Below are 56,028 nucleotides of genomic sequence, written 5' to 3'. Positions count from 1 at the left end.
GCCCGCCGCTGTGCGCCGCGCCGCCGTCAGCATCTTCGCGGTTTCGCCGCCCATCGGCCCGAACCGTTCGAACGAGCGGAAGAACTGGGTATGGCCGGACGCATCGTTCGCCCCCACTCCGCGCTGGACTCCGCGCGTCGACATCGCATCGATCAGCCGGTCCATGGCAAATTCGTGGGCGGCGGCAAAGGTGGTGATCCGCCGCTCGGCCGGGCACGGCGGCGGCTCCACACTCAGCCCGCCGGCATCGACGCAGAAGCCCTTCTCGTCCGCCCAGGTCAGGAAATCCTCGGCGTAGATCGCACCAGCAAGGTGGTTGTGGAGGTCGCCGCCCTTGGGCATGCCGCGCAGCAGCACGCGCAAGGCAGGCGGGCTTTCGCGCGCCTCCTCGATCAGTCTGGCGACAGCCGCCTCGCGCGCGGGATCGCTTAGTGCCGGCTCTGCCAGCGCAGGTGCAGCAGGAGCGGCCAGCAGCACCGCGCCCAGCGCGCGCGCCACCACGGCCCACAATTCCGCACTCCCCCGCACCAGGTTACCGCCCCTTCTATTGCACTGCAGCGTGATTATGATCTTGACCTGTTTCGCGCAACTGCAATGAATCGCGCAAGGTGTTGCGAAAATTAGGCAGGGTAAAATCCCGGCCATGACCCGCCCAGACAGGCCCCGCCCAGACAGGACCCACGACGTGCCGGCATTCTCCCGCTTCCTGCGCTATTTCCTCGCCGTCGGCCGCCTCGGCTCGATCCGCAAGGCGGCGGACGAACTCAATGTCTCCGCCTCCGCGATCGACCGCCAGATTCTCAACGTCGAGGCCGAAATCGGAATGCCGCTGTTCGAGCGTCTGCCCACGGGCCTGCGCCTCACGGCGGCGGGCGAAATCCTCATGGCCGCCGGCGGGCGCTGGCAGAAGAGCCTTGGCGAAGTGCGCGCCCAGATCGAGGACTTGCGCGGGCTGAAACGCGGCCACGTCGAGATCGCGGTGATCGATGCGCTGGCCAAAGGCTTGATCCCTGCCGCGATCCGCTCGCTGCAGAGCCGCTACCCCGGCATCACCATCGAAGTGAAAGTTGCCGCCAACGATGCCGTGCGCCGCATGATCGCCACCGGCGAGGTCGATTTCGGCGTGTTTTTCGGCCCCGAATCCTATCGCGACATCACCGTGCGCGCCTTTGTCGATGTCCACCTCGGTTTCATCACGCCGCCGGGCCATCTTCTCGCCGGCCAGGCCGAGGTGCGCTTTTCCGCCTGCGCCGGCTCGCCGGTCGTCGTGCCTTCGGCCCCGCTTGCGGTCCATCAGCAGATCGCCGTGCTTGAAGGCACCACGCGCCTCGTGCTGGATCGCAAGGCCACCAGCAACAACATCCAGATGATCACCAGCCTCGTCATGGAAGGCGTCGGCATCGGCATCCTCACCTCGCTCGATGTCGTCACCGAAGTGCGCGCGGGCCTCCTGTCCTTCACCCGCATTTCCGATCCCGTCCTGCGTCCGATGACGCTGGCGCTGTGCACCGCGGCGGCCCGTCCGCCGAGCTATGCCGCCGATATCGTGCTGGGCGAAATCCAGAGCGTCTTCGCCCAGCTCGCCTGGCAGAGCCCGCCACCGGCCACCACCGCCCGCAATAGCGGTTGAAAACGGAGCGCCCACACAATTGCGGTCTGTGCGGCGAACCGGTATCGGCTGTCCCTTGTTGCCCGCCAACCGGACCACGCCTGCCATGACCGAAGCTGCCGCCCCCGTGCTGAACTACATCCCCTATGAGGACTTCCTCGGCAGTGTGCGCCGGCTTTCGCGGTTGCTGGCGGCGGATAGCTGGAAGCCCGATTTCATCATCGGCATCGGGCGCGGCGGCCTCGTTCCCGCCGTCTACATCAGCCACGAACTGCAAGTGCCGATGCTCTCGATCGACCATTCGTCGAAAGTCCCCGGCTTTGCCGACGAGCTGCTTGGCAAGGTGGCCGACAAGTCCACCACCGGCACGCGCCTGCTGTTTGTCGACGACATCAACGACAGCGGCGGCACCATCGTCTACATCCGCGGCCTGCTCGCGGAAAACGGCTGCAACCCGGACAACCTGAGGTTCGCCGTGCTCAAGGACAATTGCCGCTCCAGGGCGCGCGTTGACTACACCGCCGAAGTGATCGACCGCGCCGAGGACAAGCGCTGGTTCGTGTTCCCGTGGGAAGCGGTGATGACCGCCGAAACACTGGCCGAGGAAGCCCAGGCTGTCCCCGAGCGGCTCTCCTGAACCTTCGTCACCCCCGCTTTCGCGGGAATGACAAAGCAAGAGCATTCAGCCGAACCTGAACCCGCCCATCACCGCCCAGGTCAGCGCAGCCACCCCGGCCATCCCGATCAGCGCCATGACCGGCGACCATGTCACGTCCGTCGTGATCTCGCCCTTGGCGCGATCGCGCTTGCCGGTGATCATCGGCCCGATCAGGTCGTGCGCGTTGAGCACCTGGTAGTAGCCGATCGCGAGGATATGCAGGCCGATCACCGTCAGCGCGGCCTTGAACACGCCCTCGTGCCATTCCGATGCCATGCGCCCGGCATCGAAGCTCACCCAGTCCGCCAGCGGCCCGGATTCGATCCCGTCGACATCGACCGCGAACAGGCCGGCGACCGTGATGGCCAGCACCGCCGCCAGCAGCACCGCCACGCTCCAGCCGCCGAGCGGGTTGTGCCCGTCCGTTGGCGCTTCCGGATCATGCGCCTTCACATAAGCGATGACCGCGCCCGGCCCCTTGAGGAATGTCGCGAAACGCGCCGTGCGCGATCCGGCAAAGCCCCAGAACACGCGGAACAGGACGAGCGCGAAGATCGCATAGCCCGCCTGCCGGTGGCGCTCCATCTCGTGATTCTCGCCGCTCCACCAGGCAATGGCGAACAGCGTGATCAGGCTCCAGTGGAACACCCGCACGAAGGGGTCCCACACCTTTACTCTGGCCGTATCCGTGCTCATCGCAGCTTATTCCTCGGCGCGGAACTGCCGGTGGCAGGCAGCGCATGTCCCGCCAACGACCTTGAACTGCGCCAGCACGGCGGCGGTATTGCCCGATCCGGCGATGCCCGCCAGCTTGTCCGCCTCGGCGACGAGCTTGCCGGCCGCCGCATCGAACACCGGTTTCTGCGTCCAGATCGCCGGGAGCGCATCGGTCTTCACGCCCGAGGACGGACCGGTCCCCGCCGGAAACAGGCCGCCCTGCAGCCGCGCGGTGGCCGCCAGCGTGCGTGCCGCTGCCAGCAGCTTGGCCTTGTCCGCCCCGCCGCCCAGCTCGTCCTTCAGCGCCTTCATTGCGCCGCCCATCTTCTTGAAGTTCGCCTGCCGCGCGGCGATCGTCTCAGCCGGAGAGGCTGCGCTGGCGAGCGCGCCGCCGGCCACCAGCGCCGCGGCGAAGGCTGTCAGGAGCATCGGTTTCACTCGGGTCATCGGCAGTGGTCCTTCTGCTGAACAATCAGTGCGATAGCGCAAGGCTCGCAGGAGCCTTGTCGGGAAAGACGTCATGGAATGCGGCCTGCACCGGGGCAAGTCCGTCGGTCAGGACCTGCAAGGCCGTCTTGCCCTTGGCATCGGGCAGGTCCGCCCGCGCGCCATGTGCAGCCAGCACGCGCAGCATCGCGGGAAGTTCGGGGAAGTATGGCCCACCCGCCAGCATGTGCAGCGCGGTAGTCCTGGTCTTGTCGGCAGCGTTGGCGTCCCCCGCCAGCTCGATCGCCAGCCCCAGCGCGGCCGCGCTGCGCCCCTGTGCCGCCGCGAGCACGAGATTGACACCCGCCCCGTCGACGAAATGCTCGTCCGCCCCGGCGCGCACCAGTTGCCACATCACGTCGGCCTGTCCGGCCTTCGCCGCCGCCATGAGCGCGGTGGTCGGCTGCACCGGCGGGGGCGGCAGGCCGAAATTGGCCTCGGTCACCCAGGTGATCCGCGACGGGCCCGACAGCGCATCGACTTCGGCCCCGCGCTCGAGCAGCGCCGCCACCAGCGTGCCCTGCCCCGCCGCCGCCGCGACATGGAGCGGCCGCCGCCCTTCGCGATCGAGCTCGGAAACATCGCCGCCGCCCAGCCGCACCAGCTCTTCCGCCGCAGCCCAGTTCTTCCAGTAGAGCGCGATCTGCAGCGCGCTCGCCTTTTCCGGCCCGCGATGGGTCACATCGGCCCCCGCCGCGATCAGCGCGGAAGCGGCTTCGGCCTTGCCGCTCGCCAGCGCGAAGAACAGCGGGGTGAAGCCGCCCGAGGTGGCGCGATTGACGTTCGCGCCAGCCGCCAGCAGCGACGCTGCGGCATCCTGCCGCCCGGCCGAGGCCGCCCACATCAGCGGCGTCTGCCCGCGCGCATCCACGCTGTCCGGCACCGCGCCGCGGGCCAGCAGGGCGCGCACCGCGTCCCCATCGGCAAACCGCGCGCACATGGCCAGCGGTGTCACGCCGTCGCTGTTCGTCTGATCGGCCGGTGCCCCCGCGGCCAGCAGCGCCGCGACAATCGCGCCGTTGCCGCGCTCGCAGGCGAGCAGCAGCGGGGTGAGGCCCAGCGCATCGGCGCGCGTGGGCCTGGCACCCGCCTTCAGCAGCAGATCGACCAGCGCCGGATCCTGCGTCTCGACCGCGCGGGCCAGCGCTGTCTCGCCATAATCGAACACGGCGTTGGCATCGCCGCCATGCGCCAGCGCCGCGCCGAGGGCGGCTGCGTCATCTGCCGCTATCGCGCGGGCGATGTCCTCCCCGGTGTGCGCTAGGGCCGACAGCGGCGCGAACGCCAGCAGCAGCGCGGCCAGCCTACGCACGGGCAAGGCCCGCCAGCGGCCCGGTGCTGTCGCCGAACCGCGTCGCCGGCACATCCAGCAGATTGAGCCCCGCCAGCAGCAGGTTCGACATTGTCGTGCCCTTGGCCACGGCCAGATGCCGCCCGCCCTGAACAAGTCCGCCCGCCACGATCACGGGCAGGTCCATGAAATCATGCTCGTTGGAATCGCCGAACGCGCTGCCCCGGATCACCAGCGTCGTGTCGAGCAGCGATCCCGCCCCGTCGCGCGTTTCCTTCAGCCGTTTCAGCGCATAGGCGAAGAATTCCATGTGATAGCGGTTGATCACCGCCAGCTTGGCCAGCTTGTCGGGGTTCTTGCCGTGATGGCTCAGCATGTGGTGCGAATCCGGCACCCCGATTTCGGGATAGGTCCGGTTCGAAATCTCGCGCCCCAGCATGAAGGTGCAGACGCGCGTGAGGTCCGCCTGCATCGCCAGCACCTGCAGGTCGATCATCAGCCGCACATGCTCGGCAAAGTCCGCGGGAATGCCCGCCGGCTGCGCGAAGCTCCCCGCCTCCGCCTGCGGACCCGCCGCCGCGCGCTGGATGCGCTTATCGATGGCGCGCGTCGCGTCGAGGTATTCGTCGAGCTTGCGCCGGTCGTCCGCCCCGAGCCGCCCCGAAAGCCGCGCCGCATCCTCGCGCACATAATCGAGGATCGAGGCTTGCCGCCGCGCCTGCGCCAGCCGGCTGGCGGGATCGAGCGCCTCGCCATCGCCGAACAGGCGTTCGAACACGTCACGCGGATTGGCCGTGACCGGCAGCGGCACCGTCGGCGTCAGCCACGAGATGCCGTTGGTATAGGCGCAGGAATAGTTGATGTCGCAGCTGCCCAGCAGGCTCGCCTGATCGATCCCCAGTTCGAGCGAGGGGATCGTCGTCGCCTCACCCAGCTGCGCGGCAAAGACCTGATCCATCGAAACGCCGCAGCGGATATCCGGGCCTTCGGTCTGCCGCGCATGGGCGCCGGTCAGGAACGCCGGGCAGGAACGACCGTGGCCCGCGGGGCGATCGCCGAACGCAGCCGCCTGCGGGTGCCCCAGCCCGCTCACCACCACCATGTCATTCCGGTAGGGCTCGAGCGGCTTCAGGGTCGGCGGCAGCGCATAATCCGCCCCCGTCGTGGCGGGCCGCCAGGCGTCCATCGTCATGCCGTTGGGCGTGTAGAACACCGAAAGGCGCTTGGGCCTTGCCGATGCCTCTGCCGCGCGCGCCGCCGGGATCATCGCCTCCAGAAACGGCAGCGCCAGCGTGGTGCCCAGCCCGCGCAGCACGGTGCGGCGGCCGAGCGCGGGGCGTTTCACGATCATCGGCGGGGCCTCCATCCGCTTGCCGCGAGCGCGACATTGGTCGGTGCAGCCGGAACCCGCCGCAGGGTGAAGCCCGGGCTCATCACGATACCCCTGATGATCGTCTGCACCCGCCAGTCATCCTTGGCCGCATCGCGCGCGATCGCGCGGACCGCCGGCATGTCCTGCGGCGTGAGGCCCCGCCCCAGCGCATAGGTCATCAGACGCTCGGTGAACGCGCGCGCAAATTCCTCGCGCCGATCCATCAGTATCTGCTGCAAGCCGCTGAAACCCTTGAACGCCGTTCCATCCGCCAGCACCGCGCCCGCATCGATCACCTGCCCCGCTTCCTGCGTCCGCCAGGCGCCCACCGCATCGAAGTTTTCGAGCGCAAAGCCGAGCGGGTCCATCCGCTGGTGGCACGAAGCGCAGGCAGGATTGGCGCGGTGCAGCTCCAGCTGCTCGCGCGCGGTGAGCAGCTTGCCGTCATGCTCGGTCTTGAGCGCGGGCACATCGGCGGGCGGCGGCGGCGGCGGCGAGGCCAGCAGGTTGTCAAGGATCCACTTGCCGCGCTTCACCACCGAGGTGCGGTTGCCATAGCTCGTCACGGTCAGGATGCTCGCCTGCCCCAGCAGCCCGCCGCGCGGCGTATCCGCCGCCAGCGTGACCTTGCGGAACGCCGGCCCGCGCACCCCGCCGATGCCGTAGTGCCGCGCCAGCCGCTCGTTGAGGAAGGTGTAGTCCGCCCGGATGAAATCGGTAACTGGCCGGTTGGCGCTGAGCACATGCGCAAAGAACATCCGCGTCTCGGTCGCCATCGCGCTGCGCAGCGGCACATCGAAGTCCGGATAGGCGGTGATATCGGGCCGCTGCTGGTCGAGATTGCGCAAGTAGAGCCACTGTCCGGCAAAGTTCTCGGTCAGAGCCTCGGCGCGCGGGTCCGCCAGCATGCGCGCGATTTCGGCCGCCAGCACCCCCGGCTGGCTCAGCTTGCCCTGTCCTGCCAGCGTGAGCAGCCGCGTATCGGGGATCGAGCTCCACAAAAACAGCGAGAGCCGCGTCGCCAGATCGTAGGCGGAAATCCGGTATGCGCTGCCGCCCTGCCCGGGCGGCGGGGGTGCCTCGACCGCAAAGAGGAAGCGCGGCGAAACGAGCAGCGCCTCGATCCCGGCTTCCACCCCGCTCTCGAACCCGCCCGCCGCGCGCTCGGCGGCGTAGATCTTCAGCAGCGGCGCGAGGTCCGCCTCGGTCACCGGCCCCCGCCACGCGCGCCGCGCAAGGCCGCCCAGGATGCGCCTGGCGCAGGGTGCTTCCTCGGCCGGGCGCCTCGGCTGGCAGACGAACACTGCCTGGCGGCTCGCCAGTTCGGCATTGCCGCCCGGCTCGAATGGCCCGGCCACATCAAGCTGCAGCACATCGCGCGGGAAATTGTGCTGCGAATAGCGCGGGTGGACGCGGAACGCCGGCACCGTCAGCGTGCCCGCGCGCGCCCCGTCGACCCACACGTCCAGCGGCAGGTCCGCCGGCTGCTCCAGCGGCAGCGGCACATAGTCGGTCGTGTTGCGCACCACCTGCACCGTCTCGTCGGGCCAGGTCTGCCGCCGGAACGAGACGGCGAGGCGATGCTCCCCCGCCTTCAGCGGCACGCGCAGCACGAAGCGGTCCTCGGCCAGCCGGTCGCTTTCGTTGTTGGTGTTGGAATTGAGCCAGACGGCAATGTCATAGGCCCCGTCCCAGCGCGCGGTATAGCGCACCGCGGTGCCCCCGCGCGAGGCCAGCGGCAAATCGGCTCCGGCGCGCTCGTTGTAGGCGGGGATGCCGCTGTTCATCACCGAGCCGTCCTTGGCCACCTGCCAGCTCGTCACGAAATCGCGTTTGGGCAAAAGGCCGGTCGCGGCGCGCGCCGCCTTGCCGGCCACGGCGACATAGCGCTCCATCAAGGTGGGCGAAACGCTCAGCACATCGGCGATATTGTCGAAGCCGAAGCCCGAATTGTCGGGCGGCAGCCCGGCGGCGAAATCCCCCTCGATGCCCAGCAGATCGCGCACGGCATTGGCGTATTCGCGCCGATTGAGCCGGCGCACCGGCGCGGCGCCCGGATCGGGATGCGCGGTTGCATAAAGCGCGCGGCCTTCATCGAGCCAGTTCACGAAATCGGCGCGCATCGCCGGATCCGGCTGCTTCTTCGAATGCGGGGGCATCTCGCCCGATGCCACGCGCCGCAGAATCTTTTCCCAGGCCTCGGCGTTGCGCCCCTCGGCCACATCGCTGGCCTTCAGTCCCTCGACCGAGAGCCCGGCGACATGATCAAAGTCGTTGTGGCAGCGCGAGCAGTAGTCGGCCAGCATCGGCTCGATCACCGCCGCGCGGCGCTCACCCAGTGAAGGGCCGGATTCGGGAACCGCGACGAACGTGACCGGGTCCTCGGCCGCAGCGTAGAGGCACGAGGCAGAGACCAGCGCGCTCAGCGCCAGCACGCCCCGCCCAAAGGAAACCCGCCGCAAAGCCTCGATCAAATGCCTGCCCCCGAAACTGGCCCGAACCTGAACTGCACCACCTGCTTACACCACCTGACGGGCACAGACACTGCCCTATATATCGCAGTGCAGCAGGTCCATTGCCATAAAGCGGACAGGGGCGCGCTATTCTGTGCGCAGGGGCCGCTGCCGCGCGGGGGCCAACCATTTTCCTACATCGGTTTTTGCCGCTATATGGACCAGCGTCCCCGCCCCCTGCCGAAAGGACGCGCCCACATGCCATCCGAGCCCGCCAAGCCTCCCCTTGCGCCCGATCTCGCGCCGTCCACCCGCCGCTATGTCGCGGTCGCCCGGCCGACATTTCTCTACGTCATGTACGCGATGATTCTCTGGGCAATCCCGCTCGGCCTGCTCGCGGCCGTGCGTCCCGCCGCCGCGCGCGGGATGACCGAGGCGATGACCGCCTATTTCGCCGGCCTGCCCGAACCGCTCTATGCGCTCTTCGGCACGGCCTATCTCGGCTACACTGCGGCGCGCCAATGGGGCAAGGTGCGCGGCACGGATGCGTGAAGGTCACCTGCTTGGTTAGTTTCGGGTAAGGTTTGCCTGCTATGACCCTCAGCAGCATGGACGCACACCACCTCCTCTTCGCCCGCAGGCTCCCGTCCCGCCGCATCGCGCTTGTCGGCGGCGCCACCGCGCTGGCGCTGCTCCTTTCCGGCTGCGATGTGGACCGCGTCAACGCGCTTGAGGAGCGGGTCGCCGCGGTCGAGGCCAAGGCCGATGCCGCCGAGAAGAAGGCCAAGGCCGCCGAATCGCTCGCCGTGTCGAACCAGCCGCAGGCCGTTGCGCAGCCCGAACCGGTGATGCAGAACGACGACAATCCCGGCGGCGACGATCCCGCCGCATCGATCGACGACGCCGGCGATCCGCCGCCCCCGCCGCCGATGGCGGATAACGGCAAGGGCTGAGAGGCAGGAGCTGACGGAGAAAGGGCTGACTGGCCGGGGGCTTGCGCGGGCAGGCTCACGCTCTATCAGGGCTCCCACGCAAAACCCTTGTTCCCCGCGCGGAGCCCGCCATGTCCGACATCGTCTTCGTCCTCAACGGCCCCAATCTCAACCTGCTCGGCACGCGCGAGCCTGAGATCTATGGCTCGGCCACGCTGGATGACATCGCCGGCATGCTGGAAGACCGCGCCCGTGAACTCGGGCTCGAGATCGATCTCAGGCAGTCGAACCACGAAGGCCATCTCGTCGATTGGTTGCACGAGGCGCAGGCGGTCGGCGCCAAGGCGGTGCTGCTCAACGCCGGCGCCTTCACCCACACCAGCATTGCCCTGCACGATGCGATCAAGGCGATCCGCACGCCCGTGATCGAGGTCCACCTTTCAAACCCGCACACGCGCGAGGCGTTCCGCCACACATCCTATGTCGGCATGGCGGCCAAGGCGACGATCGCCGGGTTCGGCCCCGTCAGCTACCTCCTCGCGCTGGAAGGCGCACACCGCCTCTGAGGGGCCAAAAGGGCTTTTCCACGCCCGCCCCGCCGGTTTTTCTTGCCTCTGCGCAGCGCGGCGGGCATGGAACCCGCTTTCGATACGTATTCCCGCGAGGACAACATAATGGGGCATGACCGCGGCGACGAGGGCGCCAATATGGCCATCGACAGCGCACTGGTGCGCGAACTGGCCGAACTGCTTTCCGATACCGGCCTGACCGAGATCGAGGTCGAGGACGGCACGCGCAAGATTCGCGTCGCGCGCACGATCACAGCCGCCCCGGTGATGAGCTATGCGCCCGCCCCCGCTGCCGCGCCGGCCCCCGCTGCTCCTGCTGCTGCCGAAGCGCCCGCTGCGCCCGCCGCCGAAACGCACGCCAACGCGCTGCGTTCGCCGATGGTCGGCACCGTCTATCTCACCCCCGAACCGGGCGCTGCGCCGTTCATCTCGGTCGGCGCCACGGTCAAGGCCGGTGACACGCTGCTCATCGTCGAGGCGATGAAGGTGATGAACCCGATCACCGCGCCCACCGGCGGCAAGATCACCGCGATCCTCGTCGAAAACGCGCAGCCGGTCGAATTCGACCAGCCGCTCGTCGTTATCGCCTGAGCGCGCGCAACCCATGGCCATTTCCCGCCTGCTGATCGCCAACCGCGGCGAGATCGCGCTGCGCATCCACCGCGCCGCGCACGAGATGGGGATCGAGACGGTCGCGGTGCACTCCACTGCGGACGCCGACGCCATGCACGTGCGCCTTGCCGACCATGCGGTCTGCATCGGCCCGCCTGCGGCGAAGGACAGCTATCTCAACATGGCCGCGATCATTTCCGCGGCAGAAATCACCCATGCCGACGCGATCCATCCCGGCTACGGCTTCCTCTCGGAAAACGCCAAGTTTGCCGAGATCGTCGAAGCCCACGGCATCACGTGGATCGGCCCCAAGCCCGAACATATCCGCACCATGGGCGACAAGATCGAGGCCAAGCGCACCGCCGGCGCGCTCGGGCTCCCGCTCGTCCCGGGGTCTGACGGCGCGGTTTCCGATATCAAGGAAGCCAAGGCCATTGCGGAGGCCGCCGGCTATCCGGTGATCATCAAGGCCGCTTCGGGCGGCGGCGGGCGCGGCATGAAGGTCTGCACCGGCCCTGACCAGCTCGAAACGTTGATCCAGCAGGCCGGCAGCGAAGCCAAGGCCGCGTTCGGCGATGCCACCGTCTATATCGAGAAGTACCTCGGCAATCCGCGCCACATCGAATTCCAGGTCTTCGGCGATGGCAACGGCAACGCCATCCATCTGGGCGAGCGCGATTGCTCGCTGCAGCGCCGCCACCAGAAGGTGCTGGAAGAAGCGCCCTCTCCCGTCATCTCCGCCGCCGAGCGCGACCGCATGGGCGGCATCGTCGCCAAGGCCATGGCCGACATGGGCTATCGCGGCGCGGGCACGATCGAGTTCCTCTGGGAAAACGGCGAGTTCTACTTCATCGAGATGAACACCCGCCTGCAGGTGGAGCATCCCGTCACCGAGGCGATCACCGGCGTCGACCTCGTGCGCGAGCAGATCCGCATTGCCGACGGCAAGCCGCTCTCGGTCAAGCAGGAAGAGATCGAGTTCAAGGGCCACGCGATTGAGTGCCGCATCAACGCGGAAGACCCGTTCACCTTCGCCCCCTCGCCTGGCCTCGTTACCAGCTACCACGCCGCAGGCGGCATGCACGTGCGTGTCGATAGCGGGCTCTACGCCGGCTACAAGATCCCGCCCTACTACGATTCGATGATCGCCAAGCTCATCGTCTCGGGCCGCACCCGCGAAGGCTGCATCATGCGCCTCAAGCGCGCGCTGGAGGAAATGGTGATCGGCGGGGTGAAGACCTCGATCCCGCTCCACCAGAAGCTGCTGACCGACCCCCACTTCCTCGATGGGGACTATTCGATCAAGTATCTGGAGCAGTGGCTCTCGGAGCAGGCCTAGCCCTCAAAGACCTCCCCATTTTTGCGCAGCACAAATGGGGAGGTGGCCTGCCGCAGACGGGACGGCGGTTTGGTGCGGACTAAACCCGCCCCTCGATCGCATCCCAGATCATCCCCGCCGTATCGGTCCCGTTGAACCGGTCGATGGCCACAATCCCCGTCGGCGAAGTCACGTTGATTTCGGTCAGCCACTTGCCGCCGATCACGTCGATGCCGACGAAGATCAGCCCCAGCCGCTTGAGCTCCGGCCCCAGCGCGGCGCAGATTTCCTGCTCATCCGCTGTCAGCGCGGTCTTTTCGGCATAGCCGCCCACGGCAAGGTTCGAGCGGAACTCGCCCTCGCCCGGCTTGCGGTTGATCGCGCCCGCCACTTCGCCGTCCACCAGCACGATGCGCTTGTCGCCCTCGCTCACTTCGGGGAGGAACGCCTGCACCATATGCGGCTCAGGCCAGGTCTGGTTGAACACCTCCAGCAGCGCGCCGAGGTTCTCGCCCTCTTCCGAAACGCGGAAGATCGCCTTGCCGCCGTTGCCGTGGATCGGCTTCACCACCACCGCGCCATGCTGCTTCTGGAATGCGCGCACCTCTTCCACCGACCGGGTGACTAGGGTTGGCGGCATGAAGCGCCGGTAATCCAGCACCATCACCTTTTCCGGCGCATTGCGCACGCTGCGCGGGTTGTTGACCACCAGCGTCTCGGTTTCGATCCGCTCGAGCAAGTGTGTCGCGGTGATGTAGCCCATGTGGAACGGCGGATCCTGCCGCATCAGCACCACATCGATATCGCGCCCCAGATCGAGCCGCCGCGCCTCGCCCGCCTTGTAGTGATCGCCCGGCACGTGCTGCACCGTCACCGGCACGGCCATGGCCGTCAGCCGGTCGTTCTCGTCGAGCGAGAGCGCGCCGACGTCGTAATGGTAAAGCTCATGCCCCCGCGCCTGCGCTGCCAGCATCAGCGCGAACGAGCTGTCGCCATTGATATTGATCGAATGCAGCGGGTCCATCTGGACGGCAACGCGAAGAGTCATTCGGCTATTCCTGCAACGGCGCGCTATGGCTGCCAGACGTTGGCCATGTGGCGCGGCCAGTGCCCGGGTGCAAGCAGGATCACGTCGATCCGCACATCATCGCCAGCTCCCGCAAACTTCGGCACCAGCGCTTCGGCCGCCCGCGCCACGCGCCGCAGCCGCCGCGCATCGATGGCCTGATCCAGCGCGGCCCCGTTCGCGCGCCACTTCACCTCGATGAACGCCACCGTGCGCCCCTTGCGCGCGACGATGTCCACCTCGCCCGCCCCGATCCGCTGCCGCTTGGCCAGAATGCGCCAGCCGGCAAGCCACAAGTACCACGCCGCGAGGCTCTCCCCGCGCCGCCCCTGCCGCTCGGCCTCCTGCCGGCTCACCCCTTGAGTTCCAGCGCCCGCGCATAGAGCGCCTTGCGGTCCAGCCCATGCTTCTTCGCCACCAGCGCCGCTGCCTTCGACACCGGCAGGTCAGCCAGGGCCGCGATCAATTCCGCGTCCACATCCGCCTCGCCCGGCTTTTCCGCCGCGCCGGGAGGCCCCGCCAGCAGCACGATCTCGCCCTTCGGCGGATGCGCGGTGTAATGCGCCGCAAGGTCCTCGGCCGTCCCTGTCCGGCATTCCTCGTGCAGCTTGGTCAGTTCGCGCGCCACGGCGATCTCGCGCCCCGGCAGCAGGCGCGCCATCGCCTCCAGCGAAGCGACCAGCCGCGGCCCTGTCTCATAGAACACCAGCGTCGCCGGCACCGCCGCCAGTTCGGTCAGCACGTCACCGCGTGCCTTGTCCTTGCTCGGCAGGAAGCCCGCGAACATAAACCGGTCGGTCGGCAGCCCCGCCAGGGTCAGCGCTGCGAGCAGCGCGCTCGCGCCCGGGATCGTCGTCACCGCGATGCCCCGCGCGCGTGCCTCGCGCACCAGCCGGTAGCCGGGATCGGAAATCAGCGGCGTCCCCGCGTCGGAAACCAGCGCCACCGCCCCACGCGTCATCTCGCCCAGCAAGGCCTCGCGCGCGCCGTCGCTTGCGTGATCGTCGTAGCGCCGCATGGGGCGCTTGATGCCGAGGTGGTGGAGCAGCTTGCCCGTAACCCGCGTATCCTCGCATGCGACAACAGCGCAGCGCGAAAGCACGTCAATTGCGCGTCGACTAACGTCACCGAGATTGCCAATCGGGGTCGCAACTATATAGAGACCGGGTTCAAGCGTGGATGTTACTTGGGGCGTATTCATACGCTTACCAATGGACCGGCTACCAGGGAGCGGCAAGTCAATGATGTTCGGAAGCGGTGGGGCAGCGGCAAGGCGCCTCCGGCATTGGGTCGTGTGCGGATCGCTGGCGCTTCTGGCAGGCTGCGCGGTCATCCCCAAGCCCGCCGCGCCCCCGCCGCCGCCCAAGCCCGTCGAAGTGACGCCGGACGCCAATGTCCTGCCCACCGATGCCGGCCGCCACCGCGTGGCCCTGCTCGTACCGATGAGCGGGCCCAACGCGCCGGTCGGCATGGCCATCGCCAACGCCACGACGATGGCGCTGCTCGATACCAATGCCGACAACATCCGCATCACGACCTATGACACCGCGCTCGGTGCCGGGCTCGCCGCCAACAAGGCGATCCTCGATGGCAACCGCCTGATCCTCGGGCCGCTGCTCGCCGATGAAGTGGTCGCCGTCGCCAGCGTGGCGCGGCCGGCCAAAGTCCCGATGATCACCTACTCGAACGACAGCGCCGTGGCCGACCGCGACGTCTTCGTGCTCGGCCAGGTCCCCGCCCAGGCCATCGCCCGCGTCGTCGGTTTTGCGCAGGACAAGGGCGTGAAGGCGGTCGGTGCGATCATCCCGACCGGGTCCTACGGCCAGCGCGTGGCCAGCGCGCTCACCGCGGCCGCGCACGAACGCGGGATCACCGTGACCGCGATCGAAAGCTACGATCGCAGCAACACCTCGGTCACCAGCGCGGTGCGCCGCGTGCTGGCAAAGCACCCGGTCGATGCGCTGCTGATCGGCGATAGCGGCCGCATCGCGCTGATGGCCGCGCCCGCCGCCGCCGGCACGCGGCTGATCGGCACCGAACTGTGGAACGGCGATGCCGCCATCGCCAAGAGCCTGGCCCTGCGCGGCGCGTGGTTTGCCGCGGTTTCAGACAACCGTCTGGGCCGCTTCGATCAATCCTACCGCGCCCGTTTCGGGGCCGCGCCGTCCCGCCTTGCGACGCTGGGCTATGATTCGGTGCTGCTCACGCTCAAGGTCGCGCGCGGCTGGACGCCCGGCACGCTCTTCCCCACCGCCAAGCTCTATGCGCCTGACGGGTTCATCGGGATCGACGGCGTGTTCCGGTTCGAGCAGTCCGGCGTTGCCATTCGCGCGATGGAAGTGCGCGAGGTGGGCGCAGGCACCTTCATCACCGCCAGCCCCGCGCCGGCCAAGCTCGATCCCTGAGCGGCGGCGCAGCGACGCCTCCCCCGCGCGCGCACCGTCTTGTCCTGTCTCGCCCCGGCGCCCCCCTTCCGCGCCGGCAAGGGGCCCAAGGCCTGCACCGGTGGATAATGCCGGATAAGCCCCCCACCCCCATTGCCCCGGGAATCGGGCATGTTCTATAGCCGTTCCCATGTCTGACGACCTGTTCGAACAGCTGCCGGCCCGCAGGCCCGAAGAAACCTACGACGGCTCCGCGATCGAGGTGCTGGAAGGGCTCGAGCCCGTCCGCCGCCGCCCCGGCATGTACATCGGCGGGATCGACGAGCGCGCGCTCCACCACCTCGCCGCCGAAGTGCTCGACAACGCGATGGACGAGGCTGTCGCCGGCCACGCCAACCGCATCGAAGTCACGCTGGAAGAAGGGCCGGACGCCACCGCCGGCAAGATCACCATCACCGACAACGGCCGCGGTATGCCGGTGGACGAGCACCCGAAGTATCCGGGCAAGTCGGCGCTCGAAGTCATCCTCACCATGCTCCACTCGGGCGGCAAGTTCTCCGGCAAGGCCTATGCCACCTCGGGCGGTCTCCACGGCGTCGGCATCTCGGTGGTCAACGCGCTCTCGGTGCACACGCGCATCGAAGTCGCGCGGAACAAGGAGCTCTACGCGCAGGAATTCTCGCGCGGGCTGCCCACCGGCCCGCTCCAGCGCATCGGCGCCGCGCCCAACCGGCGCGGCACCTCGGTCACCTTCATCCCCGATGGCGAGATTTTCGGGGCCGAAGCGCGGTTCAAGCCCGCGCGCCTGTTCCGGCTCGTGCGCTCCAAGGCGTATCTCTTCGCGGGCGTCGAAATCCGCTGGAAATGTGCGCCCTCGCTCATCGCGGGGACGGACATTCCCGCCGAAGCCGTATTCCAGTTCCCAGGCGGCCTTGCCGATCACCTCGCCGAACAGGTCGCGGGCCGCGAATGCGTGACCACCGTTCCCTTCACCGGCAGCCAGGATTTCCCCGCCGGTCCGAACGGCGAGGAAATGGGCCGCGCCGAATGGGCGATCGCCTGGCCTTTGTGGTCGGATGGCTCCTACAGCTGGTACTGCAACACCATCCCCACCCCCGATGGCGGCACGCATGAGGCGGGCCTGCGCGCCGCGCTCACCAAGGGCATCCGCGCCTTTGGCGAACTCGTCGGCCAGAAGAAGGCCAAGGACATCGCGCCCGAGGACATGCTGACGGGCAGCGAGATCATGCTCTCGGTGTTCATCCGCGATCCCCAGTTCCAGAGCCAGACCAAGGACCGCCTCACCAGCCCCGAGGCCGCGCGCATGGTCGAGGCCGCGATGCGCGATCACTTCGACCACTTCCTCACCGACAATATGGAGCGCGGCAAGGCCCTCCTCGGCTCGGTGATGGAGCGCATGGACGAGCGCCTGCGCCGCAAGGCGGAGCGCGAGGTCAAGCGCAAGACCGCCACCAACGCGCGCAAGCTGCGCCTTCCCGGCAAGCTCACCGATTGCAGCGGCGAAGGCAGCGGCGAGACCGAACTGTTCATCGTCGAGGGCGACAGCGCGGGCGGCAGCGCCAAGCACGCGCGCGACCGCAAGACGCAGGCGATCCTCCCCATCCGCGGCAAGATCCTCAACGTCGCCAGCGCCAGCGCCGACAAGATCCGCGCCAATGCGGAAATCGCCGACCTCGCGCTCGCGCTTGGCTGCGGCATGCGCAAGGACTGCAATGCTGATGCGCTGCGTTACGACCGCGTGATCATCATGACCGACGCCGACGTCGACGGCGCGCATATCGCCACCTTGCTGATGACCTTCTTCTTCCAGGAAATGCCCGAAATCGTGCGGCGCGGGCACCTCTACCTCGCCCAGCCCCCGCTCTACCGCCTCACCAGCGGCGCCACATCGGTCTACGCCAAGGACGATGCCCACCGCGCCGAGCTGGAAGCGACCAAGTTCAAGGGCAAGAAGGTCGAGGTCGGCCGCTTCAAGGGCCTTGGCGAGATGAACCCGCAGCAATTGCGCGAAACGACGATGAACCCCGCCTCGCGCAGCCTGATCCGCATCACCCTGCCGCCCGAATACGAAGGCCGCGCCGCGGTGAAGGACCTCGTCGACCGCCTCATGGGCCGCGACCCCGCCCAGCGCTTCATGTTCATCCAGAACCGCGCGGGCGAACTCGATCCGGAACTGATCGACGCGTAGAAAATCGCCGTGACTTCGCAAAGGCGAAAGCTAAGCTGAGCACCGATCTTGCACGTGGAGCTGCATCAGAGATGACATGGTCTGGCTGGAATACCGGCAAATTTCTCGGTTTGACGTTGCTGCTGGCGCTGGCCGGTTGTTCGGAAAAGGCACCGGAAGCACCCTATGAAGCTCCCAGCGTATCGCCCAAATCGGCCCCTGGGGTCGCATTTACTTATTACTATGACTTCCTTCTTCCCAACACCGCTGTTGCTTCCATTCAGGAACAGCACGCTAGCGCCTGCGAAAAGCTCGGACCTGCACGGTGCAGGATCAAAGGTCTCGAATTCCGTGTCGGTCGCGGCGAGGATACCCGGGCAAGCCTTGATCTGCTGCTTGACCGCGATCTTGCGCGCAGCTTCGGCAAGGAGGGCGTTGCCGCTGTCGTCCAAGCGGGCGGGCAGCTCTCCAGCCAGACGATCACCGGCGAAGACCTTGCCCCTAAGCTGGCACAGGCCGCGCAGGCTGCCGCGGAAGCAGAAGCCCGGCTGATAGAAATCGACCAACGCCTCAAGCAGCCCGGCCTTGGCGATCGGGAACGGACTCAGCTGCAGGAGGAAGCGTCGACACTGCGGCGTGACAAATCCAATGCCAAGGTGAACACGAGCGACGCGCAAGTGCAGCTCGCCAGCACTCCCATGCACCTCCACTATCAGGGCATCGCCGCACTGGCGATCAGCGACAATCCCTTCGCCGGTGCGATCGAAGCCATGATGTCGAGCGGGCGGATGATGGTCTGGACCGTCCTGCTCGGCCTCGGTACGGCGGTGCCCTGGATCCTGCTGCTGCTTGCTTGCCTGCTTGTCTGGCGGCTGCCTTCAGTGCGGAGACTGATCGCCATCGTCAGCGGGACAAAGCCGCCCACCAAGGAATAGACCAATGACCCACCCCACCACCCATGCCCTCGGCCGCTTCACCGTCAATCGCATGGGCTACGGCGCCATGCAGCTTGCCGGCCCTGGTGTTTACGGCCCGCCCCGCGATCCCGCCGAATGCGTGGCCGTGCTGCGCGAGGCGGTGGCAAGCGGGGTCGATCACATCGACACCAGCGATTTTTACGGCCCCGAAGTCACCAACCAGCTGATCCGCGAGGCGCTGGCACCCTACCCTGAAGGCCTTGTCCTCGTCACCAAGGTCGGCGCGCGGCGCGGCTCCGATGCCTCGTGGATCATGACGCCCGAGCCGGCGGCGCTGGTCGAGCAGGTCCACGGCAACTTGCGCAACCTCGGCGTGGAGGCGCTCGATGTCGTCAACCTGCGCATCGGCCATGCCTTCAGCACCGACGAGACCAGCCTGGCGGAACGGTTCGGCGCGCTCATGGACCTCCAGCAGCAGGGCAAGATCCGCCATATCGGCCTCAGCAACGTGACCGCCGCACAGATTGCCGAGGCCCGCGCCATCGGCGAGGTTGCCTGCGTGCAGAACGCCTACAATCTCGTCCAGCGCACGGACGACGCGCTGATCGACGCCTTGGCGGCAGACGGCATTCCTTATGTCCCCTTCTTCCCGCTCGGCGGCTTCTCCCCGCTCCAATCGGTCGCGCTCGATGCCCATGCGGCCCGGCTCGGCGTCACGGCGATGCAACTTGCGCTCGCATGGCTGCTCCACCGCGCGCCCAATGTGCTGCTGATCCCCGGCACGTCGTCGCGCGCGCACTTGCGCGAAAATCTCGCGGCGACGCACATCGCGCTCTCGGCGGACGACATGGCCGGACTCGACGCGATCGGCGCGCCCGGGGTCTGAGCCGTTGAACCGGCTTTAACCGCCCCTTCCGGGTTTCACCCTAGCCTCTGCCAAACCGCCTTGCAGCCTCCCCGCGTCTAGAACGGGTCCGATATCCGCCGGGCAGTCCCGCGTGGCGGCAGAGACGGGCTCACTCGGCATGGAATATCTCAGGAACGCTCCGATCGGACGCAAGCTCGCGGTGATCTTCGCGGTGCTGTCGCTGGTCGTGGTCGCCGCGATCGGCACGATGGTCTGGCGCATGAGCGTCATGCGCGGCGCCGAGATTGAAATCGCGGAGGATCACGTCCCCCAGGCGCTTTCGGCAGACAACGTGAACAACGCCATGGCCGAGTTCGAGAACGCCCTGCGCGCCCACCTCCTCGCCGCAGACAAGTTCGAGCGGGCCGATGCCGAAGCGGCCATTGCCAAGAACCAGAAGATCATCAGCGCGGAGACCGCCGCGTTCGAGGCGACCGATCTCGATGACAAGGAAAAGGCCTATCTCAAGGCCTTCAAGGCGGGCTGGCAACAGATGAGCCAGGACACCAGCCAGATCATCCAGCTTTCCTCCGAAGGCCGCACCGCCGAAGCGCTCGCCCGCCTCGCCACCTCGAACGAGCCGGTCGAAGTGACCACGAAGGCGCTGACGGACCTTTCGGTTTACCAGAAGCACCATATCGACGAAGCCGGCCAGCAGGCGGCGATGTCCTATCAGGTCGCCATGTGGACCGGTATTCTCACCGCGCTTGGCATGCTGGCCACGCTGGGCGGTATCTACCTGATGATGGTACGCCTCGTCGCCCAGCCGGTCGGCCAGATCACCCACGCCATCCAGAACCTTGCCGATGGCCGGCTCGATAGTTCGCTTCAGGTGCCCAATACGCGAGACGAAGTCGGCGCGCTGGGCCGAGCGATGCGCGCTCTTCAGGATCAGCTTGCCCGCGCCGAAAGCAGCAAGGCCGAACAGGTCGAGCTCATCGTCAGCACGCTCGGCGCGGCGCTGGCAAAGTTCAAGGAAGGCGACCTTTCCGCCCGCGTCACCGCCGCGCTGGAGGGCCCCTTCGCGCGGCTCAAGACCGATTTCAACGCGATGGCGAGCGAACTCGAGCAAGTCATCGGCTCGGTCGCCGGCACCGCCAGCAGCGTCCAGACCGGCTCGACCGAAATACGCGCCGCCTCCGACGATCTCGCCAGCCGCACCGAACAGCAGGCAGCCAGCCTCGAATCCGCCGCCAACGCCATGCGCGACGTGACCGCCAAGGTCGAGCAGAGCGCGCAGAACGCCGGAGCCGTGCGCGAAACCATCGTGCGGGCCACCGACCGCGCCAATGCCGGCGGCGATGTGGTCAAGCGGGCGGTCGGCGCGATGGATTCGATCGTCGAAAGCTCGAAAACGATCACCCAGATCATCGACCTCATCGATGGCATAGCCTTCCAGACCAACCTGCTGGCGCTCAACGCCGGGGTCGAGGCCGCGCGCGCTGGCGAGGCGGGCCGCGGCTTTGCAGTCGTCGCCAACGAAGTCCGCGCACTGGCCCAGCGCTCGGCAGAAGCCGCACGCGATATCAAGGGCCTCATCAGCAGCAGCGCGCAGCATGTCGAGATGGGCGTCCAGCTCGTCGGTGAAACCGGCGAGGCGCTCGATGCCATCATCACCCAGGTGGCCGAGATCGGCGCGCTGGTCGAAGGCATCGCCACCGCCGCGGTCGATCAGGCGGCGAGCATTTCCAAGGTCAACGTGACCATGGGCGAGCTTGACCGGATGACCCAGCAGAACGCCGCGATGGTCGAGGAAAGCGCCGCCGCATCGCGCAATCTTTCGGGGCAGGCAGCCAATCTCGCCAATCTCGTGACGCGCTTCCGGGGCGGGGCGATCAGCGCCTCGACCGGCACGGTCGCGGCCCCGCCGCCTCCGCGCCACACCCCGGCGGCCAAGGCTCCTGCTCCGCGCCCGCTTGCGGCTGCCGCGCCCGCACCCGTCCACGGAAACCTCGCGCTCGACTTCGAGGAGGACAACTGGTCCGAATTCTGAGCCAAGCCCTTGGCCCCCGCGCCTTGTGCGAAGGTGCGGGGGTCCGGCCGGTCAGGTGCTAGTCCTGACCGGCCACCCCGCCTGCGGCGGCCTTCGGTGCCTTCCAGTCGAAGCGGATGCTCACCCACGCGCCGACCATGACCTTGCCGTCCACGCGCGGCGGCCGCACCAGGAATTGCCATGCCGCCTGCCGCAGCGCCCGGGCCAGACCCGATCCGCGCGGGCTCTCATCCATCTCCCGGCAATCCTCCACCCGGTTGCGCTCCACCGTGTGGCACATGATCATCGCCCAATCGCCGGTCCCGCCGCCGCGCACCGCGCGCATGTAGGGCGAAAGCTCGGCATCGGTCGGCTCGCGCACCCATTCCGCATTGTAGACGCGCGCGCCGCCCGGACCCGCGCCGTTGCCCTCCGCGCTGCCTGCCCCGCCGCTCGCCGCGCCCGCCGCACCGCCGCCGCCCGCCGGCTTGATCCGGCTGATGTCGGCCTTGGCGATGTCCTCGCGGCTCAGCTTGATGAAGCCCGGCGGCCATTCGACCTGATTCTTGCTCGGGATCTCGACATGCGGCGGCAGTTTGGGCGGCGGCGTGGTCACCGTCTGCACCTGCTCCTGCTTCACGTCCTGCTTGGGCGCGGCCTTCTGCTTGTCCTTGTCGGCCGAGGGCGGGGCGATGTTGACCGCCACGAGCTGCCCGTTTTCCGCGCTGCCACCGCCGACAACGCCGGTCATCATGACCAGCACGGCGATGAGCGACACCCCCACCAGCACCGCCAGCACGAACGAAACCGCCCGGTCGCGGCGCGACGGAGCGTAGCGCGCGGGGCTTACGGTGGCGGCAGCTGGCATCGCGCATCGCCTACACGCGGCGGTGCGGGGCGGCAACGGGCCGGCGTGGAATCAAGTGTCGCTTCCCCGCATCCCTGTGGCGGTTCAGCCCACTTGCCTTCCGCTCTCTGGCCTTCCGCCTCTTGTCAGCCCCGCCTGCACGCCCTATCCGTTAAGCAACCGGTTAAGAAGGTCGAGGATGTCCATGCGCTTTGAAGGCACCAGCAACTACGTCGCCACCGATGATCTCAAGGTGGCAGTCAACGCCGCGGTGCTGCTGCGCCGCCCCCTGCTGGTGAAGGGTGAGCCCGGCACTGGCAAGACCGTCCTCGCGCATGAAATCGCCAAGGCTGTGGGCGCGCCGCTGATCGAGTGGAACGTCAAGTCCACCACCAAGGCGCAGCAGGGCCTCTATGAATACGACGCGGTCGCCCGCCTGCGCGATGGCCAGCTCGGCGATCCGCGCGTGCACGAGATCTCGAACTACATCCGCCGCGGCAAGCTGTGGGAAGCCTTCACCTCGCCGCAGCTTCCCGTCCTGCTGATCGACGAGATCGACAAGGCCGATATCGAGTTCCCGAACGACCTCCTCCAGGAGCTCGACCGGATGAGCTTCGATGTCTACGAAACGCACGAGACGATCGCCGCCAAGGAGCGCCCCATCGTCGTCATCACCTCGAACAACGAGAAGGAACTGCCCGACGCGTTCCTGCGCCGCTGCTTCTTCCACTACATCAAGTTCCCGGATCGGCAGACGATGCAGTCGATCATCGACGTGCACTTCCCCGGCATCCAGAAGACCCTTGTCAGCAAGGCGATGGATATCTTCTACGAGGTGCGCGAAGTTCCCGGCCTCAAGAAGAAGCCCTCAACGTCCGAACTGCTCGACTGGCTCAAGCTCCTCCTCAACGAGGACATGCCGCTCGACGTCCTGCAAAACCGCGACCCGACCAAGGCGATCCCGCCCCTTCACGGCGCGCTGCTCAAGAACGAGCAGGACGTGATGCTGTTCGAACGCCTCGCCTTCATGGCGCGGCGGCCTTCGAACTGAGGTGAACCATCCCGGCGGATGCCTCTGCGGCGCGGTGCGCTTCACCATCGCGGCCGATCCCCTCGGCGCACGGATGTGCTGGTGCCGCGATTGCCAGCGCATCGCCAGCGGTTCGGCCACGGTCAACGTGCTGTTCCCGGAGGAAGCCGTTTCGATCACCGGCGATCTCGGGCTGTTCACAATGATCGCGGACAGCGGCAACACCGTGGAGCGCGGCTTCTGCAAGGTCTGCGGCAGCCAGATCTACAGCCGCACCGTCACCCCCACCGGGCTACCGATGCGCGTGCGCGCGGGCACGCTCGACAACCCCGAACTCTGCCCGCCCACCGCCGCGATCTGGACGGAAAGCGCGCCGAGCTGGGCGCCTATCCCGGAAGGCATGCCGAAGCACCCCAAGGGCCCACCGCCGGTTTGAATAGCCCTCTCCCCTTCAGGGGAGAGAGCCTCAAATTCCAACTTCAATCCCGCGGGCCCAGCTGCTCCAGCTCCACTTCGGCATACATCTGCTTTACCGCCGGGCGCGCCTTGATCTGCTCGATCCAGCGCACCAGACCCGGCGTCTTCTCGGCGCTCACAAACTCCGGAAAGCCTAGCTGCATCCCGTTCGCGATGGCGAAGTTGCAGATATCCGCCAGCGTATACTGCCCCGGCACCAGCCATTCATGCTGCCTGAGGTGCGCATCCAGCCGTTCCACCGAATAGCCGATCTTGCGCATTTCCTCGTCGAGCAGGTCCTGCGGAAAGCCCTCGCGTGCGCGGCGCCACTTCACCTGCTGCTCGACCACGGGAATGGCTTTCACCTTCTCCTCGAACTCCGCGTCGGAAAGGCTCTTCACCATGTTGCCCACATAGCGGTGCCAGCCGATAGTCGAAACGCACCAGCAGAAATACTCGTCCACCCACTTGGTCCAGACCCGCATCTGCGCCTTGCCCCACGAGGTCTCGGGCCGCAGCTTGACCTCGGTCGGGTACTCGTCCTCAAGGTACTCGCATATCACCGTGCTTTCGGTGATCACGTGGTCGCCATCGACGAGAGCGGGCACCTGCCCGCGCGGGTTGATCGCCTTGAACCAGTCGGTATGGTGCTCGAATTTGGCAGGATCGAGCCGGTTCTTCTCGAACGGCAGCCCCTTCTCATAGAGTGTGAGGAGCGGCTTCAACGAGTTGGCAGCGGGTCCGAAACTGTAGAGCTTGAGCATGGTTGTGGGTGTCCTCTCCGATTGCCGGCAGCCTACAAATTGTATGTGTACCTAACAATACCAAATGTGAGGGACTTGCCATGGCCTATACCGGACGCTGCGCCTGCGGGGCCGTCACCGCCACCATCGCCGCCGAAGCGCCCATCGCGGTGCGTCAGTGCTGGTGCCGCCAGTGCCAGCAGGTCGCCGCCGGCGCGCACACCACCAACGCGATGTTCCTGACCGCCGACGTCACCATCACCGGCACGCTCGGCACCCATGCCTACACCGCCGCCAGCGGCAACACCCTCACCCAGTCGTTCTGCGCAGCCTGCGGCACCCCCGTCATGGGCCAGGTCTCCGCCCGCCCCCAGTTCCGCACCCTGCGCGTGGGCTTCATCACCCCGCCGCACGACCTCACCCCGCAAATGGTGATCTGGACCGACGACGCCCCCGCCTGGGCGGTCTTTCCCGAAGGTATCGAACGCCACGCCAGGCAGCCGCCCCCGCCGCCCACCTCGTAAGGCTTGCCCAAGCCCGGCATTCCCCTTAATCACCCGGTTAACGCGCGGATGAGACCGCAGCTCACGAAGGGCAATTTATGCCGATGCGTCCATTGAATGCGGTTGGTCGAGCGCTGAATTTCGGCTTCATCCGCACGCTCCTGATCGCAATGAGCACCCTGCTTTTCGCGACGGACGCGCAGGCTGTGACCCACAATCCATACGAAATCACGTTAGGCATCTTCAAGAATGATGTCATTGAGATACTTGGAGAACCTGCAGATAAGCAATCAGATGCATCCTGTTGTTCGGACGAGCAGTGGAATTACAACCAAGGGAAAATTTTTTTCTGTAAGGGGCGGGTAACTGCTGTTCAAATTGAACTTAGCCCTAACCTAAAGACATTCATCAGAGCAATTGAAGAAGAAAAAAAGGCGAGAGGCGAGCCAGAGTTTTCGTTCGATAGCATGATTGGAGGAAGAGTTAAGGCCGATTGGAGAATTGAGCCCTATCGCCACCTTTCAATCTCATTGGATGGAAACCCTTACAATAGCTCGTTACACGTCGATCGTTGGCTCCAAGACATCAAACCGTGTGAGAAATAAATGTTCTTCAACTTCATCGACGAGCTGCGCGCGGCGGGCATTAAGGCCAGCTTCAAGGAGCATCTCACCCTGCTCGAAGCGCTCGACAAGGACGTGATCGAGCAGACGCCCGAGGCATTCTACTACCTCAGCCGCGCCACCTTCGTGAAGGACGAGGGCCTGCTCGACCGCTTCGATCAGGTGTTCAACAAGGTCTTCAAGGGCCTGCTCACCGACTATGGCCAGCGCCCGGTCGACATTCCGGAAGACTGGCTCCGCGCCGTCGCCGAGAAGTTCCTCAGCGAAGAGGAAATGGAGAAGATCAAGGCGCTCGGCTCGTGGGACGAGATCATGGAGACGCTCAAGAAGCGGCTTGAAGAACAGAAAGAGCGCCACGAGGGCGGCAACAAGTGGATCGGCACCGGCGGCACCAGCCCGTTCGGCCACGGCGGCTACAACCCCGAAGGCGTGCGCATCGGCGGCGAGGGCAAGCACGGCCGCGCGATCAAGGTCTGGGAAAAGCGCGAGTTCGCCAATCTCGACAACACCAAGGAGCTCGGCACCCGCAACATCAAGATCGCGCTGCGCCGCCTGCGCCGCTTCGCGCGCGAGGGCCATGCCGACGAGCTGGACCTCCCCGGCACGATCGAAGGCACGGCGAAGCAGGGCTGGCTCGATATCCGCATGCGCCCCGAACGGCGCAATGCGGTCAAACTGCTCCTGTTCCTCGACGTCGGCGGCTCGATGGATCCGTTCATCAAGCTGGTGGAGGAGCTGTTCAGCGCCGCCACCGCCGAATTCAAGAACATGGAGTTCTTCTATTTCCACAATTGCCTCTACGAAGGCGTGTGGAAGGACAACAAGCGCCGCTGGTCGGAACGGACCAACACCTGGGACATCCTCCACAAGTACGGCCACGACTACAAGATCGTGTTCGTCGGCGATGCGGCGATGAGCCCCTATGAGATAAGCCACCCCGGCGGCTCGGTCGAGCATTTCAACGAGGAGGCCGGCGCCGTCTGGCTCCACCGCGTCGCGCAGACCTATCCTGCCACGGTCTGGCTCAATCCGGTGCCCGAGAAGCAGTGGAACTATTCGCAGTCGACCAAGATGATCAAGGATCTCGTCGGCGGCTCGATGTTCCCGCTCAGCCTCGAAGGCCTCGACGGCGCGATGCGCGAGCTGACCCGCAAGAAGCACTGACCATTCTTCCCCGAGCCTGTCCCGGGGAGGGGGACCGCCGCCGCAGGCGGTGGTGGAGGGGTAAATGCGGACCGCAACAAGCCCGACTTGATCCCCGCCCGCACAGGCGTAAGCTGCCCCGAAACAGGAGAGGTCGCCGCTCATGTCCGACAACGAAATCCTCACCAGCGCCCGCCGCGGCACCCGCGTCGATCTCACCCTCAACCGCCCGCAACAGTACAACGCGCTCAGCGAGGACCTGCTCGCCGCGCTCAAGGCCGAACTGACCAGCCTCGCCGCCGATCCCACGATCGCCTGCGTCGTCCTCTCCGGCGCGGGCAAGGCGTTCTGCGCCGGGCATGACCTCAGGCAGATGCACGGCCAGCGGCGGCTGGATTACTACCGCACCCTGTTCGCCGCCTGCGCGGATGTGATGGAAGCCATCGTCGCGCTCCCCGTCCCCGTCATCGCCCGCGTCCACGGCATCGCCACCGCTGCCGGGTGCCAGCTCGTCGGCGCCTGCGATCTCGCCATCGCCAGCCAGGACGCCCGCTTTGCCGTCTCGGGCATCAATGTCGGCCTGTTCTGCTCGACGCCCGCGGTCGCGCTCACCCGCAATGTTCCCGCCAAGCCCGCGTTCGAAATGCTGGTGACGGGCGAATTCATCAGCGCACACACCGCCGAGGACTGGGGCCTCATCAACCACGCCGTCCCTGCCGAGCAGCTCGATGCCCGCATCGACACGCTGGCGGCCACCATCGCGGCCAAGAGCCCCGATGCCATCCGCCGCGGCAAGGCGCTGTTCTACGCCCAGCGCGAAGTCCACCGCGCGGAGGCCTATGCCCTCGCCGCCGAAGTCATGGCGCAGAACATGATGGACGAGAACACCGCAGAGGGCATCGAAGCGTTTCTGGAAAAGCGCGCGCCGGTCTGGCGCTAGGCACCATAATGGTCAGGGTTCCGGTTCCGGCGTGCGGGCCAGCGTGATACGATCAAACCGCAGTTTCACTGAGGAGCGCGCTCGATGGAAGACTTGACGGTGACCATCATGCTCGCCTCCGCCGGTATCTGGACGGTGGCAGGCCATGTGCAGCGGCTCAGCAACCCGGGTGGTTCCCTCACCCCCGCCGCGCGGTATGCTGCGATTGCCTATTCCATCGCGGCATTTCTGTTTGTCGGCTACGTCGTGACGGGAGGCTCGGTAAAGCTCGACATCGCCCCCATCTGTGCCAACGCGCTCAGGGTTCTGGGTTTGGCCGTGCTTGCGATCGGATTTTACCTGAGTTTCAAGCCGACCGATCGATCCGAAGCATCGGCCGACCTCACCCCACCTGCACACCCTTCCAGAACGCCAACCGCCCCCTGATCGCGGCGGCCTTGTCCTTGGGCTCGGCGTAATACCACGCCGCATCCCGGTTTTCCGCGCCGTCAACCACCAGCGAGTAATACTGCGCCGTCCCCTTCCACGGGCACACGCTCGTCGTCGCGCTCGGTTTCAGCACCGCTGCATCCACCGCCTCGAGCGGGAAGTAGTGGTTGCCCTCGACCACCACCGTCTCATCGCTGCGCGCAATCACCGCGCCGTTCCACCGTGCCTCGACCATGTCTGTCTCCTTCGCGGCGCAGGGTCGGGCCCCGGCCAGAAACAGTCAACCAGCCAGCAGGGCAATCACGCCGCCTTGCGCGCCGTGACATAGATCCAGTCGCCCTGCCCCAGCCACGGCCCCGCCGCCGCCATGGGCGCAAACAGCCCGGCATAGGCGAGCCGCTTCGGCATCCGCAGCAAGGTCTGCATCTGGCCGAAGGTATAGGCAAGATCGATGGCGAAATGCCGGGTCTCGCACACCGCAAATCCGGCCTTCTCCAGCATCGCCCCCAGCGTCTTCGCGGAGAACTGGTAGAGGTGATACGGCGGCTCCGGATGCGGCCAGTAGTCCAGCTTCTTTGCCAGCGGCAACGAGGCGCGCGGAAACAGCCCGTCGATATTGGGCGTGGACAGCACGATCAGGCCGCCCGGGGCCAGCAGATCATGGGCCTTGCACAAATCCCCCAGCGGATCGGGCACATGCTCGATCACGTCGAACATCGTCAGCACGTCGAGTGAACCGGCTTCCTGCGGGGCATCATGGATCGTGCCTTCGGCCACCTCGATCCCGAAATGCCCCCGCGCGAAATCGGCGCTCGCCGCGTTCATTTCCAGCCCCGTCGCGGCAAACCCCGCGGCCTTGGCCCGCGCGGCGAACTGCCCGATCGAGCAGCCCACATCCAGCAGCTGCCCGCGTTGCACGCCCCGCCGCGTCTCTGCCAGATGCCGCACCGCGATGCGGTCCTGCGTCCGGAAGGTCGCACTCGCCGGATCGCACAGCGCCGCGTGATAGTCCGCCCCCGCCGAATAGAGCACCTTGAGGTCCTCCGCGCTCGGCGGATTGGCGATATAGGCAAGGCCGCAGCCGGTGCAGCGCACCAGATCATAGCCCTTGGCCCGGAACAGATGGTCCGCGCCGGTCGTTCCGCAGTGATTGCAGCTCACAAAGTCGTCCCGCTTGTCGATCAAGCCAAGGGCTATAAGGAAAAAGGCTTAAGGAAGGCTCATAGGCCCCGCGTCCCGGTCGATCTTTCCCGCCCTCCCGCGCCAATTGCTGGGTCGAAGGAGGCGAGGCGAAGGGCGAATTCAAACGCAAGTCCCGGAGTGCCACGCGCCCTCCCCCGCGCTAAGGTCTATCCCATGGACACCCTCTCCGCACAGATCGCCGCGCTCGACTGGACCGCGCTTGGCCGAAACCTCGACGACCTCGGCTACGCGCTGACCCCGCGCCTGCTCGATCCCGCAACCTGCGCCGCCCTCGCCGCCAGCTATCACGACGACAGCCGCTTCCGCTCCACCGTCACCATGGCCCGCCACGGCTACGGCAAGGGCGAATACCGCTACTTTGCCTATCCCCTGCCGGATGCGGTGCAGGCCCTGCGCACCGCGCTCTATCCCCCGCTCGCCGCCATCGCGAATGTCTGGTCGGAGCGGCTCGGCCAGACGGACATCTGGCCCATGACCCACGATGTCCTGCTCGCGCGCTGTCATGCCTTCGGCCAGCCGCGCCCCACGCCGCTGCTGCTGCGCTACCGCGCGGGCGATTACAACTGCCTCCATCAGGACCTCTATGGGCCGATCCATTTCCCATTGCAGGCCGTCGTCATGCTGAGCCCGGACGATAGCTACACCGGCGGCGCACTGACCCTGGTGGAAAACCGCCCCCGGATGCAAAGCCGCGTCGAAGTGGTCCCCATCCACCAAGGCCAGATCGCGCTGATCCCCGTCCGCGACAAGCCCCGCCTCGTCGCCACCGGCTGGTCGAAGTCCGCAATGCGGCACGGGGTCAGCACCGTGCTGTCGGGCGAACGCCAGACACTCGGCATCATTTTCCACGACGCGGGTTGAGGCAAATCGGATCGGTTCGTGCCGTGCATTCGCCTGCTCGCCATGGTATGAACAGCATGGCCGTCAGAGGATGAACACCATCATCACCGACAGCTACAATCTCCTCCCGGTGATCTTCGGCTGGCTCGGATTGCGCAGTCTTTGGCACAGCTATGCCGAGTGGCAGCAGGGCGCCCCTTACATCGCCTTGCTTGACGCATGCATCGGTGTGTTTTTCGTGGCCACCGCCATCCACCGCGTGCTGAAACGCCGCCTTGCACGGCGCGAGGAAGCAATCCCTGCCATCGCCCGCGCGCCGGAGCGCGCGCCATGAAGCTGTGGCCCCGCGCCAGGATGGAAAAGGCGATCAGGAAGCTGATTCCGATCGCGGCCTTGATCACCGGCGCGCTGTGGCTGGGCGGCCGTGTGGGCTTCTTTCCGCTCACGAAGGATACGGTTAGCGCGCTTCAGGGCGGCTGGTTCGCGCTGTTCTGGATCGACGTTCTGCTGAGAGCACGCGCCCGCCAACTGGGCGAGGCCGATCCAACGCTGGACGAGCCCTCCCCTGCGTTCATACTGACGATCCTGATCGTCATGACGGGCGCGGCAGACGTCTTTGCCAGCCTCAAAGGCAGCGCCGACGCGAGCACCAATGTGCCCTACCTGATCCTCGTCGGCACGATTCTGCTTGCGCTGCTCGGCTACACCCTCGCCTCGCGCCACCGCGACCGGATCGGCGAAGCCCGCTTCAAGATGCCGCCCAAACCGGACTGAGCGCCGCTTGCGCAGGCGCTCTACGATCCGCCCGCCGTGCCTGTCGAGGCAGATTGGCCGGTCGGGGCAAACAGGGCCGCCTTGAGATAGCGCACCGCAACAGTGCCGCCGCTTCCGGCAGGCGGCCGCGGCGGCGCGATGGTCACGGCCTGTCTGCTATAGGCACACACCGCGCGGTCCGCCGCCGCGCTGCCGCTGCTGGTGGTCACCGTGCAGTCTGTCACATGGCCCTCGGCATTGAAGATCAGCCGCGCTGCCACCGGCTGGCGATAGCCTTGCGGCACGCGCGAAAGCTGCATCGGCACATCGAGCTGCGCCGTCTGGAGCGCGAGGCCGGGCAGCCACCACGCCGCCGCCATGCGGTATTGCCCGGTCACCGGCTGGCCGGCTGCATCCTGGGCGGGCTTGAAGCGCGACCGCTTGCGGGCCAGCGCGCAGCTGGCCCAGTCGAGCCGCGCCCAGCCGGAGCTTTCCGTCACGCGGCACCCCGTCACCGCGCCTTTGGGCGAGACATCGAGCACGACCGAGACGATGCCCTGCTCCTCGCGCACCAGCGATTCCGTGGGATAATCACCGGCCAGATAGACTACAGCTTCATTGAGGAGTTCGGGTGCCCCTCCCGCTGCTGCCCCTCCGCCTGCAGCCCCGGGCGCAGTCTGCGCCGTAACGGCCAGTGCCGCTGCCGTCAGTATCAGGATCATCACAGCCGCTCCCGTCTTTTCCGCACCGAGGCTAGCCCGCGCCAGATCGCCGGGCAACTGCAAGCGCAGCCGGTTCGGAAAACGAAGGGAGCCGAGATTGCCCTGTCCTACAGACCTGCGGTTCGCTTAGGATCGAAGTCTGCTCTTTGAATCTCGTGAACCCACCCGAAAACCCGCTCATGCCGATCGGGTCGTGTGCCAGAGACCCCAAAAAAACCGCCCCCGCGGTTTGTCCTTAGGACTGTGTCAACCGTGTCAACCTGGCGGACTTCTGTCCCGCTTCAGTACAGAAGCCAGGCGGCCCGCGTCTCGCGCCATGCCGCCTCGTCCGGCCCTGCCAGCGCTTCAAGATCAGCCGGTGTGCTCGCCGGGTTGTCCACCCACTCCCGCAAACCCGGCCCGCCGTTGATCACGTCGATCGCCAGCTTGTCGGTGACATATTCGTACGGAAAATCGCGCCACAGGGGATAATCGGGATACAGCCTCCGCACCGCCTTGAACGCGAGGGCCTGCAGCCGCCATGGCCGGAACGCGTGGTGATCATAGAATGCACCTTCCGCATGGATCATCAGCGCATGGCACAGCTTTCCCGCATGCTTGTGGAACGTTGGCTCGAACCAGCACTCGCGCAGCGCACAGCCCGCCAGCCACTCCGGCGCGAACGCCCGCATCTCGGCGAGCACGGCCTTGGCGTCCACATCCGGCGCGCCAAACAGCACTTCGAGGGGCCGCGTCGTCCCGCGCCCTTCCGAAAGCGTCGCGCCCTCGATCATGACCGTGCCCGCATAGGCGCGCGCCATGTTGAGGCTCGCGGCATTGGGAGAAGGATTGATCCAGATGCGGTCCTGCGGCCAACCGAAGCCGGGCCCCTCGGGCGCCCAGCCCTCCATCGCCACCACGCGGTAGTCCACGTCGAGCTTGAAATGATCGACGAACCAGCGGCCCATCTCGCCCAGCGTCATCCCGTGCCGCATCGGCATCGGCCCCGCGCCCACAAAGCTCTCCCAGCCGGCCAGCAAGGTCGTGCCTTCCACCGGCCGCCCCGCCGGATTTGGCCGGTCGAGCACCCACACGGCCTTGCCGGTCCCGCTTGCCGCTTCGAGCAGATAGAGCAGCGTCGTCACGAACGTGTAGATCCGGCAGCCCAGGTCCTGCAGATCGAACAGGAACACATCCGCGCTGTCCATCATCCGCGCCGTCGGCCGCCGCACCTCGCCGTAGAGGCTGAAGACGGGGATGCCGAGCGCCGGATCGATGAAGTCCTCGGTCTCGACCATGTTGTCCTGCTTGTCGCCGCGCAGCCCATGCTGCGGCCCGAACGCGGCGGTGAGCGTGATCCCCGGGCAGGCGGCCAGCGCATCGAGCGAATGGACAAGCCCCTCCGTCACCGAGGCAGGATGGGCGACGAGGGCGACGCGCTTGCCCTCAAGCGGCGTACGCAGCGCGGCGTCGGCGAGGAGGCGATCAATACCGAATTTCATGAGGCTTCCGGTGCCGCAAGCCGCCCGGCCATGCAAGCCGGATCGTGGAAGTCGGGCTTTTCCGGCGGGTGCGCCATCGCCCAATAGGATTTCACGCCGCCCTCCTCCTCGATCACCGCCGTCAGGCCATAAACCCAGGGCAGCGGCGGCAGCGCGCGCACCGGGATCGCCGCATCGAAGATCAGCACAGAACCGCCGCGACGGGGCGTACACACCGGCGCGCGCTCCACCGCCCGCTCAGCCATGCCCGCCCGGTAGCCGGCGAAATCATAGGCGGCCCATCGCTCCGAGGGCGACAGGTTGAACTCGGCGTAGCTCTCAGCGCCCGGCGCCTTCACGAACAGTTCGAAACAGGTCGTCTGCCACAGTCCGTCCGTCCGCGCCCGCCCGGCGAATGGCGGCACGACCAGCGCCCCTGCCCCATCCACCTTCCAGCGCAGCGTCAGCCAGTCTGCATCCAGCGCGAGAATGCGCGCGGCAACCCCGCTCACGAACCTGGCCGGATGTGCGGCGTGCGCCTTCAGGTCGAACGTTTCCAAGCCGGAACCTTTCGTGCTAGGCGCGCCCTCGTCATGACGCAGTACAGCTCCACTCTCCTCCGCCTGCTCGACGAGCGCGGCTATATCCACCAGGTCACCGATGCCGCAGGGCTCGATGCGCTTGCCGCCAAGCAGGTCGTGCCCGGCTATATCGGCTTCGACGCGACGGCGCCATCGCTCCACGTCGGCAGCCTCGTCCAGATCATGATGCTCCGCCGTCTCCAGCAGGCCGGGCACAAGCCGATCGTGCTGATGGGCGGCGGGACGACCAAGGTGGGCGATCCCTCGGGCAAGGACGAGAGCCGCAAGATGCTCACGTCGGACGACATCAAGGCCAACATCGCCTCGATCCGCACCGTGTTCGAAAAGCTGCTGACCTTTGGCGAGGGCCCGACCGACGCGGTGATGGTCGACAACGACGACTGGCTGGGCAAGCTGGGCTACGTCGATCTGCTGCGCACCGTCGGCCCGCACTTCACCATCAACCGGATGATGACGTTCGATTCGGTCAAGCTGCGGCTGGAGCGCGAGCAGCCGCTGACCTTCCTCGAATTCAACTACATGATCCTGCAGGCCTACGATTTCCGCGAGCTCGCCCTCACCGCCGGGTGCCGCTTGCAGATGGGCGGCTCTGACCAGTGGGGCAACATCGTCAACGGGATCGAACTGACCCGCCGCATGGAAGGCAAGGAAGTCTTCGGCCTTACCACCCCGCTGCTGACGACGGCGGACGGCGCCAAGATGGGCAAGACGGCGGCGGGTGCGGTCTGGCTCAACGAGGATGCGCTCCCCGCCTGGGATTTCTGGCAGTACTGGCGCAATGTCGACGACCGCGACGTCGGACGCTTCCTGCGTCTGTTTACCGACCTCCCGCTGGACGAGATCGCCCGGCTGGAGACACTCGGCGGCAGCGAGATCAACGCCGCCAAGGTCGTGCTGGCGAATGAAGTGACGAAGCTGGTGCGTGGGCCGGAGGCGGCGGCAGCGGCGGAAGCCACGGCGGCCGCAACCTTTGCCGGCGGCGTGGGGCAGGACCTGCCCTCGCTGGCGGTGGCGGAAGGCAGTATCGCGCTCGTTGACGCCCTTATCGGCCTCGGCTTTGCCGCCAGCCGCGGCGAGGCCAAGCGCCTCATCGCCGGCGGTGGAGCGCGTGTCGAGGGGCAGGCAGTGACCGACGAAGCGCATGTCATCACGGTGGCCGGCGCGGAAGTGCGGATATCCTCGGGCAAGAAGAAGCACGGGGTCCTGCGCCCGGCCTGAGGCGCCCTGCCTGATGCACCGAGGAACCGGCAAGCGCTTGCCGTTAACCGGCACGCACTTACCGGAAAGCGGCAAAACGGTGCCGGGTCTTTACGAAATATAAGCCAATTCGGACCAGAACCGCTCGTGCTTGACCATCACGAGGAGGCACCATGGCCAGCGGCGCACAGCTATCCGTCACCGACCAGCGGCTTTCGACCCGCCATCCGGTTGACCTGCCCCTGATCGGCGAACACCGCCGGCTCGGGGACGTGATGCTGCACGTGACCAACCTCTCGACCACGGGCTTCATGGTCAAGGGAGAGGTCGCTCTCCAGCGCGGCGAGCGCATCACCATCCGGCTTCAGCACATCGGCCGGATCGAGGCGTTCCTCGTCTGGACGGACGGCAGCCGTGCCGGCTTCCAGTTCGAACGAATCTTGCGCAACGACGATTTCCTGATGGTGATCAAGTCGCTGCAGCCCAATCCGAGGCTTCACCGCTCGCGCTGATGCGGCTTGTCGGCACGCCGCGCACGCCCTGCCGCATCGCAGCAATTCAAACTTGATATATTATATCATCACTATAAAGCGACGCTCGAAACAAATCTTCGGGTGTCCCTAATGCCTAAATCCTCGCTTGCCGCCGGCTGCGCGCTCGGCGCCGGGCTGTTCCTCGCCACTGCACCGGCTCATGCCGCCCCGGCCGAACGCGCACCGCTACCGGCGACGGCAGGCTCGGCCGGGCAGCCGCAGGCCGCTGGCAGCCAGATCGACACCACCCAGACCGATGATGCCGGCCATGCGCCCATCGTCGTGACCGGACGCCTGATCTCGGGCGACCGCGATGCGATCGTCGCACCTGTGGTAATCGGCGGCGAAGACCTTGCTCGCCGTGCCGCCGCGCAGATCGGCAGCGTGCTGGCAAACCTCCCCGGCGTCTCGACCAGCGGCTTTGCCCCGGGTGCATCGCGCCCCGTGCTGCGCGGCTTCGATGGTCCGCGTGTCCAGATCCTGACCGACGGGATCGGTTCGCTCGATGCTTCTTCGGTCTCGGCCGACCACGGCGTTGCCATCGATACGCTCAACGTCGAGCAGATCGACGTGCTGCATGGACCCGAGGTGCTGCTCTATGCCGCCGATCCGGCTGGCGGTGCGGTCAACGCGCTCGACCGGCGCATTCCCCGCCGTGTGCCGAGCAAGCCCGTCGCCCTCAACGCCCTTGCCGCATATGGCTCGGCTGCCGACTCGGTGAACCTCGGCGGTGCGGTCGACCTTGCCCTCGCCCCGCGCCTCGCCGCCCATCTCGATGCCTCATACAACCGCGCCGGCGATGTGCGCATCGGCGGCGAGGTCGTCTCGGATCCGTTGCGCGCGCGGCTGCAGGACGAAGTGCAGAGTCTTGTCGCTGCGGGTGATATGGCGGGCGCGGCCAACCTTTCCGCCGGCCTCGATGCGCGCGGGCGCCTCGCCAATTCCTGGGCGCGCGGCACCACCTTCGGCGCGGGGCTTGCCTTCATCGACGGCGGCGGTTCGCTTGGAATCTCGGTTGAGCGGCTGAACAGCGACTATGGCATTCCACCGCGCCCCTCCGCCGGGATGCCCGAACGCGTTGCGCTTTCTCTGCGCCAGACGCGCTACGATCTGCGGGGGAGCGTCAATCTCGGCGGGTTCTTCGACCGGCTTGAAGCGCGCGTTGCGTATGGCGACTACACCCACGCGGAAATCGCAAACGGCATCGCCGGCACGCGGTTCTTCAACGCCGCCATAGAATCGCGCCTGGTCCTCACCCAGGCCCGCCACGGCAGCTGGCGCGGCGAAAGCGGGGTGCAGTTCAGCACGCGCAATTTCCGCATCGTCGGCGAACCCCTGCTTCCCAATTCAATCACCGAGCGCTTCGCCGGGTTCACCCGCCAGCAGCTTTCGCTGGGCAATCTCGATCTGGAAGGCAGCCTGCGCGGCGAGCACGTTGCGGTTGCGCCCAAAGCCCTGCCGGCGCGCGGCTTCAATCTGTTCGCCGCTGGCGCAGGGCTTGCCTGGCATCCGGTGGAGAGCGTCACGCTAAGCCTTTCGGCCACCCACGGCGAACGCGCGCCATCCGCCGAAGAGCTCTACGTCGACGGCCTGCACGATGCGACGCAGTCCTACGAGCGCGGCAACCCTGCCTTCCGGATCGAGCGCAGCAACACCGTGGAAACGGGCCTGCGCTATCACAGCGACCGCTTCGCCGGGGCCTTTACGGCCTATGCGACCGATTTCAGCAACTTCATCGCACCGGTTCCCACCGGCGATCGGATCGAAGGCGCGCCGGTATACCAGTATGTCCAGCTTCCTGCGAAATTCCGCGGGCTTGAAGCCGAAGGGTCGTGGAAGGCGCTGGCCTGGGACGATGGCCGCTCGCTCTCGCTGGAAGGCGCGGTGGATTATGTCCACGCCCAGCTTGCCGCCCAGGGCCCTGCCCCGCGCATTCCGCCTTTGCGCGCGCGCGGCGGGCTGACTTTCGAGTCCGCTCGGTTCGGCGCGAATGTCGAGGCAATTGTCCATGCCCGGCAGGACCGCGTGACGACCTACGAAACCAAGGTCGACGGCTACACCCTGCTCAATGCAAACCTCACCTGGCGGCCACTCGGCAAGGACGGCGCGCTCGCGCTCATCCTTTCGGGCGAAAACCTGCTCGACAAAGTCGGCCGCCTGGCCACGTCCGAAACGCGCGATTTCGTGCCGATCGCCGGGCGCGACATCCGGCTGACCGCGACGCTGAAGATCTGACGCGCGGGGAAGAATTAAACGTCAGACGAGTTTTGCTTGCTTGGCAAGTGCGCGCCGCGCTGTCATTCGGGCGGCGTGACCACAACTGCTGACGAACCTCGCTCGCCGCTGGATATTCCGGATTACCGCCGCTTCTGGCTGGCCCGGTTCCTGTCGGTGTTCGCGACAACCGGCATGGTCGTCGTGCTTGGCTACCAGCTCTACGACGTCGCGCGCAGCCAGTATGGCATGAGCATCGGCACGGCAGCGTTCCAGCTGGGGCTGCTGGGGCTCGCGCAGTTCCTCCCGGTCCTGCTGCTCACGCCGCTGGCGGGCCTGATCGCAGACCGCCACGACCGCCGCGTGGTTGCCGGACTTGCCGTCGCGATCGACATGGTGGTGGCGCTGGTGCTGATGCTGGCGACGATGGCCGGGCATCTCAATCTGCCGCTGCTCTTCGCGCTGGGCGCGCTGCACGGCACCGCCCGTGTGTTCATCGGGCCCGCCATGGCCTCCATCGCGCCGAACGTGGTGCCGGTCCGGCTCATGCCGCGCGCGGTGGCGATCAACTCGATGGCCTGGCAGACCGGCTCGGTCGGCGGCCCGGCGATTGCCGGACTGCTCTTCGCGCAGGTGCCGGCCCTCCCCTATGCGATTTCTGCGGTGCTGCTGGGCCTTGCCACGATTTCGGTGTTTCGCATCCGACCCCTGCCCCCGCCGGACGAAAACAAGCGGGCCCATCCGCTCTCGCAGATCGTCGGCGGGCTGAGCTTCGTGTGGCACGACCGGTTCCTGTTCGGCTGCGTCACGCTCGATCTGTTCGCGGTGCTACTGGGCGGGGCGACCGCGCTGCTGCCGGTCTACGCGCGCGATATCCTGATGATCGGCGGGCATCCTGTCGGCGCCAACGGCCTTGGCATCATGCGCGCGGCACCGGGCGCGGGTGCGGTGCTGGTGGCGCTGCTCCTGGCGCGCAGGCCCATTGAAAGCCATGTGGGGGCCAAGATGCTGATCGCGGTCGCCGTGTTCGGCGCGGCGACTATCGGCTTCGGTCTGAGCCGCAACTATGCGCTATCGCTCTTCATGCTGGCAGCGCTGGGCGCGGCAGACATGGTCTCGGTCTTCATCCGCAACACGCTGGTCCAGCTGCACACGCCGGATGCCGTGCGCGGCAGGGTCTCGGCGATCTCGGGCCTCGCCATCTCCGCCTCGAACGAGCTTGGCGAAATGCAGTCCGGCGTCGCGGCCGCTCTGCTGGGTGCCACCGGCGCGGTTGTATTCGGCGGCGTCGGTGCGATAGTCATCACCGCGCTCTGGGCCGCATGGTTCCCCGAACTCCGGCTCGTGCGCACGTTTGCAGACAAGACACTTCACCAGAAGGAAGCGACATGAAAGCGGCCAATATCCTCGCCACCATCGGCAATACCCCGCACATTCGCCTCTCCCGCCTGTTTCCCGACCACGAGGTATGGGTGAAGAGCGAACGCACCAATCCCGGCGGTTCGATCAAGGATCGCATCGCCCTTGCAATGATCGAGGCGGCGGAAGCTGACGGCAGCCTCAAGCCCGGCGGCACGATTGTCGAGCCGACTTCGGGCAACACCGGCATCGGCCTCGCGATGGTCGCGGCGGTCAAGGGCTACAAGCTCGTCCTTGTCATGCCCGAATCGATGTCGCTCGAACGGCGGCGGCTGATGCTGGCCTATGGCGCCAGCTTCGACCTCACCCCGCGCGAAAAGGGCATGAAGGGCGCCATTGCCCGCGCGCTCGAGATCGTCGAGCAGACGCCGGGCGCGTGGATGCCCTCGCAGTTCGACAACCCGGCCAACGTCGCCGTCCATGTGCGGACCACCGCGGTGGAGATTCTCGAAGACTTCGCCGATGCGCCGATTGACGCGCTGATCACCGGCGTCGGCACCGGCGGGCACCTCACGGGCTGCGCCGAGATGCTCAAGGCGCACTGGCCGTCGCTCAAGGCCTGGGCGGTGGAGCCCACGCTTTCCCCGGTCATCTCGGGCGGCCAGCCCGCGCCGCACCCGATCCAGGGCATCGGTGCCGGCTTCATCCCGGGCAACCTCCACACCCAGGCCATCGACGGCGCGATCCAGGTCGATCCGGCCGATGCCAAGGAATGGGCCCGCCGCGCCGCGCGCGAAGAGGGCATGCTCGTCGGCATCAGCTCGGGCGCGACGCTCGCCGCCATTGCGCAGAAGCTGCCCGAACTGCCCGCCGGCAGCCGCGTGCTCGGCTTCAACTACGATACCGGCGAGCGGTATCTCTCGGTGCCGGACTTCCTGCCGGAGTAAGCAGCCATGGCGCTGGAACAGATCGCCTACCGCGACGGCGAGACCGAACTGACGGGGTGGCTTGCCCGCCCCGTCGGTGCGGCGCGCGGCGCGGTTCTCGTGCTGCCGACGATCATGAACCCCAATTCGCCGATGGAACGCCGCGCGCAGATGCTCGCGGCAGACGGCTTCATCGCGATGGTCGCCGATTTCTACGGGCAGCCGGTGCGCGATTTCGAGCATTCGATGCAGTTGGCGGGGGCGCTCAGGGCCTCGGTCGATGGCTATCGTGCGCGGCTCTTGGCCGGGCTCGCCACCCTGCGGGAACAGCCCGAAGCGCAAGGGCTCAAGGCCGCTGCCATCGGCTACTGCATGGGCGGACAGGCTGCGCTCGAACTCGCGCGCGAGGGGGCGGACATCGTGCTCGCCGCCAGCTTCCACGGCATCCTCGATACCGCCCGGCCCGCTGCCCCCGGTGCGGTCAAGGCGCGCCTGCTCGTCTGCCACGGCGATGCCGACCCGCTCGTGCCCCGCTCGCAAGTCACCGCCTTCTGGGAGGAAATGGACGCAGCCGGAGCAGACTGGCACTTTCACGCCTACAGCGGCGTGAAGCACGGCTTCACCGATCCCGGCAGCGACGCGCGCGGGGTGCCGGCCATCGGCTACGACGCCAGCGCCGACCGTCAGAGCTGGGCTGCGCTGACGGGTCTCTTCGCCGAGGTTTTCTAGGCGGCGAACTGCTCGGCCGTCAGCCCCATCACCGTTTCCGGGCCTGCTTCCACTTCATAGCGAAGCGAGCCCGCCTGCGGGGCAAAGCGCAGCGCCCAATGCTTGGCGCAGAGCAGCTTCGCCTCGTAGAAGGCCTTGTCCGCGCCCTCCTGGCTCAGAGCCGCAGCTGAAACCTTGGCCATGCGCAGCCACATCAGGCCGAGCGAGACCACACCGGTCAGCGTCATGTAGGCGTAGGCGCCCGCGCCCACCGCGGTGCGGTCTGACGTCCCGTGTTGGAGAAACCACAGGGTCGCGGCCTTGAGGTGGGCGGCTGCCTTGCCCAGCCGTTCGGCGACCAGCTTCACCGTCCCGTCTACATTGTCTTCGGCGCACTCGGCATCGATCACCGCGAACAGCCGCTGGATCGCGCGCCCGCCGTTCAAGGCCAACTTGCGCCCGGCGAGGTCCATCGCCTGCACCCCGTTGGCGCCTTCGTAGATCATCGCGATGCGCGCATCGCGCACGAACTGGTCCATGCCGTTTTCAGCGATATAGCCGTGTCCGCCCCAGATCTGCTGCATGTCGGTCGCGGTCTTGTAGCCCATGTCGGTGCCGTAGCCCTTGATCACGGGGGTGAGCAGGCTGATGAGGTCGTCAGCGGCCTGTCGCTCTTCCTCGGTCGCGGCCTTGTGGCTGAGGTCGACCTGCAGCGCCCCCCACATGCACAGCGCGCGCATCCCGCCGATGAAGGTCTTGGCATCCATCAGCATCCGCCGAACGTCCGGGTGGACCAGCAGCGGATCGGCCTTCTGCTGGGGCTCCGCTGGCCCGGTCAGAGCGCGGCCCTGCCGGCGCTCCGTCGCATAGAGCAGCGCGTTCTGGTACGAGGCTTCAGCCTGTCCGAGGCCCTGGATGCCGACGCCGAGACGCGCCGCGTTCATCATGATGAACATCGCGGCGAGGCCCTTGCACTCCTCGCCCACCAGCCAGCCCTTGGCGCCGTCGTAGTTCATCACGCAGGTCGCGTTGCCGTGGATGCCCATCTTGTGTTCGATCGACCCGACCGAGATTGCATTGCGTTCACCCAGCAAGCCATCCGGATTCACGAGGAACTTGGGCGCGATGAACAGCGAAATACCCTTGCTCGATTCCGGTGCGCCCGGTGTCTTTGCCAGCACGAGGTGGATGATGTTCTCGCACAGGTCATGATCGCCTGCCGAAATGAAGATCTTGGTGCCGGTGATGGCGTAGGAACCATCCGCCTGCGGCTCGGCGCGGGTGCGGATGAGGCCGAGATCGGTGCCGCAATGCGGCTCGGTCAGGTTCATCGTACCAAGCCATTCGCCGCTTACCATCTTGGGCAGATATGTGGCCTGCTGCTCGGGCGAGCCCTTGGACGAGATCGCCGAAATCGCCCCGTTGGCAAGGCCAGGATACATCGCGAAGGCCTGGTTGGCGCTGGCGAGGTACTCTTCCATCACGAAGCCCATGACATGCGGCAGCCCCTGCCCGCCATAGACTTCGGGCGCGGCGAGCGTGCCCCAGCCCGCCTCGATGTAGCGCGCATAGGCTTCCTTGAAGCCCTTGGGAGTCGTGACCGAACCATCGGGATGGCGCGTGCAGCCTTCCTGGTCGCCCGAAAGATTGAGCGGCGCGACGACTTCGTTCACGAAGCGCCCGGCCTCCTCGATCACGCTGTCGGTCAGATCGCGCGTCGCCGCCTCGAAGCCGGGCAAATGGCCATAGCTTTCAAGGCCCAGCACTTCGTTGACGACAAAGCGGGTGTCGCGGGTCGGCGCCTGGAAAACGGGCATGGATCAGGTCCTCTCGGGTGTTATTCGGTATCGGTGCCCGGATCGACCGGGCGGCCTTCCAGCTTCTCGCGCTCGATCAGCAGCGCGACGAAACTCGTCAGTTCGGCAATCGTTGCATTGATATCGGCCTGCTGCCGCTTGAGATTGTCGATCCGCTCACGGCACTTGTCGATCGTGACACGGCGCTGCCTGGCGCGGCCGTCGCCCAGATCGTAGAGATCGATCATGTCGCGGATTTCGGAGAGGCTGAACCCCACGTTCTTGGCGCGCATGATCCATGCGAGCCGCGCCCGGTCACGCTTGGAATAGATGCGGGCAAGCCCGACCCGGGTCGGTGCGATCAGCCCCTCGTCCTCGTAGAAGCGCAGCGCACGGGCGGTCACGCCGAATTCACTCGAAAGATCGGAGATGGTGAACTGCTCGCGCGCAAGGGCATCTGGCTGGTGCAAGTGACCGGTATGGTCGCCGCTGCGGGCCGGACGAGCCGCCGTCTGGGTCCGCTCCGGACTCGTGGTGATGGGACGCGAGGACATATCCCGCGACCTAACTACCCTTTACGTAAGCGTCAACTATCGATCCGCTCCAGCCCGCCCTCCGCATCAAGCCGGCGGTAGAAGCACGAAGGGGCCAGGGTGTGGCAGGCCGGGCCCGCCGCCTCGACCCTGAGCTCCAGCGCGTCCTGATCGCAATCGACGCGGATCTCGATCACCTTGAGCACGTGGCCCGATGTCTCGCCTTTCATCCACAGCCGCCCGCGCGAGCGCGAATGGAAGTGCGCCAGGCCCGTCTCGCGCGTGCGGGCAATCGCCTCTGCATCCATATGGGCGAGCATCAGCAGACGGCCGCTCGCATGATCGAGAGCGACCGCCGTCACCAACCCCGCTGAATCGAAGCGCGGCATGAACACGCTGCCCTGCTCGCGCAGCTCAGTCTCGGAAGTTTGCGTGGAAATGGGACCGGCCTTTCATCGAGGACCACCGCTGGGGTGTCTTTTTGTTGCACGATAACCACATGGCCCTGCCAAAATCCATGGGCCTTGAACATCAGGCTTTTACCTCGCCGCGCAATGGCCGATGTACGAAGTGCGGCTTGAGGGAGCCGCCTCGGCGTAACGGGCAAGTGCCTGGACGCCGCGCGAAGGCCAGAGTTCAGGGTAACAAGCAATGAGGTCCCCGTGGCCACGCCGCTCCCCGCAACGGGCAGGGCAGCGCCGGTAAGGGGCACAAATTCAGGGATTACGGTAGGGTCCGTCATCCGTCACAAGCCAGCTCTTGCTGGAGGCCGCTAAGGGGCGCGCCGTGACGGGTTCGACCTTCTCAGATACGAGATCGTCACGGGAACGCCCGGAGTTCAGGCTCCGGGCGTTTCGTGTTTTCGGCCCTGCCGTGTTTTCAACCCTGCCGTGTTTCCAGGCCTCCTCTTTTCAGGCAGCCAGCGGCCGATCAGCGCGGTCCACATGGTCGAGCGCTTCGTCCAGCACCCGGGCGAAGCACGCGATCCGCACTTCGGCTGCACCGGCCTTGCGCAAGGCGGCAAGGCAGGCGTCGGTGGTCGCCCCGCTTGTCATCACGTCATCGACAAGGAGCACCCTTGCCCCCCGCAGCCGCGCGGCGCGGCGCGGATGCGCGCTGATCGCGCCGCGCAGCGCTTCGGCCCGCGCGCGCTTGCCCAGCCCCCCGAGCGAAGGCGTGCGCTTGCGGCGCTCCAGGCCATCGACCACCAGCGGCTGGTGGATCGCCCGCGCGATCCGCGCTGCCAGCAGGGCCGACTGGTTGAACCCGCGCTCCCACAGCCGCCAGCGGTGCAGCGGCACGGGGATCACCAGCCATTCGCCCTCCAGATCTGGCAGGCGGCGCACCATCAGCCGCGACAGCAGGTCCGCCAGCGCGATGCGCTTGCCGCGCTTGAAAGCGAGCACGAGTTCGCGCGAGGCATCGTTGTAGAGAGTTGCAGCCGCGATCCCGGCATGGCGCGGGGCTTCTGCCATGCACGGCGCGCATTGCACCGCGCCCGAACGCACCACGCTGTCCGCCAGCGGGCGCTGGCACGTGCTGCAGGCGGGCTCCCCCGGCACGGCGAGCCGTGTCCAGCAGGCCGCGCAGAGCCCGCCCTGCTGCGCCAAGGCATCGCCGCACAGCGGACACCGCGGCGGAAACACCAGATCGATGATCGGGGTCAGAAAGGCAGGGCCGGCCATAGGCTGGAGTGTCTGCCCTGCCGCCGGGATTCGCAAGAGGGACTTGGCAAGCGCGGTGCCGCGCGGCAGGGGCCTTTGCGATGGCCAGTCCCCCTCCCCCCACCATTTTCGCGCCCGCGCGGCGCCGCGCCATGCGTGCCCGGATGCGCCTGCTGGAGCGCCGAGCGGATGCGCCCCGCTTCCTCGCCGAGGACATGGTCGACGATCTGCTCGACCGGCTGTCGTTCCTGCGCCACCAGCCGCGCCGCGCGCTGGTGGTTGGCGATACGACCGGCCTGCTGGCCGCAGCCCTCGCCGCGCAAGGGTGCGCCGTCGTCCGCGCGGATCCTGCCCCCATCGCCGGCGAACTGCCGATCGACGAGGAACAGCCCATCTCCGAACCGGGCTTCGACCTCGTCGCTGCGCTCGGCACGCTTGCAACGGTGAACGACCTGCCCGGCGCGATGCTGCATATCCGCCGCGCGCTGGCCCCGGGCGGCCTTGCCGTCCTGTCCTTCTGCGGCGCGGGCAGCGTGCCCGCTCTGCGCCAGATCATGGCGGAGACCGACGGTGATCGGCCTGCCGCCAGGATCCACCCGCAAGTCGATGTGCGCGCGGGCGGTGATCTGCTGCAACGCTGCGGCTTTGCCGATCCGATGAGCGACAGCCGCACGCTTGATGTGCGCTATCGCAGCCTTGGTCGGCTGGTGGCGGACCTGCGCGCGCAGGGTCTTGGCAATTGCCTCGCCCGGCCGGGGCCGGCGCTGGGCAAGGCGGGCGCTACGCGCGCCCATGCCGCCTTTGCCGCCATGGCCGACGCCGAAGGCCGGGTAAGCGAGCGCTTTGCGATCCTGACGCTCAGCGGCTGGAACAAGGCACTGCGCCCGCCGAAGTTCTGAGGTCGCCGCCTCGCCAGCGGCGAGCGCATCCCCAGACCCTTCGTCATCCCCACGAAGGCGGGGATCCAGAGCGGCGCAGCGGCATGGCTCCTGGTTACCCGCCTTCGCGGGAATGACGAAGATTGGTGGAGTGAGCCGGCCTTACCCTACCCCAGCGCCGCCTGCGCCGCCGCCAGCCGGGCGATCGGCACGCGGTAGGGGCTCGCCGAGACGTAATCGAGGCCGACCTTCTCGCAGAACGCGATGGAGGCCGGATCGCCGCCGTGTTCGCCGCAGATGCCGAGCTTGATGTCGGGCCGTGTCTCGCGGCCGCGCACGGCGGCCATTTCGACGAGCTGGCCGACGCCTTCGATATCGAGGCTGACGAACGGGTCGCGCGGGTAGATGCCCTGTTCGACATAGGGCCCGAGGAATCGGGCGGCATCGTCACGCGAGACGCCCAGCGTGGTCTGGGTGAGATCGTTGGTGCCGAACGAGAAGAACTTCGCCTCCTCGGCGATTTCGCCCGCCATCAGCGCGGCGCGGGGAAGTTCGATCATCGTGCCGACAAGGTATTCGAGGGTGCGCCCCTTCTCGGCGAAGACGGCTTCGGCTGCGCGGTCGACGAGGGCGCGCAGGATGAGCAGTTCGCGCCGGGTGGCGACGAGCGGAATCATGACTTCCGGCACGACCGCCTCGCCCGACTTTTCCGCGACATCGCAGGCTGCCTCGAAAATCGCGCGGGCCTGCATCTCGTAGATTTCGGGGAAGGTGATGCCGAGGCGGCAGCCGCGGTGGCCGAGCATCGGGTTGAACTCGTGGAGTTCGCCCGCGCGGCGCTTGAGGTGATCGACGCCGAGGCCGGTGGCTTCGGAAAGCTCCTCGAACTCCGTCTCGCCATGCGGCAGGAACTCGTGGAGCGGCGGATCGAGCAGGCGGATGGTGACGGGAAGCCCGGCCATGACCTCGAAGATCGCGGTGAAATCGGCGCGCTGTTCGGGCAGCAGGCTATCCAGCGCGCGGCGGCGGGTGGCTTCGTCCTCGGCCAGAATCATCTGGCGCACCAGCGAGATACGGCCCGCATCGAAGAACATGTGTTCGGTGCGGCACAGGCCCACGCCCTCGGCGCCGAACTGGCGCGCGACCTGGCAATCGAGCGGCGTTTCGGCGTTGGCGCGGACCTTCATCCGGCGGTGACGGTCCGCCCATTCCATCAGGACGGCAAAATCGCCGACCAGTTCGGGCTCGACCATCGGCACAGCGCCGAGCATGACATCGCCGTTCGAACCGTCGAGCGTGATGACTTCGCCTTCCTTCACCTCGCGCGTGCCCATGCGCGCGGTGCGGGTCGTCATGTCGATCGAGAGGCCCGACGCGCCGGAAACGCAGGGGCGGCCCATGCCGCGCGCGACCACGGCGGCATGGCTGGTCATGCCGCCACGCGCAGTCAGCACGCCCTTGGCGGCGTGCATGCCGTGGATGTCTTCGGGGCTGGTCTCCACACGGACAAGGATCACTTCCTCGCCCAGCTGCGCGCGGCGCTCGGCATTGTCGGCATCGAACACGATGACGCCGGTGGCCGCGCCCGGCGAGGCCGGGAGGCCACGGGTGAGCACCTCACGCGCGGCGCTGGGATCAAGCGTTGGATGTAGCAACTGGTCGAGCGCCATCGGGTCGACGCGCTTCACCGCGGTCGCCTCGTCGATGAGGCCTTCGCGGGCCATCTCGACCGCCATCCTGAGCGCGGCCTTGGCGGTGCGCTTGCCCGAGCGGGTCTGCAGCATCCACAACTTGCCCTGCTCGACGGTGAACTCGATGTCCTGCATGTCCTTGTAGTGGGCTTCTAGCAGGTCGAACACGCGCGCCAGTTCGCCATAAGCCGCGGGCATCGCCTCTTCCATCGAAAGGGGCTTGGCCCCTGCCCGCTCCCGCGCGGCCTTGGTAAGGTATTGCGGGGTGCGGATTCCGGCGACGACGTCCTCGCCCTGCGCGTTGACGAGGTATTCGCCGTAGTAGGCGCGCTCACCGGTCGCGGGATCGCGGGTGAACGCCACACCCGTCGCCGAGGTTTCGCCCATGTTGCCGAAGACCATCGCCTGGACGTTGACTGCGGTGCCCCAGTCATGCGGGATCGAATTGAGGCGGCGATAGACCTTGGCGCGGTCGCTCTCCCACGAATCGAACACCGCGCCGATCGCGCCCCAGAGCTGTTGGTGGACATCCTGCGGGAACGGGCGGCCAAGCTCCTCCGCGACGATGGCCTTGTACTGCCCGACGAGGGCCTGCCAATGCTCCGCCCCCATCTCGACATCGGCGAAGAAGCCGTTGTCTTCCTTGGCGATCTCGAGCGCATCCTCGAAGCGGTGGTGATCGAGGCCGAGGACGACATCCGAATACATCTGGATGAAGCGGCGGTAGCTGTCCCACGCGAAGCGCGCATCGCCCGAGCCGGCAGCGAGACCTTCGACGGTGATGTCGTTAAGGCCGAGGTTGAGCACGGTGTCCATCATGCCCGGCATCGATACGCGCGCGCCCGAGCGGACCGAGACGAGCAACGGATTCGCCGGATCGCCGAACACGCGGCCGGTGGCCTTCTCGATGTGGGCAACGCCGGCAGCGACACCGGCACGCAGGGCCTCGTCAAACGTCTTGCCCGCGGCATTGTAGGCCGTGCAGACTTCGGTGCTGATGGTGAAGCCCGGGGGCACCGGCAGGCCGATGCCGGCCATCTCGGCGAGGTTGGCGCCCTTGCCGCCCGTGATGGTCTTGTCACGCGAACGGGGATCAGTGTTCGTGGCGCCGCCACCGAAATGGAATACGTATGCGCTCATAAGACCGACAGGCTCCCTGCGAACGTGAAATGTGTCCGGTATGCCCGGATTCGCGGAAAATTGATGGAGTGCCTTAGCCCTCTATACGGCCAAAGTCCGCAACTTTGTGCACTGCAGCACGGAAGCGGTCAAGCAGCCCGAGACGACCTGCCCGTTTGGCCGGGTCGGCATCGTTGACGGTCACGCTCTCGAAAAACGCGTCGATGGGCGCGCGCAAGATGGCGAGTGCGGCCATCGCGGCGGTGAAATCCTCTGCCGCAACAGCGGCTTCCGCGCGCGGTTCGGCAGCATCGAGCGCATCGACGAGGTCCTGCTCGGCGGGTTCGCGCGTGTAATCGGCGGCGAGCGGCGTGTACTCTTCCTTCTTGAGGATATTGGCGGCACGCTTGTAGCCGGCGAGCAGGTTCACCCCGTCCTCGGTGGTGACGAAGGCCTGCAGGGCATGGACCCGGGCGAGCAGGCGGACGAGATCGTCTTCGCCGCCGAGGGCGAAAACGGCATCGATCAGGTCGTGGCGGACGCCGGCTTCGCGTTGCTGGACCTTCAGGCGGTCGGCGAAGAACGCGAGGAGGGCCGCGGGCGTCTTGCCGACGACATCGGGCGCGCTGCGCAGGAACTCGAGCGCAATTTCGGAGTAGGGCTCGAGCTTGATCTCGAAATCGCCGAGTTCGGATGTGAAATCGGCGATGCGGGCGGCAAATTCATCCGAGGGCAGCGAGGGGTGCGGCTGCACCTTGCCGATCTTCTCGATGTAGATCGCGAAGTTGACGTCGCCCGCTACCGCGCGTTCGAGAACCGAGGCGAAGACGCTGGCGATGGCGTTGCGCAGCACCTCCGTCAGGTTGCAACGTACGCGCCCGGCGAGGAGGATCTGGATCACGCCAAGCGCCGCGCGGCGCAGCGCGAAGGGGTCCTTTGAACCCGTCGGCTTCTCGTCGATGGCAAAGAACCCGGCGAGCGTGTCGAGTTTGTCCGCAAGCGCCACGGCCACGGTCACAGGCGCTGTGGGAACCTCGTCGCTCTGCCCGACCGGCTTGTAGTGATCGCGGATGGCGTCGGCGACGGCATCCGGCAGGCCCTCGGCGCGGGCGTAGTAGCCGCCCATCAGGCCCTGGAGTTCAGGGAATTCGCCGACCATCTCGGTGACGAGATCGGCCTTGCAGAGCTGCGCGGCGAGGCGCGCCTGCGCCGGATCGCAACCGGGCACGATGCCTTCGCTCGCCAGCCATTCCGCCAGCTTGGCGACGCGCCCGACCTTGTCGGCCACCGTGCCCAGCTTTTCGTGGAAGGTGATGCGTGCGAGCTTTTCGGCCTGCACCGAAAGCGGCGTCTTACGGTCCTGCTCCCAGAAGAAGCGCGCGTCCGAAAGGCGCGCGGCGAGGACCTTGCGGTTGCCCGCGACGATCATCGCGCCGCCATCGTGCGCCGCGATATTGGCGGTGCAGACAAAAGCGTTGGCGAGTTTTCCAGCGCTGTCGCGGCAGATGAAATACTTCTGGTTCACGCGCGCGGTCAGCTGGATCACTTCCGGCGGCACTTCGAGGAACGCCTCGTCAAAGCGGCCGAGCAGCGGAACCGGCCATTCGGTAAGGCCCGCGTTCTCGATGACGAGGCCTTCATCCTCGACCAGCGCGAGGCCGGCGTCCGCCGCCGCCTGCTTGGCGCCCTCGCGCACGATCCCCTCGCGCTCCGCATGATCGACGATCACGTAGGCGTCGCGCAGCTTAGCGGCGTAGTCGTCCACGCCTTCGATCACGATTTCGCCGCTGTGGTGGAAGCGGTGGCCCATGGTGGTGCGGCCGGAATGAATGCCGCCGATCTCGCACGGCACCACTTCGCCGCCCAGCAGCGCCACGATGCCCGATAGCGGGCGGACCCAGCGCAAGCTGTCCGGCTGGAGGCTGGCCGCGCCCCAGCGCTGCGACTTGGGCCAGGGGAACGCGCGGATGATCGCGGGGATCGCCTCGGCGAGGACGTCGGCGGCAGCCCGGCCGGGCTTTTCGACGACGGCGAACCACACGCCATCACGCTGGGTGAGCTGGTCCTTCGAAAGGCCGGTCTTGCGCAGGAACCCTTCGAGCGCCTGTTCGGGGGCGGAGGTGCGCGGGCCCTTGGTTTCCTCACTGACCGCCTCGGTCGCGAGCGGCAGATCGCGCGCGATCAGCGTGAGGCGGCGCGGGGTGGACCACACCGTCAGCGCGCCGACGGCGAGGCCGGCGGCCTCCATCTCGCGGCGGAACAGCTTTTCCAGATCAGCGCGCGCGCCGGCCTGCATCCGCGCGGGGATCTCTTCCGAGCGCAGTTCGAGGAGAAAGTCTGCGCTGCTCATGCCGTCCACCCCGGGAACTTCGCTTCCCATTCGGGGCGGTACTTTTCCATATAGCCCTCGCAGGACCCGCGCGCGAGATCGCGCACCCGGCCCATGTAGCTCGCGCGTTCCTGCACCGAGATCACGCCGCGCGCCTGAAGCAGGTTGAACAGATGGCTCGCCTCGATCGCCTGCTCATAGGCGGCGATTGGCACTTTGGCCTCCAGCGCCTTGCGGCACTCGGCCTCGGCGCGGCGAAAGCCTTCGAAGAGCGTCTCTGTGTCCGCCACCTCGAAGTTCCACGTCGACATCTGGCGTTCGTTCTCGAGGAACACATCGCCGTAGCTCACGCCGTGGTTGTTGAAGCGCAGGTCGTAGACGTTGTCGACACCCTGGATATACATCGCAAGGCGTTCGAGCCCGTAGGTGAGTTCGCCGGCGACCGGCTTGCAATCGAAGCCGCCCATCTGCTGGAAATAGGTGAACTGGGTCACTTCCATCCCGTCGCACCAGACTTCCCAGCCCAGCCCCCAGGCGCCGAGCGTGGGCGATTCCCAGTCGTCCTCGACAAAGCGGATATCGTGCAGCAGCGGATCGATGCCGATCGCGGCCAGGCTGCCGAGATAGAGCGCCTGCAGATCGGGCGGGCTCGGCTTCATGATCACCTGATACTGGTAATAGTGCTGCAGCCGGTTCGGGTTCTCGCCATAGCGGCCATCGGTCGGCCGGCGGCTGGGCTGGACATAGGCCGCGTTCCACGGCTGGGGGCCGAGCGCGCGCAGGGTCGTTGCGGGGTGGAACGTACCCGCGCCCATGCGCATGTCGTAAGGCTGGAGGATCAGGCAGCCCTTGTCGCCCCAATAGGCATGGAGCGCGAGGATCATGTCCTGCACGCTCAAAGGCTGGGCTTTGTGCGGTGCGGAAGCGGTGGGTGCGGTGTCAGCCATGGCCCGCGCGCTTTGGCCGATTGCCCGGTTCAAATCAACCGGCAGCAAGTGCGGAAACGGCGGTTCTTGCCACGCGCGCGGGCTTGGTCCATCCCGGTGCGGCGATGATGCGTCCACCCCGCCCCCTCCCCCGCCTCCTGCAACTGCTCGCGGCGTGCCTGCTCGTTGCGCTGGCGGCCTGCGGCGCGGCGAAACCGCCCCCTGCTGAGCCCGCCAAAGTGGCGCTCTGGGCCATTTCGGACAGCACCGGCGTCCACGGCTGGCTGCTGGGAACCGTCCATTCGCTGCCGCCGGGCACGCAGTGGCACCGCCCCGCGATCGACAGCGCGATCGCCGAGGCGGACCGGCTCGTGCTCGAGATCGGCGAGCCACTCGACAGCGGGGTCGCCGGCCAGGCGCTCGGCCGCCTGGCGTTCACGCCCGGCCTGCCCCCGCCAAGCGAGCGGGTGGGGCCCCGGTTTCGCGGCGATCTCGCCAAGGTCTACAAGGACCTCTCGCTCACCGATGCCCAGTTCAAGGATCAGGAAAGCTGGGCCGTCGCGCTGCAGATCGCCGCGATCGGCGGCCGCAAGCAGGGCATGGAACCCGATAGCGGGGTCGAGCCGGAGCTGCGCCGGGTGATCGGCGCGCGTCCCATCACGGGGCTGGAAACCATCGACAGCCAGTTCGGCATTTTCGATACGCTTCCGCCGCGCGCGCAGACCGTGCTGCTCGAGCAGGTTGCCCACGAGGCGGCCGACAACCGCGATGACGACAAGGACATGCTGGCGCTGTGGCTGCGCGGCGACGAACTGGGCATCGCGCGCGAGGCACAGGCCGGGTTCCTCGCCGATCCGATCTTGCGCGGCGCGCTGCTCACCCGGCGCAATCTGGCCTGGGCTGACCAGATCAATGCGATGCTGAAGGGTGGCGGCAAGCCTTTCATCGCTGTGGGCGCGGCGCATGTCGCGGGCGTGGACGGCCTTCCTCGCCTGCTCGAGGCGCGCGGGTGGCTGGTCAAGCGGGTGTACTAGCGCGCCCGTTTCCCCGGTTCCGCTTGCTTTTTCCGCCATAGCCGCTAAGGGCCGCCGGTTCCTGCGTGCATGGTCATCCCTGGAGGCGTGGCGCAAGGATATCGGTTTGAAACATATAACGTGAAGGTACGGACACATGAGCGATACGCTGCATCTGCCGGCCGAGACGCGTGAACGGGCTGGCAAGGGAGCCTCCCGTGCACTTCGTCGCGAAGGCCGCACCCCCGCTGTGATCTACGGCGGCAATCAGGATCCGGTTTCGATCCACGTCGAGGAAAAGGAACTGCGCCGCCAGCTTGGCACCGGCAAGTTCTTCGATTCGGTTATCGAGCTCACTGTCGGCGGTCAAACCGTGCGCACGACCCCCAAGGACGTCGCCTTCCATCCGGTTTCGGAACGCCCGCTCCACGTTGATTTCTTCCGCATCTGAGCGGGCAGCGCGGTCCAGGCGACACGCCTGACGACAGCGTGATGATGCATTGCCCGGTCCCTCTCCAGCAGGAGAGGGGCTGGGCCCCCTCCCCCTGATCCTGTCGCGCACTGGGAGACCCTCGCCATGCAGCTCTGGGTCGGCCTCGGCAATCCCGGGCCCCAATACGCCCTCCACCGGCACAACGTCGGCTTCATGGCGCTCGACACCATCGCCGAAGTGCACGGCTTCGGTCCGGTCCAGAAGAAGTTCCAGGGCTGGGCGCAGGATGGGCGGATCGGCTCACAGCGCCTCATCCTCCTGAAACCCGCCACGTTCATGAACGAAAGCGGCCGCGCGGTGAGCGAGGCACTGCGTTTCTACAAGCTCGGGCCGGACGCGCTGACCGTGTTCCACGACGAGCTCGATCTTGCCCCTTTCAAGGTCAAGGTGAAGCAGGGCGGCGGGCACGCCGGGCACAACGGGCTGCGGTCGATCGACCAGCATATCGGCCCCGAGTTCCGCCGAGTCCGGCTTGGCATCGGGCATCCCGGCCACAAGGATCGCGTAACCGGGCACGTGCTCGGCAACTTCGCGAAGGCGGAGCAGGACGACCTGGTCGAAATGCTCGGCGCGGTGGCTGCAGAGGCGGGCCGACTGGCCGCCGGCGACGATGTGCGCTTCATGAACGATGTCGCCCTGCGCCAGAATTAACCGGAACAAGCGTCGGCTCAGCTTACAGTCACGTAACACGCTAAGGGGCGTTAACCAGCGGAAACCGCAGATTTCCGAAATTGGCATCAAGTTTGCTTCTATAAGGTTTAACCACGGTTTTCTGGCAAGGGGTTTTAACCATGAAGCGCATTCTCATTACCTCGGCGGCCCTCCTCGGCACCGCCACGATCTCGACTCCGGCTGCTGCCTGGTTCGGGCACACCCACTACTGCAACTGCGGCCACGCCGCCGGCGCGGGCATGTGCGGCAGCTCGACCTCGAGCTCGACCACCACGGGCGGCACCACCACCACCGGCGGGACGACCACCACCTCGACCACCGGCGGTACCACCACTTCGGGCGGCACCACCACGACGGGCGGCACGACCTCGACCACCGGCGGCACCACCACGACGGGCGGTACCACCACTTCGGGCGGCACGGCTGTTCCGGAACCGGGCATGCTCGGCATGATGGGTCTGGGCTTCGTCGGCCTCGCCCTGGCGCGTCGCCGCCGCCGCTGATCAGCCGCTTCCCCTGCCCGCCTCACCTTCAGGGACCGCGCACCGCGCGGCCCTGAAGGCCGGGACGAAATGGCGGAAACCCAAGGGTGGACCGATCGGCCCACCGTTCGCGTCGGGTCAGCCGGCAGCCATCAGGGCCCGCGCCAGGTCAGCGCGCAGCACCCGGTTGGTCGGATCAAGCCGGGTCGCTTCCTTCATCAGACGCAGCATCGTCTCCCGGTCACGGCCCGTCTCGAGCCGGACCAGTGCCGCCGTATGGAGCATGTCGGCATTGCGCGGCGCGAGTTCGAGCGCGCGGTCGGCGTGGCGCAGTGCCGCATCGGCATCGCCTGCACGCACGGCGGCAGCGGCCATGCGCCGCAGCACTTCGGCATCGTTTTCATAGCCCTGAATGCGGCCATAAGCTGCCAGCGCAGCCTTCCAGTCCTGCCGCGTCAGCGCGGCTTGTCCGGCTGAGGCAAGCTGCGCGTTCACCTTGAACTGTGCCGAGGCCATCCGCGCCGCATAGCCAGCGGCTGCCGGATCGTTTGCCGCCTTGGCCGCCCGCAGCGCCAGATCGACTTCGCGCTGGCCAGCGAGCACGCTTTCCGCCAGTGGCTGCGCTGTGCGCAAGGCCCCCGCCGCATCGCCGACGGCCAGTTGTGCTTCGGCCAGCATCAGCCGCGCATAGGGGTTCTGCGGTGAGAGCAGCAGCGCCTGCGCAAACATCGCGCGCGCCTGTTCCGGATGACCAAGCCGCAGCAGCGCCTCGGCATAGCTCATCCCGTTCGCCGAGCGCGGATCAAGCGTTGATTCCTGGCCCATCAGCGTCTTGCGCACGGTTTCCCAATCGCCCTTTTCCGATGCGAGCTGGACGGTAAGGTCGACCACTTCATGATTGGCAGGCGCAATCTTGGCCGCGCGCGCGACCAGCGCGACCGCCGCATCGATCTGGCCTTCCATGTCGGCCAGGCTGGCAAGAGCCGTAAGCGGCTCGGTACGCGAGGGATAGGCATCCGCCGCCGCGCTGAAGCTGCGCTTGGCGTCCGCCAGCCTCCCGGTCTGCGCAGCCAGCGTCCCCGCGACCATCAGCGTATCCAGCCGCCCGGGCCCGATCCGGCGCAAGGTTTCGAGCGCCGCCGCCGCACCCTGGTAGTCTTGCGCCGCAATCAGGAACGCGGCGTAATCATGCGCGAGGGCGAAGTTCTGCCCTCCAGCGGCCATGCCCCGGCGCAGCGCATCGAGCGCGGCGGGGGAATCCTCGCGTGCGACATGGGCGGCGGCGCGCAGCCGCCAGGCTTCGGGATCGCCATCCTTGCCAAGCAAGGTCAGCGCGGCATCGGGCTGACCGCGCAGGATCGCGGCTTCGGCCTTCATCCGCACGGTCTCCGGCGTGTGCACGCCCGCATCCTCGATCCGGGAAAGCGTCGCCTGCGCCCCGTCGCCATCGGCCAGACGGAGCTGGGCGCGGGCCAGCAGCAGGAGCATCTCGCGGTTGCCGCCATCGGCATCGAGCGCGCTGAGCGCATTGGTGCGGGCGGCAGCATAGTCTTCGGCGGCATAGGCCTGCCGGGCGGCGGCAGACTGCGCGGCGGGATCCGGGCGCGAGCAGGCAGCCGTGGCAAGCAAAGCGGCGATGATGAGAGCGCGTTTCATGGGAACAGAGACTACGGCACAAGGCCTGAAATTTCAGTGAAGGGCGCGTGTCTCGGGCCTTCTCAGTCCGCAATCCAGCCGGCCTCTCCTTGCG

The 56,028-nt window shown here is 67.0% G+C and carries 56 protein-coding genes and 2 pseudogenes (2 of these 58 running past the window's edge); 33 read left to right on the top strand and 25 right to left on the bottom strand.

From position 1 onward, the window contains the following. On the bottom strand, positions 1 to 528 hold the 5' end (the start) of the coding sequence (locus AQZ52_RS10300) for an amidohydrolase family protein (RefSeq protein WP_205626464.1). 1,032 nt of this gene lie to the left of the window's left edge; only the first 528 of its 1,560 coding nucleotides appear in the window; it begins with the start codon at positions 526 to 528; its stop codon lies off the left edge, out of view. A gap of 157 nt (positions 529 to 685) precedes the next feature. On the opposite strand from AQZ52_RS10300, the gene AQZ52_RS10295 reads away from it, so the two are divergent. After that, complete coding sequence (locus AQZ52_RS10295; RefSeq protein ID WP_067910076.1) at positions 686 to 1,630, top strand: LysR family transcriptional regulator; 945 nt, start codon at positions 686 to 688, stop codon at positions 1,628 to 1,630. Positions 1,631 to 1,715: 85 nt separating this feature from the next. After that, positions 1,716 to 2,246 carry a phosphoribosyltransferase gene (locus AQZ52_RS10290; RefSeq protein WP_067911991.1) on the top strand — a complete coding sequence of 177 codons (531 nt, stop codon included), beginning with the start codon at positions 1,716 to 1,718 and terminating at the stop codon, positions 2,244 to 2,246. Between the two features lie 45 nt (positions 2,247 to 2,291). Here AQZ52_RS10290 and AQZ52_RS10285 read toward each other — a convergent pair whose 3' ends face one another. The 5 genes from AQZ52_RS10285 to AQZ52_RS10265 are packed head-to-tail and all read right to left on the bottom strand — an operon-like array spanning position 2,292 to position 8,568. Next, entirely contained in the window at positions 2,292 to 2,963 is a 672-nt protein-coding gene (locus tag AQZ52_RS10285) for a cytochrome b/b6 domain-containing protein (protein ID WP_067910073.1), read from the bottom strand. A gap of 6 nt (positions 2,964 to 2,969) precedes the next feature. Beyond that, the gene (locus AQZ52_RS10280) at positions 2,970 to 3,431 is read right to left on the bottom strand and encodes a c-type cytochrome (RefSeq protein WP_067910071.1); all 462 of its coding nucleotides are present in this window, start codon (positions 3,429 to 3,431) and stop codon (positions 2,970 to 2,972) included. Positions 3,432 to 3,456: 25 nt separating this feature from the next. Beyond that, positions 3,457 to 4,782, bottom strand: a complete 1,326-nt coding sequence (locus AQZ52_RS10275) for an ankyrin repeat domain-containing protein (protein WP_169793736.1) — start codon at positions 4,780 to 4,782, stop codon at positions 3,457 to 3,459. After that, on the bottom strand, positions 4,775 to 6,112 hold the full coding sequence (locus tag AQZ52_RS10270) for a DUF1552 domain-containing protein (protein ID WP_067911984.1): 1,338 nt from the start codon (positions 6,110 to 6,112) through the stop codon (positions 4,775 to 4,777). The genes AQZ52_RS10275 and AQZ52_RS10270 overlap by 8 nt, the downstream gene beginning before the upstream one ends. Continuing rightward, complete coding sequence (locus AQZ52_RS10265) at positions 6,109 to 8,568, bottom strand: DUF1592 domain-containing protein (protein WP_240481585.1); 2,460 nt, start codon at positions 8,566 to 8,568, stop codon at positions 6,109 to 6,111. Before AQZ52_RS10265 ends, AQZ52_RS10270 begins: the two co-directional genes overlap by 4 nt. A gap of 318 nt (positions 8,569 to 8,886) precedes the next feature. Here AQZ52_RS10265 and AQZ52_RS10260 point away from each other — a divergent pair. The 5 genes and pseudogenes from AQZ52_RS10260 to accC all read left to right on the top strand — a co-directional run. Then, positions 8,887 to 9,138, top strand: a pseudogene (locus tag AQZ52_RS10260) (3TM-type holin); the annotation flags it as partial. Positions 9,139 to 9,179: 41 nt separating this feature from the next. Beyond that, on the top strand, positions 9,180 to 9,539 hold the full coding sequence (locus AQZ52_RS10255; protein WP_067910066.1) for a hypothetical protein: 360 nt from the start codon (positions 9,180 to 9,182) through the stop codon (positions 9,537 to 9,539). A gap of 110 nt (positions 9,540 to 9,649) precedes the next feature. After that, entirely contained in the window at positions 9,650 to 10,084 is a 435-nt protein-coding gene (aroQ, locus tag AQZ52_RS10250) for a type II 3-dehydroquinate dehydratase (RefSeq protein ID WP_067910063.1), read from the top strand. A gap of 108 nt (positions 10,085 to 10,192) precedes the next feature. Beyond that, positions 10,193 to 10,678 (top strand): acetyl-CoA carboxylase biotin carboxyl carrier protein, encoded by a 486-nt coding sequence (gene accB / locus AQZ52_RS10245; RefSeq protein ID WP_067911979.1) that lies wholly within the window; start codon positions 10,193 to 10,195, stop codon positions 10,676 to 10,678. 13 nt (positions 10,679 to 10,691) lie between these two features. Continuing rightward, positions 10,692 to 12,038, top strand: coding sequence for an acetyl-CoA carboxylase biotin carboxylase subunit (gene accC / locus AQZ52_RS10240; protein ID WP_067910060.1), 1,347 nt, complete (start codon positions 10,692 to 10,694; stop codon positions 12,036 to 12,038). Positions 12,039 to 12,117: 79 nt separating this feature from the next. Here the strand turns inward: accC and gshB are convergent, their stop codons facing one another. Genes gshB through rsmI form a run of 3 tightly spaced genes read right to left on the bottom strand, consistent with a single transcriptional unit; the run spans position 12,118 to position 14,284 of the window. Then, a complete protein-coding gene (gene gshB, locus AQZ52_RS10235) occupies positions 12,118 to 13,065 on the bottom strand; it encodes a glutathione synthase (RefSeq protein ID WP_067910057.1) in 948 nt (315 codons plus the stop codon). 23 nt (positions 13,066 to 13,088) lie between these two features. Beyond that, a complete protein-coding gene (locus tag AQZ52_RS10230) occupies positions 13,089 to 13,439 on the bottom strand; it encodes a YraN family protein (RefSeq protein ID WP_067910054.1) in 351 nt (116 codons plus the stop codon). After that, positions 13,436 to 14,284: a 16S rRNA (cytidine(1402)-2'-O)-methyltransferase gene (gene rsmI / locus AQZ52_RS10225; RefSeq protein ID WP_067910053.1), complete on the bottom strand. Its 849-nt coding sequence runs from the start codon at positions 14,282 to 14,284 to the stop codon at positions 13,436 to 13,438. Before rsmI ends, AQZ52_RS10230 begins: the two co-directional genes overlap by 4 nt. Positions 14,285 to 14,375: 91 nt before the next feature. Between rsmI and AQZ52_RS10220 the strand changes: the two genes are divergently transcribed. From AQZ52_RS10220 to AQZ52_RS10200, 5 genes are all read left to right on the top strand, one after another. After that, positions 14,376 to 15,488 (top strand): penicillin-binding protein activator, encoded by a 1,113-nt coding sequence (locus tag AQZ52_RS10220; protein WP_240481584.1) that lies wholly within the window; start codon positions 14,376 to 14,378, stop codon positions 15,486 to 15,488. 169 nt (positions 15,489 to 15,657) lie between these two features. After that, positions 15,658 to 17,676, top strand: a complete 2,019-nt coding sequence (locus AQZ52_RS10215; protein WP_067910045.1) for a DNA topoisomerase IV subunit B — start codon at positions 15,658 to 15,660, stop codon at positions 17,674 to 17,676. A gap of 71 nt (positions 17,677 to 17,747) precedes the next feature. Next, complete coding sequence (locus AQZ52_RS10210) at positions 17,748 to 18,590, top strand: hypothetical protein (protein ID WP_156424896.1); 843 nt, start codon at positions 17,748 to 17,750, stop codon at positions 18,588 to 18,590. Positions 18,591 to 18,594: 4 nt separating this feature from the next. Next, positions 18,595 to 19,458, top strand: coding sequence for an oxidoreductase (locus tag AQZ52_RS10205; protein ID WP_067910040.1), 864 nt, complete (start codon positions 18,595 to 18,597; stop codon positions 19,456 to 19,458). A 112-nt stretch (positions 19,459 to 19,570) separates the two neighbouring features. After that, positions 19,571 to 21,472, top strand: coding sequence for a methyl-accepting chemotaxis protein (locus AQZ52_RS10200; RefSeq protein WP_156424895.1), 1,902 nt, complete (start codon positions 19,571 to 19,573; stop codon positions 21,470 to 21,472). A gap of 58 nt (positions 21,473 to 21,530) precedes the next feature. Here AQZ52_RS10200 and AQZ52_RS10195 read toward each other — a convergent pair whose 3' ends face one another. Continuing rightward, a complete protein-coding gene (locus AQZ52_RS10195; protein ID WP_067910034.1) occupies positions 21,531 to 22,319 on the bottom strand; it encodes a hypothetical protein in 789 nt (262 codons plus the stop codon). Positions 22,320 to 22,503: 184 nt separating this feature from the next. On the opposite strand from AQZ52_RS10195, the gene AQZ52_RS10190 reads away from it, so the two are divergent. Together AQZ52_RS10190 and AQZ52_RS10185 are read left to right on the top strand one after the other, a co-directional pair. Next, positions 22,504 to 23,349, top strand: coding sequence for an AAA family ATPase (locus AQZ52_RS10190; protein WP_067910031.1), 846 nt, complete (start codon positions 22,504 to 22,506; stop codon positions 23,347 to 23,349). A gap of 1 nt (position 23,350) precedes the next feature. Next, positions 23,351 to 23,764: a GFA family protein gene (locus AQZ52_RS10185; protein ID WP_067910027.1), complete on the top strand. Its 414-nt coding sequence runs from the start codon at positions 23,351 to 23,353 to the stop codon at positions 23,762 to 23,764. A 43-nt stretch (positions 23,765 to 23,807) separates the two neighbouring features. Here the strand turns inward: AQZ52_RS10185 and AQZ52_RS10180 are convergent, their stop codons facing one another. Next, positions 23,808 to 24,548, bottom strand: coding sequence for a glutathione S-transferase family protein (locus AQZ52_RS10180; protein ID WP_067910024.1), 741 nt, complete (start codon positions 24,546 to 24,548; stop codon positions 23,808 to 23,810). A gap of 80 nt (positions 24,549 to 24,628) precedes the next feature. Here AQZ52_RS10180 and AQZ52_RS10175 point away from each other — a divergent pair, with 80 nt between their 5' ends. From AQZ52_RS10175 to AQZ52_RS18500, 5 genes are all read left to right on the top strand, one after another. After that, entirely contained in the window at positions 24,629 to 25,051 is a 423-nt protein-coding gene (locus AQZ52_RS10175) for a GFA family protein (protein WP_067910021.1), read from the top strand. A 77-nt stretch (positions 25,052 to 25,128) separates the two neighbouring features. Continuing rightward, positions 25,129 to 25,635 carry a hypothetical protein gene (locus AQZ52_RS10170; protein WP_067910019.1) on the top strand — a complete coding sequence of 169 codons (507 nt, stop codon included), beginning with the start codon at positions 25,129 to 25,131 and terminating at the stop codon, positions 25,633 to 25,635. Then, positions 25,636 to 26,817, top strand: coding sequence for a vWA domain-containing protein (locus AQZ52_RS10165; protein ID WP_067910016.1), 1,182 nt, complete (start codon positions 25,636 to 25,638; stop codon positions 26,815 to 26,817). 142 nt (positions 26,818 to 26,959) lie between these two features. Continuing rightward, entirely contained in the window at positions 26,960 to 27,736 is a 777-nt protein-coding gene (locus AQZ52_RS10160; RefSeq protein ID WP_067910013.1) for an enoyl-CoA hydratase, read from the top strand. 84 nt (positions 27,737 to 27,820) lie between these two features. Next, on the top strand, positions 27,821 to 28,162 hold the full coding sequence (locus AQZ52_RS18500; protein ID WP_156424894.1) for a hypothetical protein: 342 nt from the start codon (positions 27,821 to 27,823) through the stop codon (positions 28,160 to 28,162). On the opposite strand, the gene AQZ52_RS10155 is transcribed toward AQZ52_RS18500, so the two are convergent. Continuing rightward, positions 28,119 to 28,400 (bottom strand): DUF427 domain-containing protein, encoded by a 282-nt coding sequence (locus AQZ52_RS10155; protein WP_067910010.1) that lies wholly within the window; start codon positions 28,398 to 28,400, stop codon positions 28,119 to 28,121. The genes AQZ52_RS18500 and AQZ52_RS10155 overlap by 44 nt on opposite strands. A 65-nt stretch (positions 28,401 to 28,465) precedes the next feature. Beyond that, positions 28,466 to 29,326, bottom strand: a complete 861-nt coding sequence (locus AQZ52_RS10150; protein ID WP_169793735.1) for a class I SAM-dependent methyltransferase — start codon at positions 29,324 to 29,326, stop codon at positions 28,466 to 28,468. Between the two features lie 195 nt (positions 29,327 to 29,521). Here AQZ52_RS10150 and AQZ52_RS10145 point away from each other — a divergent pair, with 195 nt between their 5' ends. From AQZ52_RS10145 to AQZ52_RS10135, 3 genes are all read left to right on the top strand, one after another. Continuing rightward, positions 29,522 to 30,229, top strand: a complete 708-nt coding sequence (locus AQZ52_RS10145; protein WP_067910005.1) for a 2OG-Fe(II) oxygenase — start codon at positions 29,522 to 29,524, stop codon at positions 30,227 to 30,229. Between the two features lie 70 nt (positions 30,230 to 30,299). Next, on the top strand, positions 30,300 to 30,542 hold the full coding sequence (locus AQZ52_RS10140) for a hypothetical protein (RefSeq protein ID WP_067910002.1): 243 nt from the start codon (positions 30,300 to 30,302) through the stop codon (positions 30,540 to 30,542). Beyond that, positions 30,539 to 30,982 (top strand): hypothetical protein, encoded by a 444-nt coding sequence (locus AQZ52_RS10135; protein WP_067909999.1) that lies wholly within the window; start codon positions 30,539 to 30,541, stop codon positions 30,980 to 30,982. Before AQZ52_RS10140 ends, AQZ52_RS10135 begins: the two co-directional genes overlap by 4 nt. Before the next feature lie 20 nt (positions 30,983 to 31,002). On the opposite strand, the gene AQZ52_RS10130 is transcribed toward AQZ52_RS10135, so the two are convergent. The 3 genes from AQZ52_RS10130 to AQZ52_RS10120 form a co-directional block, all read right to left on the bottom strand. After that, a complete protein-coding gene (locus AQZ52_RS10130; protein ID WP_067909996.1) occupies positions 31,003 to 31,683 on the bottom strand; it encodes a TonB family protein in 681 nt (226 codons plus the stop codon). Positions 31,684 to 31,964: 281 nt separating this feature from the next. Next, a complete protein-coding gene (locus tag AQZ52_RS10125; protein ID WP_067909994.1) occupies positions 31,965 to 33,164 on the bottom strand; it encodes an exo-beta-N-acetylmuramidase NamZ family protein in 1,200 nt (399 codons plus the stop codon). Then, complete coding sequence (locus AQZ52_RS10120; protein WP_067909991.1) at positions 33,161 to 33,703, bottom strand: DOMON-like domain-containing protein; 543 nt, start codon at positions 33,701 to 33,703, stop codon at positions 33,161 to 33,163. Before AQZ52_RS10120 ends, AQZ52_RS10125 begins: the two co-directional genes overlap by 4 nt. 33 nt (positions 33,704 to 33,736) lie before the next feature. Here AQZ52_RS10120 and tyrS point away from each other — a divergent pair, with 33 nt between their 5' ends. From tyrS to AQZ52_RS10090, 6 genes are all read left to right on the top strand, one after another. Then, the gene (gene tyrS / locus AQZ52_RS10115; protein WP_067909989.1) at positions 33,737 to 34,963 is read left to right on the top strand and encodes a tyrosine--tRNA ligase; all 1,227 of its coding nucleotides are present in this window, start codon (positions 33,737 to 33,739) and stop codon (positions 34,961 to 34,963) included. Between the two features lie 152 nt (positions 34,964 to 35,115). Then, complete coding sequence (locus AQZ52_RS10110; RefSeq protein ID WP_067909987.1) at positions 35,116 to 35,454, top strand: pilus assembly protein PilZ; 339 nt, start codon at positions 35,116 to 35,118, stop codon at positions 35,452 to 35,454. A gap of 111 nt (positions 35,455 to 35,565) precedes the next feature. Beyond that, positions 35,566 to 37,710, top strand: coding sequence for a TonB-dependent receptor (locus AQZ52_RS10105; RefSeq protein ID WP_240481582.1), 2,145 nt, complete (start codon positions 35,566 to 35,568; stop codon positions 37,708 to 37,710). Between the two features lie 75 nt (positions 37,711 to 37,785). Next, complete coding sequence (locus AQZ52_RS10100) at positions 37,786 to 39,081, top strand: MFS transporter (protein ID WP_067911974.1); 1,296 nt, start codon at positions 37,786 to 37,788, stop codon at positions 39,079 to 39,081. Continuing rightward, entirely contained in the window at positions 39,078 to 39,995 is a 918-nt protein-coding gene (gene cysK, locus AQZ52_RS10095) for a cysteine synthase A (RefSeq protein ID WP_067909985.1), read from the top strand. The genes AQZ52_RS10100 and cysK overlap by 4 nt, the downstream gene beginning before the upstream one ends. Before the next feature lie 6 nt (positions 39,996 to 40,001). Beyond that, complete coding sequence (locus tag AQZ52_RS10090) at positions 40,002 to 40,703, top strand: dienelactone hydrolase family protein (protein WP_067909983.1); 702 nt, start codon at positions 40,002 to 40,004, stop codon at positions 40,701 to 40,703. Here the strand turns inward: AQZ52_RS10090 and AQZ52_RS10085 are convergent. The 4 genes from AQZ52_RS10085 to AQZ52_RS10070 form a co-directional block, all read right to left on the bottom strand. Next, on the bottom strand, positions 40,700 to 42,499 hold the full coding sequence (locus tag AQZ52_RS10085; RefSeq protein WP_067909982.1) for an acyl-CoA dehydrogenase C-terminal domain-containing protein: 1,800 nt from the start codon (positions 42,497 to 42,499) through the stop codon (positions 40,700 to 40,702). The genes AQZ52_RS10090 and AQZ52_RS10085 overlap by 4 nt on opposite strands. 20 nt (positions 42,500 to 42,519) lie before the next feature. Further along, complete coding sequence (locus AQZ52_RS10080) at positions 42,520 to 43,032, bottom strand: MerR family transcriptional regulator (RefSeq protein ID WP_205626463.1); 513 nt, start codon at positions 43,030 to 43,032, stop codon at positions 42,520 to 42,522. A 32-nt stretch (positions 43,033 to 43,064) separates the two neighbouring features. Then, positions 43,065 to 43,424 (bottom strand): phosphoribosyl-AMP cyclohydrolase, encoded by a 360-nt coding sequence (hisI, locus tag AQZ52_RS10075; protein WP_276203279.1) that lies wholly within the window; start codon positions 43,422 to 43,424, stop codon positions 43,065 to 43,067. 498 nt (positions 43,425 to 43,922) lie between these two features. Beyond that, on the bottom strand, positions 43,923 to 44,696 hold the full coding sequence (locus AQZ52_RS10070; protein ID WP_067909977.1) for a ComF family protein: 774 nt from the start codon (positions 44,694 to 44,696) through the stop codon (positions 43,923 to 43,925). Between the two features lie 80 nt (positions 44,697 to 44,776). On the opposite strand from AQZ52_RS10070, the gene AQZ52_RS10065 reads away from it, so the two are divergent. Then, a complete protein-coding gene (locus tag AQZ52_RS10065; RefSeq protein WP_067909974.1) occupies positions 44,777 to 45,574 on the top strand; it encodes a methyltransferase domain-containing protein in 798 nt (265 codons plus the stop codon). A 146-nt stretch (positions 45,575 to 45,720) separates the two neighbouring features. Here AQZ52_RS10065 and ppdK read toward each other — a convergent pair whose 3' ends face one another. From ppdK to AQZ52_RS10050, 3 genes are all read right to left on the bottom strand, one after another. Next, positions 45,721 to 48,384 carry a pyruvate, phosphate dikinase gene (gene ppdK, locus AQZ52_RS10060; protein ID WP_067909972.1) on the bottom strand — a complete coding sequence of 888 codons (2,664 nt, stop codon included), beginning with the start codon at positions 48,382 to 48,384 and terminating at the stop codon, positions 45,721 to 45,723. A 73-nt stretch (positions 48,385 to 48,457) separates the two neighbouring features. Further along, complete coding sequence (gene glyS, locus AQZ52_RS10055) at positions 48,458 to 50,713, bottom strand: glycine--tRNA ligase subunit beta (protein WP_067911968.1); 2,256 nt, start codon at positions 50,711 to 50,713, stop codon at positions 48,458 to 48,460. Further along, positions 50,710 to 51,639, bottom strand: a complete 930-nt coding sequence (locus AQZ52_RS10050) for a glycine--tRNA ligase subunit alpha (RefSeq protein WP_067909969.1) — start codon at positions 51,637 to 51,639, stop codon at positions 50,710 to 50,712. Before AQZ52_RS10050 ends, glyS begins: the two co-directional genes overlap by 4 nt. 104 nt (positions 51,640 to 51,743) lie before the next feature. On the opposite strand from AQZ52_RS10050, the gene AQZ52_RS10045 reads away from it, so the two are divergent. From AQZ52_RS10045 to AQZ52_RS10030, 4 genes and pseudogenes are all read left to right on the top strand, one after another. Beyond that, entirely contained in the window at positions 51,744 to 52,652 is a 909-nt protein-coding gene (locus tag AQZ52_RS10045) for a TraB/GumN family protein (RefSeq protein WP_240481581.1), read from the top strand. A 136-nt stretch (positions 52,653 to 52,788) separates the two neighbouring features. After that, positions 52,789 to 53,079 (top strand): annotated as a pseudogene (gene rplY / locus AQZ52_RS10040) (50S ribosomal protein L25); the annotation flags it as partial. Positions 53,080 to 53,208: 129 nt separating this feature from the next. Beyond that, on the top strand, positions 53,209 to 53,775 hold the full coding sequence (pth, locus tag AQZ52_RS10035; protein ID WP_067909966.1) for an aminoacyl-tRNA hydrolase: 567 nt from the start codon (positions 53,209 to 53,211) through the stop codon (positions 53,773 to 53,775). Positions 53,776 to 53,915: 140 nt separating this feature from the next. Further along, entirely contained in the window at positions 53,916 to 54,299 is a 384-nt protein-coding gene (locus AQZ52_RS10030; protein WP_067909963.1) for a PEP-CTERM sorting domain-containing protein, read from the top strand. A 117-nt stretch (positions 54,300 to 54,416) separates the two neighbouring features. On the opposite strand, the gene AQZ52_RS10025 is transcribed toward AQZ52_RS10030, so the two are convergent. Then, complete coding sequence (locus AQZ52_RS10025; RefSeq protein ID WP_067909959.1) at positions 54,417 to 55,934, bottom strand: tetratricopeptide repeat protein; 1,518 nt, start codon at positions 55,932 to 55,934, stop codon at positions 54,417 to 54,419. Between the two features lie 33 nt (positions 55,935 to 55,967). After that, on the bottom strand, positions 55,968 to 56,028 hold the 3' portion of the coding sequence (locus AQZ52_RS10020; RefSeq protein WP_067909954.1) for a hypothetical protein. It continues 191 nt past the right edge of the window; only the last 61 of its 252 coding nucleotides appear in the window; its start codon lies off the right edge, out of view; the stop codon is at positions 55,968 to 55,970.

Source organism: Novosphingobium fuchskuhlense (genome assembly GCF_001519075.1).
GTDB lineage: Bacteria > Pseudomonadota > Alphaproteobacteria > Sphingomonadales > Sphingomonadaceae > Novosphingobium > Novosphingobium fuchskuhlense.
The sequence above is the reverse complement of the archived record's forward strand: the minus strand, read 5'-3'. Positions and strand labels throughout refer to the sequence as shown.

Coding starts and splice junctions, on each gene's coding strand:
- AQZ52_RS10285 (WP_067910073.1), bottom strand. CDS start 2,963: ATGAGCACGGATACGGCCAGAGTAAAGGTGTGGGACCCCTTCGTGCGG.
- AQZ52_RS10080 (WP_205626463.1), bottom strand. CDS start 43,032: ATGTCCTCGCGTCCCATCACCACGAGTCCGGAGCGGACCCAGACGGCG.
- AQZ52_RS10205 (WP_067910040.1), top strand. CDS start 18,595: ATGACCCACCCCACCACCCATGCCCTCGGCCGCTTCACCGTCAATCGC.
- AQZ52_RS10090 (WP_067909983.1), top strand. CDS start 40,002: ATGGCGCTGGAACAGATCGCCTACCGCGACGGCGAGACCGAACTGACG.
- AQZ52_RS10105 (WP_240481582.1), top strand. CDS start 35,566: ATGCCTAAATCCTCGCTTGCCGCCGGCTGCGCGCTCGGCGCCGGGCTG.
- AQZ52_RS10110 (WP_067909987.1), top strand. CDS start 35,116: ATGGCCAGCGGCGCACAGCTATCCGTCACCGACCAGCGGCTTTCGACC.
- AQZ52_RS10160 (WP_067910013.1), top strand. CDS start 26,960: ATGTCCGACAACGAAATCCTCACCAGCGCCCGCCGCGGCACCCGCGTC.
- pth (WP_067909966.1), top strand. CDS start 53,209: ATGCAGCTCTGGGTCGGCCTCGGCAATCCCGGGCCCCAATACGCCCTC.
- AQZ52_RS10175 (WP_067910021.1), top strand. CDS start 24,629: ATGGCCTATACCGGACGCTGCGCCTGCGGGGCCGTCACCGCCACCATC.
- AQZ52_RS10135 (WP_067909999.1), top strand. CDS start 30,539: ATGAAGCTGTGGCCCCGCGCCAGGATGGAAAAGGCGATCAGGAAGCTG.
- AQZ52_RS10165 (WP_067910016.1), top strand. CDS start 25,636: ATGTTCTTCAACTTCATCGACGAGCTGCGCGCGGCGGGCATTAAGGCC.
- AQZ52_RS10190 (WP_067910031.1), top strand. CDS start 22,504: ATGCGCTTTGAAGGCACCAGCAACTACGTCGCCACCGATGATCTCAAG.
- accC (WP_067910060.1), top strand. CDS start 10,692: ATGGCCATTTCCCGCCTGCTGATCGCCAACCGCGGCGAGATCGCGCTG.
- AQZ52_RS10210 (WP_156424896.1), top strand. CDS start 17,748: ATGACATGGTCTGGCTGGAATACCGGCAAATTTCTCGGTTTGACGTTG.
- AQZ52_RS10270 (WP_067911984.1), bottom strand. CDS start 6,112: ATGATCGTGAAACGCCCCGCGCTCGGCCGCCGCACCGTGCTGCGCGGG.
- AQZ52_RS10045 (WP_240481581.1), top strand. CDS start 51,744: ATGATGCGTCCACCCCGCCCCCTCCCCCGCCTCCTGCAACTGCTCGCG.
- AQZ52_RS10030 (WP_067909963.1), top strand. CDS start 53,916: ATGAAGCGCATTCTCATTACCTCGGCGGCCCTCCTCGGCACCGCCACG.
- AQZ52_RS10085 (WP_067909982.1), bottom strand. CDS start 42,499: ATGCCCGTTTTCCAGGCGCCGACCCGCGACACCCGCTTTGTCGTCAAC.
- AQZ52_RS10290 (WP_067911991.1), top strand. CDS start 1,716: ATGACCGAAGCTGCCGCCCCCGTGCTGAACTACATCCCCTATGAGGAC.
- aroQ (WP_067910063.1), top strand. CDS start 9,650: ATGTCCGACATCGTCTTCGTCCTCAACGGCCCCAATCTCAACCTGCTC.
- ppdK (WP_067909972.1), bottom strand. CDS start 48,384: ATGAGCGCATACGTATTCCATTTCGGTGGCGGCGCCACGAACACTGAT.
- AQZ52_RS10050 (WP_067909969.1), bottom strand. CDS start 51,639: ATGGCTGACACCGCACCCACCGCTTCCGCACCGCACAAAGCCCAGCCT.
- AQZ52_RS10145 (WP_067910005.1), top strand. CDS start 29,522: ATGGACACCCTCTCCGCACAGATCGCCGCGCTCGACTGGACCGCGCTT.
- AQZ52_RS10180 (WP_067910024.1), bottom strand. CDS start 24,548: ATGCTCAAGCTCTACAGTTTCGGACCCGCTGCCAACTCGTTGAAGCCG.
- glyS (WP_067911968.1), bottom strand. CDS start 50,713: ATGAGCAGCGCAGACTTTCTCCTCGAACTGCGCTCGGAAGAGATCCCC.
- rsmI (WP_067910053.1), bottom strand. CDS start 14,284: ATGAATACGCCCCAAGTAACATCCACGCTTGAACCCGGTCTCTATATA.
- accB (WP_067911979.1), top strand. CDS start 10,193: ATGGGGCATGACCGCGGCGACGAGGGCGCCAATATGGCCATCGACAGC.
- tyrS (WP_067909989.1), top strand. CDS start 33,737: ATGACGCAGTACAGCTCCACTCTCCTCCGCCTGCTCGACGAGCGCGGC.
- AQZ52_RS10065 (WP_067909974.1), top strand. CDS start 44,777: ATGGCCAGTCCCCCTCCCCCCACCATTTTCGCGCCCGCGCGGCGCCGC.
- AQZ52_RS10130 (WP_067909996.1), bottom strand. CDS start 31,683: ATGATCCTGATACTGACGGCAGCGGCACTGGCCGTTACGGCGCAGACT.
- AQZ52_RS10170 (WP_067910019.1), top strand. CDS start 25,129: ATGCCGATGCGTCCATTGAATGCGGTTGGTCGAGCGCTGAATTTCGGC.
- AQZ52_RS10140 (WP_067910002.1), top strand. CDS start 30,300: ATGAACACCATCATCACCGACAGCTACAATCTCCTCCCGGTGATCTTC.
- AQZ52_RS10155 (WP_067910010.1), bottom strand. CDS start 28,400: ATGGTCGAGGCACGGTGGAACGGCGCGGTGATTGCGCGCAGCGATGAG.
- AQZ52_RS10280 (WP_067910071.1), bottom strand. CDS start 3,431: ATGACCCGAGTGAAACCGATGCTCCTGACAGCCTTCGCCGCGGCGCTG.
- AQZ52_RS18500 (WP_156424894.1), top strand. CDS start 27,821: ATGGAAGACTTGACGGTGACCATCATGCTCGCCTCCGCCGGTATCTGG.
- AQZ52_RS10025 (WP_067909959.1), bottom strand. CDS start 55,934: ATGAAACGCGCTCTCATCATCGCCGCTTTGCTTGCCACGGCTGCCTGC.
- gshB (WP_067910057.1), bottom strand. CDS start 13,065: ATGACTCTTCGCGTTGCCGTCCAGATGGACCCGCTGCATTCGATCAAT.
- AQZ52_RS10195 (WP_067910034.1), bottom strand. CDS start 22,319: ATGCCAGCTGCCGCCACCGTAAGCCCCGCGCGCTACGCTCCGTCGCGC.
- AQZ52_RS10070 (WP_067909977.1), bottom strand. CDS start 44,696: ATGGCCGGCCCTGCCTTTCTGACCCCGATCATCGATCTGGTGTTTCCG.
- cysK (WP_067909985.1), top strand. CDS start 39,078: ATGAAAGCGGCCAATATCCTCGCCACCATCGGCAATACCCCGCACATT.
- AQZ52_RS10215 (WP_067910045.1), top strand. CDS start 15,658: ATGTCTGACGACCTGTTCGAACAGCTGCCGGCCCGCAGGCCCGAAGAA.
- AQZ52_RS10125 (WP_067909994.1), bottom strand. CDS start 33,164: ATGAAATTCGGTATTGATCGCCTCCTCGCCGACGCCGCGCTGCGTACG.
- AQZ52_RS10255 (WP_067910066.1), top strand. CDS start 9,180: ATGACCCTCAGCAGCATGGACGCACACCACCTCCTCTTCGCCCGCAGG.